The following is a 57671-nucleotide window of genomic DNA, read 5'->3' as shown; positions in this document are numbered from 1 at the left end:
GGTCGCGCATTTCCTCGTCCTTCAGACCCCACTCTTCCTGGATGCGAGCGCGGCGAACCCACGGCAGCTCCGGCAGAGTTGCGCGGATTTCCTCCACCCACTCACGCGGAGCGATAACCGGTGGCAAATCCGGGTCGTTGAAGTAGCGGTAGTCCGACTGCGACTCCTTCGGGCGGCCCTTAGAAGTCGTACCGTCGGTCTCCTGGTAGTGGCGGGTTTCCTGAACGATCTCCTCGCCATTGGTAATCGCAGCAGCCTGGCGCTGCATCTCGTAGCGAACAGCCTGTTCAACCGACTTCAGGGAGTTGATGTTCTTAGTCTCGGTACGAGTACCGAACTCCTCCTGGCCAATTGGGCGCAGGGAAACGTTGGAGTCCACACGCATCGAGCCCTGGTCCATGCGGGCATCGGAGACACCGAGGGACTTCACCAGGTCACGCAGTGCAGAAACGTACGCACGAGCAACCTCTGGGGCTCGCTCCCCTGCACCGAGAATCGGCTTAGTCACAATCTCGATCAGCGGAATACCTGCGCGGTTGCAGTCCACCAGCGAACGCGTGGCGCCGTGAATACGACCATCGGCACCGCCCAGGTGCGTCAGCTTGCCGGTGTCTTCTTCCATGTGAGCGCGCTCGATTTCGACACGGAACTCCGTGCCGTCGTCAAGCTGAACGTCAAGATATCCGTCGTAGGCGATTGGCTCGTCGTACTGCGAAATCTGGTAGTTCTTCGGCTGGTCCGGGTAGAAGTAATTCTTGCGCGCGAAGCGGGAGGACTCAGCAATCTCGCAGTTCAGCGCGAGGCCAATCTTGATAGCCCACTCAACGCCCTGACGGTTAACCACGGGCAGCGCGCCCGGCAGGCCGAGGCTGCAGGGATCGACGTTGCTATTCGGCTCGGCACCAAAGTGCGCCGAGGAGGAGGAGAACATCTTGGTATTCGTCGAGAGCTCGACGTGAACCTCCATGCCCATTACCGGGTCAAAACGTTCGAGGACCTCATCAAAGTCCATCAAGTCATCAGCGTATGCAGCGGTCATGTTTGTAGAGTCTACTAGCGATGGCCCCGCGTGCGTGCCCTAGGGTATAAGTCGTGCCCGGAGTTAACGAACACCCACCGATTCCACCGACGTCAGCACGCGATACGCCAACGTTCCGCGATGCCGCTGACCGCCACCGCGCAGGCGCTACTTTCGACGACGACCTGCAGGAAAGCGCCGACGGCGCCTCGGGCTACCACCGCGTGCGCCCCGGATATCCTCCAACCGTCATCGAAGCGCTTACCCGCCTTGCACCGCGCCCACAGGTAGTCGCCGATATCGGCGCCGGCACTGGAAAGCTCACCGCCTCGCTTGCCGACGTCTACCGCGATGCCACCCTGCTGGCACTCGATCCCTCCACCGCGATGCGGCAAGCACTGATGCACAATGTGCCAGCGGCGGAATGCCTGGAAGGTACTGCGGAGCGCACGGGACTGGAGTCCGACAGCGTCGATGTAGCAACATGTGCGCAGACCTGGCACTGGGTGGACACGGCAGCTGCAAGTAGAGAATTTGCGCGGGTTTTACGCACCGATGGTGTGGCTATGTTGGTGTGGAACACCTTGGATGTCTCCGTACCGTGGGTGCATCGGCTCAGCCGCATCATGCACGCCGGTGACGTGTTGCGCCCCGGCTTCTACCCTGAAGTTGGTCCGGAGTTGGAGTTAGTCGATGAGGTACGCCTGGTGTGGGAGCAGACACTGACCATCGAGGACATCGTGTTGCTGGCACGGACCCGTTCCTATTGGCTTCGTTCCAAGCCCGCCACACGCGCCAAAGTGGAGGCGAACTTGCGCTGGTATCTCCACGAGCACTTGGGGCACACATACGAAGAAGGCATCGCCCTTCCCTACCGGTGCGATGCCTTCTATTTTCGAGCTGCCTAGATTTTCGAGCTGCCCAGTCGCGCTAGTTAGTTTTCTTTCTTCGGCTTAGGATGAGCCACGCGCTTGAATGCGTTCTTAGTCTGACCGGCAAGCTTCTTCGGCGCAGTGGCTGTGGTCTCGCCTGGGAAGGAGTCCTTCGCGGTCTCGCGAGGGTTTTCTTCATCGGAAGCTTCTTCAATTTCGGAGAGCTTTTCCAGGCGCTCATTATCCTTTTCTACGATGCGCTCGGCGTCATCCTCAGTGAAGTTCACGTTATCGTCGCTGACCAGTTCCTCGACGATGTCATCGCGAACGCTTTCCTGAAGGTCGACGTTGGAAATGTTGGAGTTAGCCAAAGCGCGATCGAGCTTCTTCTGATCGGCGGTGGTGAACTTCTTGTTCGGGTGCATCTTTCGGCGTGCGAGCTTACGGATACGACCGCGACGCTTCGACTCCTCCATCAGCTTGTTACGGCCAGTCAGGTACGCACCACACAGAACAACGATGAGAGCGATACCGACATACCCAAGGGCCGGATAGATGGAGCCAACCAGAGCCTTGAAACCGAAGAAGCTCAATCCAAAACCGACCAGTACGGTCACGATAAACACCAAACGGAAGCGGTGCGGGGTATTGCGCGTGAGACGGCGACCCAGCGCGTAAAACATGCCGATGGCGGTGTTGAAAATCATGGCGTAGATGATGATTGCCATCACGGTACCCAGAACTGGGTGGATTTCATTGACGATTGCCAGGGTCGGCATATCTTCGTGGCCAACGTCCTTGACCTTGAAGAAGAGGGCAAAGGTCACCAGCGTCAGCAGACCTGCGTAGATAGTGCCGCCCATGAGACCACCGATGCCAGCTTCACGCGGGTTCAGGTAGCTACCGCCAATGACGATTGACATCGAAACGGCCACCATCACACAGAAACCGACATAGTTCAGGGCAGAAATAGACCAGTGTGGCAGCGATGTCGACAGTTCAGTGGTGTACTGCGCGGCCTCCGACATCGAGGTATCGGTGGTGAACAAAGTGTAGATACCGGCCCCAAGCAGGAACACGATAATGAATGGAGTGATCATGCCAATCACGCGGCTGACCTTGTCGGCATCCAGCATGCCTACACCCAAAGTCAGTGCCACCATGATAACGGCGCCGATCCACACCTCAAGTCCAAATTGCTGATTCAGGTTCGCACCGGCACCGGCGAACATGACAAAGCCGGTACAGAACAGCGTGATCATCACGGCGATATCCAGAATCTTCGAAACCCAATTGCGGGTGATTACGTCGAAGACCTCGGAGTGCTCGTCAGCCTGCAAATAGCTGGCAATTGACAGTACTGCCAGACCACTGGCAATCATCACGACGGAGGCAAGTACCACGCCCCACAGTCCGTTAGTGCCAAATGCCACGAAGTACTGCATCATTTCCTGGCCGGAGGCAAATCCGGCACCAACAGTTAGGCCGACAAAGGCCATTGCAATTGTTGTGGCTCTTTTCCACATAGCGAGAAAATCCTAAATATGTTTCTATTTTTCAAAAAACTGGAACCTTATAAAACATACTGCCCGGGCTGGTGATTGACACACCAACCCGGGCAGTACGCCTATTTTGTTATGAAGATGTTCCTAAATGTTTAGCAACTCGTGCTTAACCGACGCGTTTAACCAAACAGTGCAGCAGCTGCGCGGTAACGCCCCTCAGGTACAACCTTCAACTCTGAGACCGCATCATCGATGTCGATACGCTGAATGTCCTCGCCGTGGAGAGCAACAATCTTGCCGAAATCGCCCTCGTGGACCGCACGGGTCGCGTGGATACCGTAGCGGGTAGCCAGTACGCGGTCGTACGCAGTAGGCGTACCGCCACGCTGAATGTGGCCAAGCACCGTGGTGCGCACGTCGTACCCGGTGCGCTTCTTAATCTCCGCACCAATAACCTGACCAATGCCGTTGAAGGTTTGGTGGCCGAACTGGTCGACACCGCCCTCTTCGTAATCCATGGTGCCCGGCTTCGGGGTGGCGCCCTCGGCGACGACGATGATGCCGTACTTCTCACCCATCTGGAAACGGCGTTCCATCGACTTCACAATCTCATTGATGTCGAATGGCTTTTCCGGAATGACAATGTGGTGAGCACCACCGGCCATACCCGCATGCAATGCAATCCAGCCCACGTGTCGGCCCATGACCTCAACAATCATGACGCGCTGGTGGGACTCCGCGGTGGTGTGCAAACGGTCAACCGCGTCGGTGGCAACGGCCACTGCAGTGTCGAAACCGAAGGTGTAGTCCGTACCGTTGACATCATTATCAATGGTCTTCGGAACACCGACGACCGGCACCCCGTTGTCCGAAAGCCACTTGCCGGCCTTCAGCGTGCCTTCGCCACCGATGGGAATCAGGGCATCGATGCCCGCATCAGCGAGGTTTTCCTTGATGCGGTCGAGGTTGGACATGAGGATGTCCGGGTGCACGCGGCCGGTGCCCAGCATCGTGCCGCCACGCAGCAGCATGCGGTCAATCCGCTCGTCGTCGTAAAGCTGAACCCTACGGTCTTCCATAAGACCAATCCAACCGTCCTCAAAGCCGACGACGGTTGAGCCGTACTCGCTCGAGCTAGTACGGACAATTGCACGGATAACGGCATTCAGACCGGGACAATCTCCACCGGAGGTAAGGGTCGCAATTCGCATGATGCCCACCTTAGTCGCGTTAGTCAGTTCGTGCTTGACAGCCTTGGTCAAAACTACTTCTGCAGGTATTCCTGCCCCGGCAGCTCAGATGGCAGCTCCATTTTCGTTGTCACCTCCGACGTCGGCATTAGACCATATTCTTCGAGTGCCTTGCGCACGTACTCTGCGGCATCGATATTCAGCGGAGACTCCGTCCACAATGCAATCGGCAGGTTAATGAAGCGATTTTCCTTGACCGCCTCTAGATTCTTCGTGGCTGGGTTAGTGCGCAGAACCTTGATTTTCTCTTCAAAGGTCTGACCTGGGTAATCCACAAGCGCGATGAAGTCTGGATTCATCTCCGCGACATGCTCCCAGGAGGTCGTAGTCCAGGTGTCCTTAATAGACTCGGCTGCATTCGTCGCGCCGGCCTTTTCCAGGATGCCCTGAGGTGCGCCAAAGGATCCCGAGGTAAACGGCGCTTCACCGGCAGAGTCAAAGAGGAAGCCCACCGGCTTCTTGTCGCCCTTCGGCGCGGCATCCAAGGCTTGCAGACGGTTATCTATATCTGCAATAACCCTGTCGCCCTCACCGTCGTGTCCGGTCAAGGTAGCGATGTTCTTCAAATCGATCTTGACGGCTTCCCACGGATCCACCAGCCCACGAGTGTGCCCCGGGTCGCCACTGCTACCCTGGTCTGTCTTGCCTTCCGCACTGCTCCGGCAGGACTCCGTCAGGGTGTAGGCACCGATACCGTGCTCGGAAAGCGATTCCGGGGTAATACCCTTATCCTCGCTAAATCCATAGCCCCAGCCCGCCAGCATCAGATCCGGCTCGGCCGCAATAACCTGCTCCAAATTCGGGTATTCCTTCGCAACTTCTGGCTTTTGCGCAATTTCATCGCCGTAAGCTGCGGTCAACACCGGCAAGTGCGAGGCCATAGAGCTCACTGCCGTGATCTCGTCCGCAGCCCCCACAGCTAGCGCCAGCGAGGCGACGTTGCCGTCGTTGATGAGCAACTTTTTAGCTACACCCGGGTAGCTGACTTCTTCACCGCAGTTGGTGAGGGTTAAGCCTGACGACGAAGCCTGCGTTCCCTCATCAGAGCCACAGGCGGCGGCTCCGAATGCCAGAGCAGCCACAGCGATACCAGCTGCTGAGGCACGCAGGGGACGTCGGAAAGCATGTGCGTTATTCAAGGGAGTACTCCTAGTTGATGGTGGCAGCATCCAGCTCGCTATCGATTGCGAGATGGCGGCGGCCAGAGGGAGAATTGAGCTGACAGGATTCGACCTGAAAGATTTTGGCGACGAAGTCGCGGGTCAGCACGTCTACGGGGATGCCGTCGGCCACGATACCGCCGTCTGCGACGACGATGACACGGTCGAAGTGGTTCATCACCAGGTCCAAGTCGTGGATCGCGGCGATGACACACGCTCCGCTGGAACGGGCCAGCCGGAGGACGGATTGTTGATGGCGCACGTCGAGGTGGTTGGTGGGCTCGTCGAGAAGCATAATTGGCGAGTCCTGGGCGATGGCGCGCGCCAAACATACGCGACGACGTTGCCCACCCGAGAGCTGCCCACACAGGCGTTGTGCAACCGTTTCCAGGCCTACGAGCGCCAGCGCACGGTCGACATGAGAATTGTCCTCGGCAGTGTTGCCACCAAAAAGGCGTTGGTAGGGCAAGCGGCCGAGGGAGACAAAGTCGCGCACGCGCATTTCGGCGGGTGGGACCTCGTTCTGCGCGACAAAGGCGAGATCGCGGGCGCGGTGCTTCGAACTGATTGAGCTCATCGATATGCCGTTAATCTCGACCTCGCCCGCGGCCGGTTCCGCAATTCCACCGAGCGCACGCAGCAACGTGGATTTGCCCGCGCCGTTAACACCGATGATGGCGGTCATGGGTTCCGCGCCGAAGCTGAGGTTGACTCCGCTGACGATGATGCGTCCGGCGATGTCACAGCGCACATCTTTAGCGGAGAGTACAGATTTTTGTGGGGCGCTCATTTATTCGGCACCTCCGTAGCTGTAGTGCGAGCGGCTCATGAGGTAGAGGAAGAGCGGTGCGCCAACCAATCCCGTGACTACGCCCAGCGGCATTTCCTGGCTTCCGCCCACTACGCGCGCGATGATGTCCACCCAGATGAGAAACAGTCCACCCATGAGTGCAGCAACCGGTAGGACAACGCGGTGGGTGGCGCCTACCAGGATGCGGGTCAAGTGCGGAATCACCAGGCCGACAAACCCGATGCCACCCGAGACCGCCACGAGCGTGCCGACGAGAACAGCCTGGAGCACAAATACCTGCGTGCGTAGCCGAGAAACGTCAATCCCCACAGCAGCTGCAGTGCTCTCACCAGTTGCCAGCGCATCCAGATGACGGGCTTTGACCAGGAAAAACAACATTACTGCGATAAGGACGATGAGCGGGAAAAGCGTCTTCACCCAGGTCGCACCGGCAACAGAGCCCAGCATCCAAAACATCACAGACTGCGCGGCCCTAGGGTCTGGCCCGGCGAAGACCATGAAGCTACTCAGCGCGGAAAACGCAGCGGAAAGCACAACCCCAGAGAGCACCAAGCGCAGCGGAGTCAGTCCACCGCCTGCAGTGGCGAAAGCACCGACTGCGAGGGTGGCCATGACTGCACCGAGGAGTGCGCCGAATGTCAGCGGCGCAATGGGGCTTCCAGAGAAAGCACCAAAGATGATCACCGCGGTCGCACCGGCGCCGGCACCCGCGGAAATGCCCAGTAGATACGGGTCTGCCAACGGGTTACGGACCAATGTCTGCATAGCCACACCGGAGACAGCTAGCCCCGCCCCTACAATCGCTGCGAGAACTCCCCGGGGAGCGCGGAGGTTCCAGATGATGGTGTCCGAACTGGCGGGCACAAATCCATCGAGCTCGGTGCCGAAGAGGTGATGCGAAATGACCTGTGTCGTGGTGGACCAGGTGATATCCGCCGAGCCGAAGACCACCGCAGCGACCAGACTGGCCGCAATGGCTATGACAATGACCAGCCCATAAATCCACGGCATATACCGCGGTGGGTTTTTAATTCTGACTCTCTCCATGTTTGCGTTCCTGCGCATGTATGAAATTTCCCCCGACACGACAACAACCGCCGCTCTCCCACTTCAGTGAGAAAACGACGGTTGAAGAAAACCGACTAACGCTTATTGGTCGATATTATGCAATCGGGCCACGAACCTTTTCGTAGGCAGCGCCGACCTTGTACAGCCGATCATCACCGTGGCGCGGAGCCATAATCTGCAGGCCCACCGGCAGGCCGGTGTCTTCAGCCAGGCCCGACGGCACGGACATACCACACATGCCGGCGAGGTTGAGCGGCAGAGTGCACAGGTCGAACATGTACATGCTCAGCGGGTCGTCAACCTTCTCGCCCAACTTGAACGCAGTGGTCGGAGTCGTCGGCGAGATCAAGACATCCACCTGCTCGAAGGCACGCTCGAAGTCCTGCTGAATCAGGGTACGGACGCGCTGTGCCTGGATGTAGTAAGCGTCGTAGTAACCGACCGATAGCGCGTAGGTACCGATGATGATGCGTCGCTTAACCTCATCGCCGAAACCAGCGGCACGGGTCATAGCCATGACCTCATCGGCGGAGTGCGTGCCGTCATCACCAACACGCTGGCCGTAACGCATGCCGTCGAAACGAGCCAGGTTGGAGCTGACCTCGCACGGCAGAATCAGGTAGTACGCGCTCAGTGCGTGGTCGAAGTTCGGGCAATCGACCTCGACAACCTCCGCACCAGCTTCCTTAAGCTTGTCGACGGCCTCGTGGAAGCTGTCCAGTACGCCGGCCTGGTAACCCTCGGTGCGGTCGAACTGCTTGACGATGCCGACCTTAACCCCCGTGAGGTCACCGGTAGCTCCTTCCTTGGCAGCAGCAACCACATCGGCAATCGGCTGCTCCGTGGAGGTCGAGTCGTTCTCGTCGTGACCAGCAATGATTTCGTGCAGCAGCGCGGTGTCCAGAACGGTACGCGCGGTCGGGCCACCCTGGTCCAACGAGGAGGCACAAGCGACCAGGCCGTAGCGGGATACCGTGCCATAGGTCGGCTTCACACCAACCGTTGCGGTCAGAGCTGCTGGCTGACGAATCGAACCACCGGTGTCAGTACCGATAGCCAGCGGAGCCATACCGGAGGCCAGCGCCGCGGAAGAGCCACCACCGGAACCGCCTGCGGTGCGCTCGACATCCCACGGGTTGTGGGTCGGACCGTAAGCGGAGTTCTCAGTCGACGAGCCCATGGCGAACTCATCCATATTGGTCTTACCCAGGATTGGGATGCCAGCTGCGCGCAGCTTGGCAGTAACCGTTGCGTCGTAAGGGCTCATGTAGCCCTCGAGCATCTTGGAAGCGCAGGTGGTCGGCGCATCGGTGGTAGTGAAGACATCCTTCAGCGCCAGCGGAACACCGGCCAGCGCAGAGGCCGGCTCCTCGCCAGCATCCAGCGACTCATCGACCTTGCGAGCTGCATCCAGGGCCTCTTCGGCACCGACGTGCAGGAATGCGTGAATGTCCTCATCAATTGCTGCGATACGGTCGAGGAACGCCTGAGTGACCTCTACCGAGGTCAGCTCACGAGCGTGAATCTTCTGTGCGAGCTCAAAAGCGCTCAGCCCCAGAATCGGGTCCTCAGCAACAGCGGCATGCAGGTTCGGGTTAGCTGCAGTCATTTCTTCCACGTACTCCTACTCGCCGAGAATCTGGGGAACTTCAAAGCGCTGGCGGTCCTGCGACGGCGCCTGGTCCAGCGCCTGCTCCGCAGTCAGCGTCGGCTTGACGACGTCCTCGCGCATCACACCGGATAGCGAAGAGGGGTGACTCATCGGTTCAACATCATCCGCAGCCACCTTTTGAACGGCCTGGACGTGGTTAATAATGCCGTCGATCTGACCGGCGAACTCGTCGAGTTCCGCGTCAGTCAGAGCCAGACGGGACAATCGCGCTAGGTGGGCGACCTCATCGCGTGAGATAGCTGGCACGCTAGTACCCCTTTCATTTCTTCGTACGAAGCTAGTGCACAGAAGTTTAGTTGAAACTGATTTTGAACCGCGCGAGCGGGCTGTACTTGCCAACAGTAGTCGTTGTCGCCAAGCACTTGTCCGCAGGGTCTTACATTTCAAAGGTTTACCCTGTAGCCTAAATCACTACTTCTATAGTTACACCGCAAGCATCACTCTCAATTATTCGAAAGGTTGTGCACACAGCCATGAGTTACCTCCTTCGCATCCAGCTTCCCGACGAACCAGGCGCACTTGGCTACGTCGCGGCTGCCCTGGGCGAAGTAGAAGGTGATATTCGCAGTGTCGATGTCGTGGCTCACGGAGCCGATGGCGTTGTTGTCGACGACATCGTGGTTGACCTGCCCATGGGCCTGCTACCGGACACACTGATTACGGCGGCTCAGTCCATTAGTGGAGTGGAGGTCGATTCAATTAGGCCTTTCTCCGGCTCGGTTGACCGTCGCGGACAGATTGCGCTGTTGGCTAAGTTCTCCCAGCACACAAAAAACTTGGATCGCGCCCTCGGAGATGTCGTCGACGGCCTGCCTCAGACTATGACTGCAGGCTGGGCTATTGTCCTCGGCGAACAGAGCGACGGTCAGTGGGTGCGACGCGCTTCCTCTACCGCTGCTCCAGAGGATAACGGCCGGTCCCTGCCGGAAGCCCCGATTGACTCGCCGCGAAACCTGGATCCGGACGAGGAAACGTGGCTGCCGGAAGACTGGACGGTTATGGACTCCTCCATTGCCGCAACTCCTATGGGCAAGGGGCTCGTTCTCGTCATTGGTCGACCCGGTGGGCCGGACTTCCTGCCGACTGAGGTTGAGCACTTGGGACGTATTGGCACGATTGTCGGCGCGATCATCGACTAGCAGCGGCTAATGGGCTGCCCCCTCTGAGGGATGCCCCCCCCTTCTGCTCGAAGCTCTTACCCTATGGCTCCTCCCCTATGGAGCGCAGTGATTCACGCTTAGCGGTAAAGTCTGGAAACGATACCAGTGATTAAGGAGCTTCTTTGATGTCGAACTTGAGTGACCTCGTCGGATCCCACATTCGTGCCGAGTCCGGCCGTGTCCCCCAGTCGTCCACTGAGATGGAATTCTGGTCCGGTCTGTCACGGGTTGTTGTCGATGCCCTAGCGGACAACTGGCAGCGCACCATGGAGGCATACGCTGCTACCCGTCAGCAGCACTACTTCTCCGCCGAGTTCCTCATGGGTCGCGCCCTGCTGAACAACCTGCTCAATGCAGGTCTGGTGGATGAGGCCTCTGCTGCCGTGGAAAAGTACGGCAAGAATCTGACAGACGTGCTCGAGGCCGAGCACGATGCCGCTCTCGGTAACGGTGGACTGGGTCGTCTGGCCGCCTGCTTCTTGGATTCCTGTGCCACGCAGAATCTGCCGGTGACCGGTTATGGCATCCTCTACCGCTACGGTCTGTTCAAGCAGACCTTCGAAGATGGCTTCCAGGATGAGCACCCGGATCCGTGGATGGAAGAGGGCTACCCCTTCGTCATTCGTCGCGAGGAACTGTCCAAGATTGTCACCTTCGATGACTTGGTGGTGCGCGCTGTTCCATATGACATGCCAATTACCGGCTACGGCACCGATAACGTCGGCACGCTGCGCCTGTGGCACTCAGAGCCGATGCGTGAGTTCGACTACGACGCCTTCAACTCGCAGCGCTTCACCGACGCCATTGTCGAGCGTGAACGCGTCCATGACCTGTGCCGCGTGCTCTACCCGAATGACTCGACCTATGACGGCAAGGTCCTGCGTGTCCGCCAGCAGTACTTCTTCGTCTCCGCTTCGCTGCAGACGATGATCGATTCTTACATCGAGAATCACGGCGAGGACCTGCGCGATTTCCACAAGTACAACTCCATTCAGCTCAATGACACCCACCCGGTGCTCGCTATCCCAGAGCTGATGCGTCTGCTCCTGGATGAGCACGATATGAGCTGGGACGACGCCTGGAACGTCGTGTCCAACACCTTCGCCTACACCAACCACACCGTTCTGGCAGAAGCGTTGGAGACCTGGGAATACTCCATTTTTGACCGTCTCTTCGGCCGCGTTCTGGAAATCACCCGCGAGATCGACCGCCGCTTCCGCGAAGACCTCGCGGAGCGCGGCTTCGACCAGGGCAAGATTGACTACATGGCGCCGATTTCTCATGGTCGCATCCACATGGCGTGGATCGCCTGCTACGCCGCGTACTCCATCAACGGTGTTGCTGCCCTGCACACGGAGATCATTAAGCGCGAAACGTTGAAGGACTGGCACGATATCTGGCCGGAGCGCTTCAACAACAAGACCAACGGAGTCACCCCGCGCCGCTGGCTCAACCAGTGCAACCCGCGCCTGTCGGCACTGCTGACTCGCCTGTCGGGTTCGGACGCCTGGGTCACTGACCTGGACAAGCTCGCTGAGCTCGAAAAGTTTGCTGACGACGAGGCCGTGTTGCGTGAGATTCTCGAGATCAAGCACGAGAACAAGAAGGACTTCGCCACCTGGCTGGAGCACCGCCAGGGTATTTCGGTGAACCCGGACGCCATCTTCGATACCCAGATTAAGCGTCTGCACGAGTACAAGCGCCAGCTTCTCAACGCGCTCTACATCCTGGATCTCTACTACCGCATCAAGGAAGACCCAACGCTGGACGTGCCACCGCGCGTGTTCATCTTCGGTGCCAAGGCCGCCCCAGGCTACGTTCGCGCGAAGGCCATCATTAAGTTCATCAACGCTATCGCGGACAAGGTCAACAACGATCCGGACATGGACGGCCGCCTGCAGGTCGCTTTCGTTGAGAATTACAACGTCACCCCGGCAGAGCACATCATCCCTGCTACCGACGTCTCCGAGCAGATTTCCACTGCCGGTAAGGAGGCTTCGGGTACCTCGAACATGAAGTTCATGATGAACGGCGCACTGACGCTGGGCACCATGGACGGCGCAAACGTCGAAATCGTCGACGCCGCCGGCGAAGAGAACGCCTACATCTTCGGTGCGCTGGAAGAGGAACTGCCGGAGCTGCGCCGCACCTACAGCCCGCGTGGCACTTACGAAACGGTGCCGGGGCTCAAGCGCGCTGTCGATTCGCTTGTCGACGGAACTTTTTCTGACGGTGGCAGCGGAATGTTCCACGACCTGCACTTCTCGCTGCTGGAGTCCAACGGGTACGAGCCGGCCGATGTTTACTACGTCCTCGGCGACTTCGCTGACTACCGCGAGACCCGCGACCGCATGGCGGAAGACTACCGCGACGAGCTGGCATGGGCCAAGAAGTGCTTCCTGAACATCATCCGTTCGGGCCGCTTCTCCTCCGACCGCACCATCCGCGATTACGCCAATGAGGTCTGGAAGCTGGAAGAGACCAAGATTTAGGCCCCGGCTGGGCCAAATCCTGGCTGGGCCAAGCCCCAGCTAGGCCTGCCCAGTTTCCAGCAACCGCTTGAACCCATCCTCGTCGAGGATGGGCAAGCCCAGCTCCTCGGCCTTTGTGGCCTTGGAACCGGCGTTTTCGCCAACCACCACGTAGTCGGTCTTCTTCGACACCGACCCTGCGGCCTTACCGCCACGGGAGATAATGGCTTCCTTCGCGCTGTCGCGAGTGAAGTCCTCCAAAGAGCCGGTGACTACCACGGTCAATCCCTCTAGCACCTGATCTGGACGATCGGCGACCTCATCGGCCATACGCACACCGGCAGCTTCCCAGCGCTCGACAACCTCGCGGTGCCAGTCCACCTCGAACCAGTCAGCCACGGAATCGCCGATGATCTCGCCAATGCCATCGATGGCCGAAATCTCCTCGCGGCTCGCAGCGCGCAGCGCCTCCATCGAGCCGAACTTCTGTGCCAAGGTCCGCGCCACTGTTGGACCCACATGACGAATGGACAGGCTGACCAATACGCGCCACAGCTCTTTATCCTTAGCTGCCTCGATATTGGCCAACAGCTTCTTACCATTGGCATTCAGCGTTTTCCGCGAAGCCGTAGTGTAGACCTCAGTGCCGAGCAAATCTTCCTCGGTGAGGTCGAAGAGGCGGGACTCGTCGTCAAGCACGCCGCGATGAATCAAATCGGCAGCGCCCCTCTCCCCCAAGTTTTCGATATCAAACCCGGAGCGGGAGGCGAGGAATTCAATTCGACGACGCAGCTGACCTGGGCAGTAGCGGGTATTGGGGCAACGCCAATCGGCATCGCTGTCCTTTGCCGGAGCCAAACGAGTACCGCACTCGGGGCAGAGAGTCGGGTAAATGTACTTTCGCTCGCTACCATCTCGGAGATCGGCCACGGGGCCGAGTACCTCTGGAATCACGTCACCGGCCTTGCGGATAGTCACACGGTCCCCGATGAGCACACCCTTTCGGTGCACTTCAGAAGGGTTGTGTAGCGTCGCCATTTCGACAGTTGACCCGGCCACGAAGACCGGCTTCATCACGGCGTATGGCGTCGCACGACCAGTTCGGCCGATGGAAACTCGAATATCCAGCAGGTCCGTGGTGACCTCTTCTGGCGGATACTTGTAGGCAATCGCCCAGCGCGGTGCCCGCGAGGTCGCGCCCAACGCGCGCTGCTCGGAAAGGGAGTCAACCTTGACCACAAGCCCGTCCATCTCGTGGATGGCATCGTGACGGTGCTCGCCCCAGTACTGCATCTGCTTGACGACGTCATCCGCGGAATGAACCTGCTTTGTATACGGCGACACGTGGAAACCCCACTCGTCCAAGGCACGATAGGCCTCGTGCTGAGACTGTGGACGCCAGCCCTCGATATGACCAATTCCATGACAAATCATGGACAAGCGACGCTTCGCCACTTCTGCAACATCCTTCTGTCGCAGGGAACCGGCGGCGACGTTACGGGGGTTGGCAAACGGCTTCTGGCCTGCGTCGACGCGATCAGCATTGATGCGTTCGAACTCCTCCAACGAGATAAAGACCTCACCACGCACCTCGAGCACGTCGGGAATGTTCTCGCCACTGATTTCATGCGGAATATCTTCGATAGTGCGCGCATTGGCGGTGACGTTCTCCCCCACGCGGCCGTCTCCGCGGGTGGCCGCCCGGACAAGGCGGCCATTCTCATAGACCAGGTCGATAGACAGGCCATCGATTTTCAGCTCGGTCAGATACGTGCTGGCCGGGGTGCGGGCCAGCCAGCCGCGCAACTCCTGCTCATCGAAAACATTGTCCAAGCTGTAAAGGCGTTCGAGGTGCTCAACAGGCTCGAACACTTCCCCGTCGGCAGGCGTGTCGACCTGTGCGCCGACCTGCTGGGTGGGACTGTCCGGCACCACCAGATCGGGCCACTGCTCCTCTAACCGCTGCAGTTGACGGAACATCTCGTCGTACTCAGCATCGGAGATAACCGGCTGCGCGGTGTAGTACAGCGCAGCGTTTTCACGAATGCGAGTTGCTAGATCTTGCCACTTCTCCCGGACGTCCGCCGGCGCCGGCTCGGAGGCGGGGGCGCTGGAAAACGAAGACAAATCGGAGGTTGACAGGTCGGAGTTCTCATCGGTCGAGGAAGTCACGTCGCTCATTCTATGTCATTGCCCGGATGCGCCGGGGGACACGGAAATTCTCTTGACCTTGTTCCTGCCCCTCAGCGAATCCGCACTCTCCGCTACAGTTGAGACATGCATAATTTCGATCCGCGACGCATGCTCGCGTTTGATCTGGAGACTACCGGCACGGATCCTCGCACCTGCAAGATTGTCACTTCCGCACTGGTCCGGCTGACTGAGCAGGGCAAAGATTCCACCATCATGCTCGCTAATCCCGGTGTCGAAATTCCGCAAGCTGCGTCTGATGTGCATGGCATCACCACTGAAAAAGCTCGCGCGGAGGGGCGCCCGCACGATGAAGTGCTAGCGGATACCATTGCCGGCCTTCGAGCTGCCTGGCGCGATGGTCTGACCGTAGTGGCCTATAACGCGGCTTATGATCTGACGGTACTGCGCTCGCAGGATTCCAGTTTTACCGTTGACGGGCTCGTGGTCGATCCCTTTGTGCTGGACCACTACTTTGATCCGGAACGTCGTGAAAAACGCACATTGACTGATGTCTCCCGCCATTATCAGGTGCGCCTGGACGGGGCACATGATGCCACCGAAGATGCCCTGGCTGCCGCGCGTATCGCATGGGTGATGGCGCGCCACTACCGGGAGCTAACCGAAAAATCGGGAGAAGAGCTGATGGAGCTGCAGGCCGTCGCGTACTACCAGTACAAGAAGAACCTGCAGCAGTACCTGACCGAAAAGGGTAAGGATACGTCGGACTTCACCTTCGGGTGGCCGATGGACTGAGCAGCGCCCCCCCTCACCCTCCCTTGCCCTCCCAATATCCAGAGTTTTGTGATTATCCAACGGAAATCGAATATCCAAAATTCGGCGGAATATCCAAGTTATCCAAGCCGATGTGGATTATCCATTGCTATGATTGATGCGTGACCACTCGCAGCGACAAGGCCATCTCCATCCCACGCAATCCTTTCCACCCCACATTCGGCCGATCCCCGGCCATCATCGGTGGGCGCGATGTCGAGCTGGACTCGTTTGAGCTGGCTCTGGCGGAAGGCCCCGGTAATCCCTGGCGAACCGCGCTAATTTCCGGTACCCGCGGAATCGGCAAGACGGTACTTCTCAACGAGTTTGAAACCGCAGCAAAGCAACTGGGATGGATTGTGCTGCGTGCTCACATCGGCTCTGAAATGATTTCTGAACTCACCGATGTCACCATTCCGCGCGCTTTCAGTGCCATTGACAGTGCACCGACGGGCAAGGGCCGTCACCTCACCGGCCTGTCCATCGCCGGCATTGGCGGGTTTAAGACGGAAGTCAGCACTTCTCAGCCCGAGCCCGGCAGGAATCTGCTCAGCCAACTTCAGGATCTCTCGGCTCTCCTCATGCCGCAGGAATCCGGCATCTTGCTCACTCTCGACGAGGTGCAAAGTGCAGACCCGGCACAGCTCAACGAAATTGCCCATGCAATCCAGGACCTCAATCGCGACGATGCGGAGATTGCCTTTGTCGCAGCCGGGCTGCCCAGCGGTATCGAGGACTTGCTCCAGCTAGAGGGCGCAACATTCTTACGCCGTGCCGAGCGCGTGTCTCTGGGCCGATTGGACTTGGAGACCACCAAGGACATCATTCGCAGAACTGCAGAACTCGGCGAACGCGCGATGACCGAGGATGCCGTCGAGCTGGCCGCTGAACTCAGCCACGGCTACCCGTATCTCATACAGACCATTGGCTCAGTCGCTTGGGCTAAGGCCAGGTTGGCCCACTCGGACACCATTACCGCTCAGCATGTCTCGGATGCCGCAGCGGAATCCATCCGCCGCATCGGGCTGCAAGTTCATGCGCCCAGCCTGCGGAAAGTGCCACCTCGCCAGATTGATTTTCTCAAAGCGATGGCGCGCCTCTCCCCCAATGGAAAGCCCGTGGCCACGAGCGCCATCGCAGAGACCATGGGACGCAAACTCTCTGGCATCTCACAGCTTCGCCATGACCTGATTTACCGCGAGTTGATTGTGTCAGCGTCGACGGGATACGTGGAATTCACACTTCCCTACTTCGCCGACTACCTCAATACGCTGGTGGAATAAGGTCGCTATTCGTCGCGAGCCAAGTCACCGGCTGCCCGACGAAGAAGTTCCGTGGCATTACGGCCTGCGCCGAGTTGCGCCTGTGCTTCTTCATTGGAGCTGGCAGCAAAGCCGCCCATCGGCGCCAGATTCAAGCTCTCAGCAATCTGTAGGCGCGAATAGCCCAGCTCATCCCAGAACAGCGCTGCTTGCTCAGCGAGTGCTCGAGCCGGTGTCGCCACCGGGACGCCCGTGTGCTCTTCTCGCTCCGTGACCGTCACTGGCACAATACCCAGCTCCAGGGACATATCGGCACCGACCACGGCAGCCGCAAAATCCAGTTGCTGCGTGGTTGTCAGTTCTTTGCGAGGTAGCCACACTCCGGCCGCACCGGAATCCGCCAAGGCCTGAACAGCCAGGCCATCGGGGCTCGACAGCGCGATGGTCACTTCGATGTCGTCGTCACGCAGCGGCCCCGTGACCTCGAGGAAGATCTCCGCAATCTCGCGGTGCCCCTGGGCGGGGAGATAGCCCGCGTTGCCCATCAGCATGGACGGGGCCTTGATTTTGCCCTGTGCGACTGCGCCGAGTGCGGGTTCTGCCAGAAGTACCTCGATGTCGCTGTCGAAACGCCGACGGACATCGGCGATGTGGGAAGCCAATCCCGCGGCCAGCGACTGCGCGAAGTACTTCACGGCGCCGCGGTCAACGGCGATGAGATGGCCTGCGGCATTTTCCACCGAAGTTGCCATCGTCCATGGACCGAGAGCGGTCAGGCGAATCTTCTGCGGGGTGCGTCCCCACGCTTCCTCGCACGCGTCGATGTCGCGGTGGAGATAATCAGTGGCCAAGGCACTCGCGCGACCACGACGGTCGGCGACTTTCCAGGAGCGCGCTCCCCTGTCGACGACGAGGTCAGCCATGAGGGCAGCCGTGCGACCGACGGCATCGGCGCCGAACCCACGGGCGGGCAACGTCGGTAGCGTGAGGTGACCTTCCAGGCATTCGCCAATGACAATCTCTGCCGCCTCGTGTAGATTGCGGCCCGGCATCGGGCCAATGCCGACAAAGGAGGTCACGACAAGTCCTCTTCACGGGCGGTCGAGACAATCGTGCCGGAGCCCAGCACGTAGTCGCCCGCAGTGTCAGTGTGGTACAAAACAGCGGCCTGGCCAGGAGCGACACCACGGAGCGGATCGCTCAGGCGCAGCCGGAAGGCGCCACCGCGTCCGGTGATGTCATCGTCAGGTCCTGCCAGCACTTCAATGCGGCAGTCGATGGGGCGACCGTGCGCACGCACCTGCACCTGCAGCTTGCCGGCCTCCGAGGCAGCGAGTACCTCATCCGGGTTGGCCAGCCAGATGGCACGGTCGGCCTCGAGCACGTTGACATTCAAGTCCGCAGCCGTGCCGATTGTCACCGTGCCGGTCTCTGCATCAATGCCGGTGACATAGCGCGGCTTGCCATCCGGCATCGGCCCCGCCAGGCCAATCCCCTTGCGCTGACCAATGGTGAAACCGTAGACACCGTCGTGCTCAGCGACGGTGTCGCCAGTTTCCTTATCCACAATGGTGCCCGGGCGACGGCCAATCTTCGCGCCCAGGAACGCCTTGGTATTGCCATCCGGGATGAAGCATATGTCGTAAGAGTCCGGCTTGTTGGCAGTGCCTAGTCCCATCCCGCGGGCTTCTTCACGAATCTCTGGCTTCTCGGTGTTTCCTACCGGGAACATCGAGCGCTGCAGCTGCTCGCGATCCAGCACGCCCAGGACATAGGACTGGTCCTTCTTCGCATCGCGGCCGCGGCGCAACAGGCCGTCGTCGCCAAGCAAAGCGTAGTGCCCCGTGACCACAGCGTCGAAGCCGAGCGCGATGCCGCGCTCTAGTAGAGCGGCGAACTTGATGCGTTCATTGCAGCGCAGGCATGGGTTCGGCGTCTCGCCGCGCTCGTAGGAGTCGTAGAAGTCATCCATGACCTCTTCCTTGAAGCGCTCGGAGAAATCCCAGACGTAGAAAGGAATGCCCAGCTCATCGCAGACGCGGCGGGCATCGCCGGAGTCCTCTAGCGAACAGCAGCCGCGGGATCCGGCGCGAACGGACTGCGGATCTTTCGACAGCGCCAAGTGCACGCCGACGACCTCGTGACCTGCGGCCAATGCACGCGCCGCAGCCACGGAAGAATCCACACCACCGCTCATTGCTGCAAGAACTCGCATTGCGTTGCAACCTTTCCCCTCTAGATTTTGTGCACGTGTCACCGTACCACCACGGGGCAAAAACTAAGCCATGCCAGCACGCCGCGCCCGCTCGACCGTTTCCGGCAGCGCCGAAATGACGGCGTCGACATCCGCCTGCGTCGAGGTGTACCCCAGCGTAAAACGAATCGACGATCGCGCTTCCGGCTCCGAAACGCCCATCGCCATCAGCACGTGCGAGGGACGGTTAACGCCCGCGCTACATGCCGATCCCGTAGAGCAGTCAATTCCCGCCGCATCGAACAGCATGATCAAACTATCGGCCTCCGCGCCCGGGAAGCTAGCGTAGACGTGCCCCGGCAAAGCGAGCTCGCTAGTGTGGATAATCGCACCGTCGATGTGCACGATTGCCCTGATGAGCTGCTGCGTCAGACCGCGGATTCGCTCATTGTCCGCCGCCATCGCGTCCACCGCCGCGCGCAGTCCTGCCGCCATGCCCGCCGCCGACGCCACGTCCTGCGTGCCCGAACGCAGTCCGCGTTCCTGCCCGCCGCCGTTGTTATGCGGGGTAAGTTTCGCTTCACGACGAACAAGCAGCGCCCCAATCCCACGGGGACCGCCGAACTTGTGCGCGGAGATGGCCATTGTAGTGGCGCCACTTGCGTGGAAATCAATTGGCAGATGTCCGGCTGCCTGCACAGCATCGATATGCAAAGGCACGCGAGCCTCCTTCGCCCGCTTGGCAATCTCCTCCACCGGCTGGATGGTGCCGGTCTCATTGTTCGCCCACATGCACGTCACCAGCGCGGTGTTCTGCCGACTAATCTCCGGGAACTGCACCATGTCAACGCGACCATCAGCACCTACAGGAGCCTCAACAATCTTGGCCCAGTGTTCCTTTTCCAGATGGTGGCATGTCTTCAACACTGCATCGTGCTCGATTGGTGGAACCACAATGTCCGAGCCAGAGGCCTTGAAGTACAGGCCTGAAATCGCTAGATTGTCGGCCTCAGTTCCACCGGAAGTAAAAACTACCTCGATGGGATCGGCACCAAGCAGCTCTGCAATTTCTTCTCGGGACTCTTCCAGAACCTTTTTCGCAATGCGCGCGGTGGCGTACTGCCCCGAGGGGTTGGCCAGACCTAGGTTCTCAACCATTGCCGTGCGCGCTTCTGGGCGTAATGGTGTAGTCGCGGCATGATCCACAAAGTGACGGGTCTTCGCAGCAGACTTCATTTCACTCTTCTCGTCCGGAGCGGCAACGATGTGGTCATTAAGCATGCAGGCAGTATAACGCTGCGTGCGCCTTATGCTCACTATCCGCCATAGTTAAACCTCACTATCTGCACGAACAGATGAGTAGGACCAAAAAATGCTCGGGGCGGGAACAGATAGGAAATCTGTGCCCACCCCGAGCGGGTAGTTGCTAGCCGAGTTGACTCTCGACCAGCAGCCTTACGCAACTAGCAGACTTAAGGCAAGTGCGTATTACTTCAGGTTCTCGATAGCCTGCGGAACAACGTCGAACAGGTCACCGACGACACCGAAGTCAGCAATCTCGAACAGCGGAGCCTCTTCGTCCTTGTTGACCACAACGATGGTCTTGGAGGTCTGCATACCTGCCTTGTGCTGGATAGCACCGGAAATACCCAGAGCAACGTAGAGGTCCGGGGAAACGGTCTTACCGGTCTGGCCAACCTGGAACTGACCCGGGTAGTAGCCAGCGTCAACAGCAGCACGGGAAGCACCAACAGCTGCGCCGAGAACGTCTGCCAGCGGCTCAACAACGTTCTTGAAGCCATCCTCGGATGCGACACCGCGGCCACCGGAAACAACCAGCTTAGCCTCGGTCAGCTCCGGACGGTCGCCGCCCTCAGCCGGTGCGAAGGAAACGATCTCGACAGCGTTGTTGCCAATCTCAGGGAATGCAATCTCGGTAACGTCAGCGGAACCGGACTTCTCCTCCGGGTCAACGGAGCCCGGGCGCAGAGCGTAGACCGGGGATGCGCCGTAGCCGACACCGTCGACGATGTACTCGCCACCGAAGATGGAGTACTTAACGGAAGCGTCATCGTTGATAGCAACAACGTCGGACAGCAGACCGGAACCGGTCAGCGCAGCGACGCGGCCAGCGATTTCCTTGCCGGTTGCGGAAGCGGAAACCAGCACCGGAACCTCACGCTCGGAGGCCAGGCCGACGAGAACGTCAACCTCAGGGGTGATCAGGTACTTGTCGGCATCGTCGGACTCAGCAGCGAGAATCTCGCCAGCGCCGTAGGCGGCCAGGGTGTCTGCGAAGCCAGCAGCGGTACCCGGGGTACCCACGACAACTGCGGCCGGGGTGCCGAATGCGGAAGCAGCGGTCAGCAGTTCAGCGGTGGTGTTCTTCAGCTCGCCATTTGCGTGCTCGACGAGAACGAGGACGTCGGTCATAGTGATCTTTCTCCTACTTGTATCTCTATTTGTCTTCTATTCGCGTCAAGCGCCTTAGATGAACTTCTGGGCCTTGAGGTACTCGGCCAGCTTGGCGCCGCCGTCTCCCTCATCGTTAATGCGCTCACCAGCGGTCTTAGCCGGCTTCGGAGTGGAGCCAGTGACACCGGTAGCAGCGTTTTCAAGACCAACCTGCTCTGCCTCAGCAGCAACATCGTCCAGAGTCAGCTCGGTGACCGGCTTCTTCTTAGCGGCCATGATGCCCTTGAAGGATGCGAAGCGCGGGCTATTAGCCTTCTCAGTGACGGAGACGACTGCCGGCAGGGATGCCTTGAGCTGGTAGATGCCGTCTTCGACCTCACGCTCACCGGTGATGGAGTCACCTTCGATAGCGACAGAGCGCAGGTGAGTCAGAACCGGCAGGTCGCGGTAGACACCGAGGATAGCCGGGACGGAGCCGGTGCCACCGTCAGTGGAGGCATTGCCGGTGACGATGAGGTCAACATCCTCGAGAGTGTCGATGACGTTGGACAGAGCCCATGCGGTCTGAACAGCGTCGGAACCTTCAAGTGCGTCGTCCGAAAGAATGACGGCGTCGTCTGCACCCATGGACAGAGCCTTGCGCAGTGCCTCGATGGCACGATCCGGGCCAACAGTTGCGACGGTAACGTTTCCGCCGTGCTCTTCCTTCAGCTGCAGGGCAGCCTCAACAGCGTTCTCATTAATTTCGTCGAGAACTGCGTCTGCAGACTCACGATCGAGGACAAACTTGTCATCGGTGAGCTTACGCTCGGACCAGGTGTCCGGAACCTGCTTGACCAGAACCACGATGTTCGGCATTTTTCTGTCGTCCTTACTGGTTGATTACTGGTGAACGTTTATCTGACCTTACTTCGCAAGCCGCCTCACAATAAAGTGAACCAGGCCACGCTCTAGGTCGTCTGTGTTGAAGATAACAGAACCTGTCGCCAATGCGAAGGTGATCCAGATAACAATGTCGTTATTTTTTTAAGTTTTTTTCTACACCACGAGCACAGCCCGCCCGCCAACATGCTATTTCCGCATGTCAGACGTTAATAGTACGCAATCAACTGCAGCTGTCTCCGCAGTATTCGCCAACAGCAAACACCGATCCCCAACGGGCTACCCCCACCAGTTTTCCGTCGTAAAGCGGTCCTTAACCGATCTCCCGGGGCTGACAGATAAACGCCGTCGCGCTCCTTCCGATGCGCGTGACCACCACCGCCAATGCCCTGGAGCCCTTAAGTTTCCACTGCTTGCGCAACGCGTCGGGGTTGACGTCTACGCCGCGCACGAGAATTTCCACCGATCCGCAATCCAACGCTGCCAGTGCCTTGCGAACCTGCTTCAACCCCACTTGCTCAATAACTTCGAACCCGGCAATCCCCTGCGGCAAAACATCGCCACTGACGTGCGCAATCCGCTCATCGAGCTGCCACAGCCCATGCGCCGCCGCAAAATGCCGCACCAGCCCGGCGCGCACAATCGCCCCATCCGGATCAATGATGTACCGACCGGCAGCGCGCACATCGACGTCGTCAGGCATGGTGTCGTCGTAGGTCTGCACGTCCACCGCCGACAACTCTAACGGCCTGTGCTTATCGACGGTCCGGATAACCATCGCCGATCGCGTTACGGATTGCCCATCGGTAACTCCGGCCAACCCCGGCGTATATAGACATGCCTCCTTGACCGCACCGTCCACCGAAGTGACAGCCACTTCCCCGCTCCACTCGCTGAAGTCGAGGCCCGGCGCACATTTGATAGCTAGTTCTTTGTCGGGCCAGGCGGCTATGAGCGCCGGCAGCGACGGGAGCAAGTCCTCCGGGTTGGTGATCCTGCGACCACCGGAGCGGCGTGCAGGGTCAGCGACAATGACAGGTGCGTCAAAGGCTGCTTGCAAAGCATTGGCTTGTACGAAAATGTCCTTGCCGAGGTTATGCCGCGCCATGGCCAGGCGTGCAAGGTCGAGATCAGAGCCGACAACGGTCAGGCCCTCGTGGTCAATTGCTGCCACCTCAGTACCAATGGAGCAGGTCACATCGGCCACTGCTTCGACACCGAGATGCGCAAGCCTACGAGCGCGGGCCAGCGCGACGACAAAGGGCGTGGCCTGTTGCGCTGCTTCGGAAGAGAAAATCCAGTTCCCTGGCAGTTTGCTGACTGCCGAACGCCGAGCTGCCGCGACTTCAATGACCGGGCGACCGAACTCTCCACAGTATTGGCGTAGATGCGCGGAGTCTGCAATCAGAGACTTTTTAGTGAGCGCGAGCTGGTCGGCCTCATCTAGCCACTCCGGGTGAGCAGCAACAGCGGCCACTTCTGCAGCGGACAGGGACACTCGTTATCTCCTTCCAGTTAGGGGTTAGCCGATTAACGGGGCTGAGTAGTCGACTAACGGTTCATACCTCTGCGCAAATGCCCCATGTGAGTGGCAACGGCAAAGTACTCATCCATAAAAGGTTCCCCGAGGAAGTCACTATTGGTGCGTCGCACCGGAGTGTTTCTGGCCGCCTCGAGAGCCTCCGCCACAGTACTGACACCGTCCAAGCGAGTCAGTTGCGCCCAAGTCGGAGGCATGAGGCCGAGTAGCCCACGGCGCCATCCATCCAAAATCGTAGTCGGGCGGAACCAACCTGAAGATGACGCCTCAGAGGTGTCACCGTCGGCCCTTTGACCGTCGGGAAGCGCGGCGAGGAAGAAATAGGTGTCGTAGCGAATGGGGTTGGCTTCGGGTGTCACCCAGTTAGCCCAAGGACTGACGAGTTCGGCATCGAGCGCCAGATTTTCATCGCTAAGAAAATCCGTCAATGACAAATCGTGGGCTTCCAACTGTCGGCGCTGACGGTGGAAGCGGTGGCCATCTGCGACAATCTCACCGCCAGCATCGCGAACCAACAGAGTGCCTGTTTCCTCAAAGGTCTCACGCACGGCCGCGCAGGTGAGCGCGTGCGCCCGCGCGCGGTCGACGTTAAAAGCCTGCGCGATCCGCGACTCGGGGTCGGCTTCCGACGGCTCGGTCACTACCATGCCCTCATTTGCGACAGCGGGGAAATCGCGCCGGTCTACTCCACCGCCGGGGAACACGGTCATGTTGGCCGCAAAGCGCATTGAGGATACGCGTTCTTGAACGTAGACCTCGAGCCCGCAGTGGGTGTCACGGAGCAGCAACACGGTCGCTGCCAGTTTCGGCGACGCGGGCGTATTCGGGGTTTCAGGTGTCGGAACCGCCATTAGCGTCTACTTCTTCCGGTGCTTTCCAGCAGGCCGTGCCCGGCGCGCAAAGTAGCGATCATCGATGCGATCGACGACGATTTCCTGGTGGAAAGCCTTGGTCAGGTTCTCACTGGTCAGGACGTCGTCAATAAGCCCCTGTGCGATGACATTGCCTTCGTCGAGGAGCATCGCATGGGTGAAGCCGTACGGAATTTCTTCCGGGTGGTGCGTAATCATCACCATCGCCGGCGCATCCGGGTCGAGTGCGAGTTCGCCTAAGTAACCGACCAGGTCCTCGCGACCGCCGAGGTCGAGCCCGGCTCCCGGCTCGTCGAGAAGCAGCAATTCGGGGTTGACCATCATGGCTCGTGCGATGAGCACGCGCTTGCGCTCTCCCTCGCTGAGAGTGCCCCAGGTGCGGTCTGCAAGATGCTCAGCTCCCATGCGCTCGAGAATCTCGGAGAGCTGTTCGAAATCCATCTCTTCATAGGTCTCACGCCAGCGCCCCAGGACGGAGTAACTGGCGGAAATAACAAGGTCCGCGACCTTTTCGTCATTGGGAATGCGGTGAGCAATCGACGATGAGGTCAAACCAATCATGGTGCGCAAATCACGCATGTCGGTGCGCCCGATCTGCTCGCCCATCACATGGGCCACCCCTGAAGACGGGAACTCCTCCGCTGCAGCAATGCGCATCAAAGAAGTTTTGCCTGCACCGTTCGGCCCCATGATGACCCAGCGCTCGTCAAGTTCTACTCGCCAATCCACCGGTCCGACCAGCGTACGGCCACCACGGATGAGGTTTACGTCGCGAAAGTCGATTAACAGATCTTCGTTAAAGTCTTCTTCCAAATCAGCCACACATCCATGGTGCCCTAACTTTGCCCAAATGTGCGCTTGGACATTCTCATCTATCCTCGGTAGAGAGCAAATCGAGTTCACTCGAGATGGTTTTTGCTTCGATTTTCACCTAGCTCGCCGACAATTAGGAGAACGTCTTTTATGACTGGTCGAATCGGTATTGATGACATCCGTCCTCAAATCAACGGTGGTGCAACACCATCGAAGGCCGTAGTGGGTGAGGTCGTCCCAACCTTCGCCGTCATTTGGCGAGAAGGCCACGACGCGATGAACGCCACGCTCAACGTCAAGGGGCCAAAGGAATCAGCTTTTGCTTCCCGCTCACAGCGCATTCCAATGCACTTTTCTGACCATGATCCAAATCAGGTCAACGCCACCTTCGTCCCAGACGTTCCCGGGCTGTGGACCATTCGCATTGATGCCTGGTCCGACCCGATGGCAACGTGGCGCAACGCTATTACCAAGAAGTTCGAGGCCGGTCAGAGCGAAGCTGAACTCGCTAATGATCTAGAAATTGGCGCCGCTCTCTTCGACCGCGCCGCCGCTGGTGCCGCTGCTATCCACCGCAACCATCTACGCTCCATCGCCGCAGGTCTGCGCGGCGACGGCGATCTTCGCGCCCGCATTGCAGCCGCGCTTTCCGACGAGACCCGCGCCATTTTGCAGGCGCACCCGGTGCGCGACCTTTTAACCCGCGGAAAGACCCGCAAGATCAAGGTTGACCGCCGCGAAGCCCTGTACTCCTCTTGGTATGAGTTCTTCCCCCGTTCTAACGGTGGCTACGGCGAAAATGGCGAGCTGCTGCACGGCACATTCAAGACTGCGGTTGCACAGCTTGATCGCGCACAGCGCATGGGCTTCGACACGGTGTATCTGCCGCCGATTCATCCAATCGGTGAAATCAACCGCAAGGGTCGCAACAACACCCTTACCCCGGAACCGAGCGATGTCGGATCTCCGTGGGCTATCGGCTCCGCAGAAGGTGGCCACGACGCCATCCACCCGAGCCTCGGTGACGAAAAGGACTTCAAGGAGTTCATCAAGGCTGCTAAGGAGCGCGACCTAGAGGTCGCTATCGACCTAGCGCTCCAGTGTGCACCGGACCACCCGTGGGCTAAGGCTCACCCGGAGTGGTTCACCGTCCTGCCGGACGGCACCATTGCCTACGCCGAGAATCCGCCGAAGAAGTACCAGGACATCTACCCGCTGAACTTCGACAACGATGCCAAGGGCCTGTACGCAGAGGTTCTGCGTGTAGTGAAGTTTTGGGTCAAGCGTGGAGTCAAGGTCTTCCGCGTGGATAACCCCCACACCAAGCCGGGCAACTTCTGGGAATGGCTGATTGAAACCGTTCACGAAACCAATCCGGAGGTCATCTTCCTCGCGGAGGCCTTCACTGCCCCAGCCCGCCTCTACGGCCTGGCCAAGGCTGGCTTCACTCAGTCCTACATCTACTTCCCGTGGAAGACTACGAAGGAAGAGCTGACGGAATTCGGCGAGGAAATTACCCGCCATGCGGACATCGCTCGCCCATCCCTATGGGTTAATACCCCAGATATTCTGCATGACTTCCTGGTCAAGGGCGGCCGTGGCGCCTTCGCCATCCGCGCCGCGCTCGCTTCAACCCTATCTCCACTGTGGGGCATGTACTCCGGCTACGAACTGTTTGAAAATGTCCCGGTCAAGGAGGGCTCCGAGGAGTACCTCGACAGCGAGAAGTACCAGCTCCGCAGCCGCGATTACGACCAGGCACTGGCCACCGGCAACTCGCTGGAACCGTTCATTGCCACGTTGAACAAGATTCGCCGGGAGCATCCGGCTCTGCAGCAGCTGCGCAACCTGCACTTCCACGACATCGACAATGACAACCTGCTGGCTTACTCGAAGCTCGACCCGGTCACCGGCGATGCCATCCTCGTTGTTCTCAACCTCGATCCATGGAACGCCCAGGAAGCTACCGTGCACCTCGACATGGATCGCATTGGGCTCCGCAACCACGACCGCATGGATGTCACTGACCTGATTACCGGCAACCAGTTCAACTGGGGCAAGGACAACTACGTCCGCCTGGCACCGTGGGAAAACGTCGCGCACATCATCAAGCTGCCGGAAATCGATGTCAAGCTCCGCCACAAGTTGGCTTGGCGCGAAGTCCCCGACTACGAGGGCTAGGACGCCGGCTGGGAACTTTCGGGGTTAGTGGGCTGCGGACCTGGCCACTGTCGCAACGATTCGTCGTTAGGCTGGCGGGTGAGTTAGCAGCCCACTGTCCCCTACCTCCCTCTATTTCTTTAGAACTGAACTCAACAACTTCACATTCACCTACCTAGAAACGCTTCGGAAGGACCTTCCATGGGAGCCCACACAGATCCCCGCCTCGCAATTGATTCCGGCGATATGGATCGCCTGCGCTACTGCACCCATCACGATCCGCACAGCATCTACGGCGCACACGTCGTGGACGGTGACACGGTTATTCGCACTAGGGTCTTCGGCGCTCAGGCAGTTACTGTCGTCAGCACTCGCGGCGAGTTTGAAGCGGAGAACCTGGGCGACGGTTTCTTCACCGCCCTCGTCCCAGGCGGCGATGACTTCGACTACCGCCTGCGCATTACGTGGGACTCCGGCGAGACCGTAGAGCGTGCCGACGGCTACCGTTTCCTCCCCACTATTGGCGCTGGTGACCTGCACCTAATCGGCGAAGGACGTCATGAGGAACTGTGGAAGGTTCTCGGTGCGCACCTTCGCAGTTACGACACAGAGCTGGGTACAGTCGAAGGCACCTCGTTTACGGTCTGGGCTCCGAACGCACGTGGCGTCGCCGTGGTCGGTGACTTCTGTATGTGGAACGGCGCGCAGTACCCAATGCGCTCTATGGGTGGCGCAGGTATCTGGGAACTGTTCATCCCGGGTGTGGGTGAGGGCGATGTATACAAGTTCGCCATCACGACGCCAGAGGGTCAGCGCCGCGATAAGGCCGACCCGATGGCGCGTGCTGCTGAGCTCCCACCGGCTACCGGGTCGATTGTTGCGGCCTCCGACTACACCTGGGGCGACCAAGCTTGGATGGAAAAGCGCGCCAACACAGACTGGACCGAAGAGCCCATCTCTATCTACGAGGTCCACTTGGGTTCCTGGAAGCAGGGCCTGAGCTACGAAGTTATGGCAGAGAAGCTGGTGCGCTACGTGGTCGACATGGGCTATACCCATGTGGAATTCATGCCAGTATGCGAGCACCCGTTCACCGGTTCCTGGGGGTATCAGGTTTCCGGCTATTACGCTCCGACCAGCCGCTTCGGCACCCCAGATCAGTTCCGCGGTCTGGTTGATGCCTTCCACGCCGCTGGCATCGGTGTCATCATGGACTGGGTTCCGGGGCACTTCCCGAAGGACGAGTTCGCACTTGCCCGCTTCGATGGCACGGCTTGCTACGAGCACCCGGACTGGCGCCGCGGCGAGCAGCGCGACTGGGGTACCTACGTTTTCGACTTTGGCCGCAACGAGGTGCGCAACTTCCTCTATGCCAACGCGCTGTACTGGGCGGAAGAGTTCCACATCGATGGCCTGCGCGTCGACGCAGTGGCTTCCATGCTGTACCTGGACTACTCCCGCAATGAGGGCGAGTGGCTACCGAACCAGTACGGCGGCCGTGAAAACCTCGATGCTGTTCAGTTCCTGCAGGAATTCAACGCCACTGTCCACAAGCACAACCCGGGTTTCCTCACCGTGGCCGAAGAATCCACTTCTTGGCCGGGGGTGACCGCACCTACCGAGCACGGTGGCTTGGGCTTTTCTATGAAGTGGAACATGGGCTGGATGAATGACACGCTGGAGTATTTCAGCAAGGAGCCGATTTACCGCTCCTACCACCACCATGAGCTCACCTTCGCTATGGTCTACGCCTACTCGGAAGAGTTCATTCTGCCGATTAGCCACGACGAGGTCGTGCACGGCAAGGGCTCGCTGTGGGAACGCATGCCGGGTGGCGACTGGGACAAGGCCGCAGGCCTACGTACTTTCCTGACTTTCATGTGGGCGCACCCGGGCAAACAACTACTATTCCAGGGTCAGGATCTTGGCCAAAACCACGAGTGGAACCACGATGAGTCCGTGGCCTGGGACAACCTCGAAGGTTGGGGCGGCGAATTCCACCGCGGCATTCAGCTGCTGGTTAAGGACATCAACGCCATCTACAAGGAAAACCCGGCGTTCTACACCCAGGATGACCGCCCAGAGGGCTTCCAGTGGATTAACGCGGATGATTCCACAAACAATGTTGTGTCCTTTGTCCGCTACGGCACCGATGGATCGGTAGTCGCCTGTGTCTATAATCTGTCCGGAACTACGCAGGAAATCTACAAGATTGGCGTGCCACGTGGCGGCCAATGGACAGAAACTCTAAACACAAACGCATCGCGTTACGAGGGCTCCGGCTACGGTGAAAACGGTACTGTGACCGCGGTCGAGCACGGCTGGAACGGCCAGGCTCACTCGATTGATTTGGTGCTGCCGGCCAACACCGCCGTTTGGCTGAAGTGGCAGGGCTAGTCTCGATTCCAGCCAAACAGAAGACAATCAAATAGGAATTGCCCGTGTTACACGGTTTTCAGTGACCTGAGTTTCGGTCTGAAAACCTGCTTCACGGGCATTTTTGTTTTTCAGGAGCGTATCCAGGTCCTAGCCTCGGAACGGATTGAACCAGTCAGGTTCCAAAGATTCGTTGTAATTCGCAGAATCTGAATCATCGGTGTACGCGGATCCATCCATACTGTCGGTTCCGATACGATCCGGAATACCGTCGCCATCCTCATCTGCGCTCCACGTCGCAGCCTGCTTAGCACTCAGAGGCTTGCCATCCTTACCGAGGCGATTGTAATCCGGCAGAAGTGGGGCGATTTGGGAACCCAGCTGGCCGAGCAGGCCGTCGGTAAGCTCATTGAGCGGCACCCCATCAAAGCGCGTCGTAATGGCGTAAGCGATGGGTCCGGCTGCGGTGTACAAAATACCGTGGTCATTAACGCCCTCGGCAGTGTCACCGGTCTTCTGGACCGCGGAGCCGACGTACATCACAAACTTCTGCGAACCACCGTAAGTGAGGTAGGTCAATGCAGTTTGCGCCGTGTCCTTGGTAATGAAGTTGTGCTTTGAGGTGCCATCGGCCACTTCCTGGAGACGTGCCATGAACAGCGCAGCTTGAGAGGGAGTAAACCAGGACCGATCACCGCTGGGATTGGGGATGTTGAATTTGTTGCCCAGGTGGTAAAGCTTGTCGTCAACACCGGCTTCCTTGATGGTTTTGTTGACCTCGTCGAAACCACCGACAGCGTCAATCAACCCATTCGCCGCGGTGTTGTCCGAATACCGCATCACGTACTGCAACAGCCCGTCGAGCGTGTGTTGGCCAGGACCAATCACGCTTCCGCCAACACCATTGTCCCAATCGACCGTCACCGTCTTGTCTAGGTCATCGCCGAACTTCTTCAGTGCAGTAACCACCAACGGAGCCTTAATAGTCGATGCGGAGTACTCCTTCGTATCCGCGCCTACCGACGCCGTGAGCCCCTTGTATGGACCGTCAATGACGCGCAAATAGGCGCCCAATTCAATGCCATAGTTGTCGGAGAAATTCGTAGCCGCAGTATCGAGGACGTCCTGGGCATCAGACCAGACGACTTCCTCGGAAACATCCCAACCATTATCTGGGGCTTTGGGCTTTGCGGCAGCAGTAGCGGTCTTGGAACCAGTGGTGTTTGAGCCATCGATGGTGCATCCCGCCAACAGAGTCGAGGCCGCAAACACAGCAATGACCGAGGCGGAAGTAGCGCGAAGGACACTGGGGCGAAGTCGCATGCAAAACTCCTGGCTGCACAAAGCTGAAGACCAAAGGCACCTAGCGCAGTATGGACTACCTTAGGTGAACAGGAATGAAAGGCAGTGGTAACTGCCATAAACCACTATGAACTGTTGGAAGGTTACCACCTTCCAACAGACTTCGTTGCACTGAGGCTCAGCTTTTGTGTGACAATGGATTAAATATAGACATGATTAAAAGAGTCAATGTCCTAAGGTGCACACAGACAGTTGAGCTGCACATTTGATGCTTAATGTGTAAACGGTACCTCGTTTGAGGCTGCTGCTAGAAGCACTACACTGCACCGAAAATCGGAGGAAGTGAATCGCAATGGAGGAGAAGGTACATCGCTTGATGGACCGCATGCAGATTCGCCATGCCCATATGCGCAACACCTGGTATGGGCCGGTACTCTCCCCGGTTCTTCTCGTCGTAGGCTTCGCACTACTCATAGTTGGCATTATCATTCTGCCAACTCCTGCCCCCGGCTGGCTCTGCATCTTTGTTGCACTGGGAATTCTGTCGTTAGTACACCCGCCGACACGGCGGCTGAACATCTGGCTGGCATCGAAACTGGATGCGTTTTACGCCTGGTATGCGCAGCGCCATGTGGCGATGAAAGCAACACTTTTCTTGTTGCTGATGGCGTTTATGGCCGCTGTAATGGGCAGCGTGTACTACTTCATGGCTCCGGATGACTGGCCGTACACCGACGCTTCTAGCTAGGAGCCTGCGCGCTTTCCAGGCTCCTAGTGCAGTGCGCTTAGTGCAGTGCGCTTAGTACAGTGCGCTTGCCATCCGCCGGCGCGCATCCAGTGCCACAGGATCTGCGGTGTCGAAAAGCACAAGCAGCTCTAGTAGACGCGACCTGATGGCCTCGCGGTCATCACCGAACACCTGCGGGAGCAACTTCAACAAACGATCGAGCGCCTTCGCTGGGTCGTCGACAAGCATCGTGACATCCGCGGCATCAAGGGCGAGCGCGACGTCCTTCGGCGCTGCGTCGGCTTTTGCGATTGGGTCTGCGCTGCGATCAATTCTGGCGGCGCGGGCGAAGAAGGAGACATTCGCGTGAGCGCGCTTCAGCCCCTGGTTTGCGGGCTCGGACTGCAGCATGGCGTCATACAGCTCCAACGCTCCGTCGAAATTGCCCTCCTCGAGCAACTCTTCGGCCTGCTCCAAACGCGGGTCATCGGTGGGTACGGGATTGCCGAAGAAGTCAGTAGGCTCCGGAGCCTCCGGTCCGCTGCCCTCCCCAGCCATACGAGTTCCCGCCGGCAACCCCTTGAGACGGCCCCGAGTGGCCTCCATAACCTGCGCCAGCCACTGCTCCAGCCAATCCCTGGTTTTCTCGCCCACAAACATGCCAATGGGACTGCCCATAGCCACAGCCGTGACCGTCGGCACTGCCTGCACACCGAATGCCTGGGCCAGCTGCGGATGTTCCTGAGCATCTGCCCACGCCAGAATCCAGTTCAAATTGGCCTCACGAGCCATGCCTTCTAACTCAGCTCGTAGACGCAGCGAATCAGGTGCTCCAGCCATGCCGATCAAAACAATCACCGGTACCTGCTCTGAGCGCAGAACGACTTCTGCCTCAAGGTTCTGCGGGGAGATCTCAACCATAGGAGGAAGCCCGTCTCCCTGATCGCTAGTTGCCCGTTCGATTTCCTCTCGGCGCTTACGTTCAGCTTCGGCACGCTGGTGGAGCTTCTCCAAATCAACCGTGCCGGGCGGTGATGGCGGGGTCGAGCACTCGTGGTGACCGTGTGCTCCATGCGAGTGACCATGAGAATGGCCATGTGCGTGACCATGTCCAGCTGGCATCGTAAAAGGGTTCCTCTCCAGTGTCGTCGTAAAGCCTATGTAAAACCTATATAGAGCCTACGTGCCCAAGCCGTACAAAAAACTAGTCGGTGGCTTTTAGCGCATCCTCCACCGCATCGACTTTCGCACGCAGCTGCCCGGTGTATCCGTTGCGAATGTCCGCCTTGATCACCAGAGAAGTGCGCGGACTGACACGACTGACTGCCTCCGTGGCCCGCTTAATCACGTCCATCACCTCATCCCACTCGCCTTCGACGAGGGTGAACATGGCATTGGTTTCGTTAGGCAGGCCAGATTCGCGCACAACACGCACGGCTTCAGCAACGGCCTCAGCCATTCCTTGCTCAGGATCGGAGAAAGTGGGGGCAACAGAAAATGCGACAATCATGGCGCCGATAATAGCGAGTACTCTGGGAACTATGAGTGAGACACAGATTCCCGTTCCCCATAAGTACGTAGTCGCTGTTGATCACGTCGGTGTCGCAGTCCCGGATTTTGATGCCGCTATTGAGTGGTACCGCGCAAACCTTGGTTTCATCAACTACCACGACGAAGTCAATGAAGAGCAGGGTGTCCACGAGGCCATGGTCGGCCCGTCCGACAAGGTTGAAGGTGGCACTCTCGTTCAGATTCTCGCGCCGCTGAATGACCAGTCCACGATTGCAAAGTACTTGGACAAGAAGGGGCCAGGAATTCAGCAGTACGCAGTTCGCGTGACTGACCTGGAGGCGCTGATGGCGCACCTGAAGGAGCAGGGAACCCGCGTGCTGTACCCGGAGCCGAAGATCGGTACCGCAGGTTCGCGCATCAACTTCATCCACCCGAAGGATGCCGGTGGCGTCCTGCTGGAACTCGTTGAGCCGGCTAAGTAAATCTATCCCCAGCGGCGCGTGATAGTGCGGTGAGCTCTATTGCGCCAGCAGTAGGTGTGCCAATGGCGCCGGTCATCGGCGCCTGCACCATAATCCTGCGGCCATGCCACGATGTGCGAGGTCCCGGGCATGATTTCCTGGTCGCACCCCGGACAGCGATAAACCTTGTTCGACTGGCCAGCGCTGATGTTACGCACCGCAAAGTCCACGTCCTGCCAACCGGCAGGCCCGGATTCAGTGCGGGTGTTTTGAAAAGAACTGCCAAATGCGGGCAGGCTGCCGCGATTCTGGCCGTGGTTATTACGCCCGCCGTGTTGATTACCTCGTTGATTGCCGCGCCGCTTGTGGTTTCGCCTAGGCATGGCTAGAACAACCGCAATTCGTTGGACTCCAGGCCACGCAGGGCGTCGTAATCCACGGTCACACAGCGAATCCCACGATCCTCTGCCAGAGTTTTCGCCTGTGGCTTAATCTCCTGGGCAGCAAAAATCCCCTCCACCGGTGCCAGCAGCTCATCGCGGTTCAGCATCTCCAAGTAACGGGTTAACTGCTCAACACCATCGATACCGCCCCGACGCTTAACCTCTACTGCAACAGTGGCGCCGTTTTCATCGCGGCCAAGCAGATCCACCGGCCCGATTGGGGTTGGGTATTCGCGCCTAATCAGGGTGTAGCCCTCGCCAAACGTTGTGAATTGATCTGCAAGCAGCTCCTGTAGATGCGCTTCTACCCCGTCCTTCTCCAGGCCAGGGTCCTCTCCCAGTTCGTAGGTGCTATCAGCCAGCACCTTGGCGATGGTGATACGAAGCTGCTCGCCCTTCTTGTTCTCAACGACCCAAAGCTTTTCACCGGTATCTTCACCCGACTCGTCGAGAATATCCTTCTCCGTCAGCGTGCACGGCGGTGTCATCCAGTTCAGGGGCTTATATGCACGGTCGTCGGCATGCACAGAAACTGACCCATCTGCTTTCACCAACAGCAAGCGCGGGGCATGAGGCAAATGGGCATTCAAGCGACCGACATAGTCAACGGTGCATTCAGCAATCACAAGGCGCATTCCCCTACCCTAACGTGACTGCCACGCGGGAGAAAACAATACCCACTAGAGCCTTAGTAATAGTCTGCCGTCAGAGCCTAGTACTGACTTCCCCGGCCACGGTTATAAGCCGAACGGAAACGTCGCTCAATGTCTGTAGGAAACTCACGAGTCTGGCGTGACGACGGCTTCGACTCCACCCACGCCACCAGCGCGGTGTCCGAGGACGAGTCCACGGCAAACTCCCATTCGGTATTTTTCCCCGTCTTAATCCTGACTACCCGAAGTCCGGGCGCGAAAAAGCCCGCCTCGAGGTCAGTCGGATCTCGTCGATCCACAATAGAGACATCGTGACGGGCAAATTCGGCATCACAGCCAGGACGCAGCGAACGTAGCTTGTACATCTTCAACGTCGACTCTGAATAAACTATGACCCCATGGCGCCAATGACTGCCATCACCGGCAGGAAGACGACGAGCAATAACAGGAGTACCTTTTGCATGCAGGCTGGCGAAACGCCACAGGGCAAGCGCCCCGCCGACGATCAACATCGCACCGATAATCATGAACATGATTGACATCATGGTTACGCTTGAAAACACTATCTGCCAGCCTCGCATCCGGGTGAATAGACAACGAACCTTGGTTCAAAAGCGCATTAGAGGCTTTTTACAAACCCTACCCGATTGTTGCGATGACATGAAAAATAACTAAGAAAAAAACGGGGCGGGGAGCTGGCAAGAGAAATCTTGCCAGCTCCCCGCCCCGTTTAAAGAAGCAGGAAGAATACGGTCGTGCGACCGGATGTTCAGGCGAACAGACTAGTTGGTGGAAGCGCGACGAGCCGCGCGGACCTCCGACTCAGCCTGTGCCTTTACTGCAGGGTCATCCGAAGTCAGGTTGGACTCGGCCTCGGAGAGGTTAACCTCGTCAGCCCAGATTGCCTTATCCGCGAGGATCGAAACCTTCGAGGTAGACACGGAAATGAACCCACCCTGTACCGAAGCGACAAGAACCTTGCCGTCTGCGGTCTTGATGGTCACCGTACCGTTGTTGACCAGCTGGCCAAGCAACGGCTGGTGTCCGGGCAGCACGCCGATCTCACCCTCGGTGGTCTGAGCAGAGACCAAAGTGGCCTTGCCCTTCCAGAGCGGTCGCTCAACGGCAACCAGTTCAGCGGTGATTTCAGCCATGAGGATGCCCCTTACTTCTTCTGCATTTCAGCGTACTTCTTCTCGACATCGTCGAGGCCACCCAGGCCGTCGAAGGCCATCTCCGGGTAGTTGTCGAAGTCGCCCTTGCAGATGCGGTCGAAGGCAACAATGGTGTCCTTCAGCGGGACGTACGAACCAGGCAGACCCGTGAACTTCTCAGCAACGAAGAAGTTCTGACCCAAGAATCGCTGGATACGACGTGCACGCTGCACGGTCACCTTGTCCTCCTCAGACAGCTCATCCATACCGAGGATGGCGATGATGTCCTGGAGTTCCTTGTTCTTCTGCAGGATGTTAATAACCTGCTGAGCAACGCGGTAGTGCTCCTCGCCGACGATCGACGGCTCGAGGATACGAGAAGTCGAAGTCAGCGGGTTCACTGCCGGGTAAATACCCTTCGATGCAATCGAGCGATCGAGCTCGGTGGTTGCATCAAGGTGGGCGAAGGTCGTTGCCGGAGCCGGGTCGGTGTAGTCATCGGCAGGCACGTAGACGGCCTGCAGAGAGGTAATCGAACGGCCCTTGGTGGACGTAATGCGCTCCTGCAGAACACCCATCTCGTCAGCCAGGGTCGGCTGGTAACCCACGGCGGAAGGCATACGACCCAGCAGGGTCGAAACCTCAGAACCGGCCTGGGTGAAACGGAAGATGTTGTCAATGAAGAGCAGCACGTCCTGGTGCTGAACATCGCGGAAGTACTCCGCCATGGTCAGACCCGACAGCGCGACGCGCATACGGACTCCCGGAGGCTCGTCCATCTGGCCGAAGACGAGGGCGGTGTCCTGGAGAACGCCCATCTCTTCCATTTCCAGGAAGAGGTCGGTGCCCTCACGGGTACGCTCACCAACACCGGCGAAGACCGAAGTACCGGAGAACTCGCGTGCAATACGAGTAATCATCTCCTGGATCAAAACGGTCTTACCGACACCGGCACCACCGAACAGACCAATCTTGCCGCCCTTAACGTACGGGGTCAGCAGGTCGATGACCTTAATACCGGTTTCCAGAATCTCGGTCTTGCCCTCGAGCTGGTCGAAGGCCGGCGGCTCACGGTGGATGCCCCACTGCTCACCATCGCGACCCAGACCCGGCTCATCCAGGCAGTCGCCCATTGCGTTAAAGACGTGCCCCTTGACGACGTCACCAACCGGAACCGAAATCGGCTTACCGGTGTCCTTGACCTCTGCACCGCGGACCAGGCCGTCGGTCGGAGCCATAGCAATGGTACGAACCATGTTGTCACCGAGGTGCTGTGCAGTCTCGAGGACAATGGTCTTGGCGACCGAAGGAAGGGTAACTTCCACGGTCAGCGCGTTGTAAAGTGCCGGCAGTTCGTTACGCGGGAACTCCACGTCGACGACGGCACCGATGACACGCACAACACGGCCCACAGCCGTGGTGGTGTTCTGCTCACTTAGAGCTGTGCTCATATCTAGTCACTTTCTCCGCTGTCGTCGAGCGCACCGGCGCCACCGACGATTTCTGTGATTTCCTGGGTAATCTGTGCCTGACGTGCCTGGTTAGCAACACGCGAGAGGTCCTTGACCAGCTCGGTAGCGTTGTCCGTCGCAGACTTCATAGCGTTACGACGGGCAGCGGACTCAGAGGCAGCGGCCTCGAGCATCACTGCGAACAGGGTGCGGGACACGTACTGCGGCAGAAGCTCTGCCAACAGGGTGTCTGCATCAGGCTCGAATTCATAGTCCGGCTTGAGGTCATCTGATCCATCGGACAGCATGTCCTCGCCCTGAGCAATCTCGACGTCCTCGTACACAGGCTCAATTGGGAGCATCTTGTGTGCACGCGGGATCTGAGAAAGCATGGACACGAATTCCGTGTAGACAACGTGGACCTGGTCAAAGCCCTGAACAGCCTCGCCGTTGGTGCCACGCAGGCCTTCGCGGTACTTGGCAGTGCCCTCGGCCGTAGCGCTGAAACCGTCAATGAGGTGACGACGCACGTCGTGGGTTGCGGCGTAGTCCGGATCCTGGGAGAAGCCCTCCCACGTACCGGCGAGCTCGACACCACGGAAGTCGTAGTAGTCAGTGCCCTTACGGCCAGTCACGTAGAGAACGACCTCATGCCCCTGCTCTTCCAGAGCGGTACGTAGCTCCGCAGCCTTCTTCAGGACGTTGTGGTTGTAGCCGCCACACATGCCGCGGTCACTGGTGACAACCAGGACAGCAACACGCTGGTTACCCTCACGCTCTACGAGCATCGGGTGATCCAACGACGAAGCCGATGCGAGACGTCCGATGACCTTCTCGATTTCGTCGGCGTACGGCTGGGAGTCTGCCACGCGACGCTGCGCCTTGGTAATGCGCGAGGTTGCGATAAGCTCCTGGGCCTTGGTGATCTTCTTGGTCGAGTTCACCGACTTGATTCGGGCTCGAAGTTCACGAAGATTCGCCATGTCCTATTCCCTCCCTTCAATTGCGAAAACGGTCATTGAGTAGCTCAACCTGCCTAGTTCTGGGCAGTCTTGCGGGAGACCGTAATCTGCTGCTTCTTGAGCTCGCCCTCGTCAAGTGCCTCGACCGGAGTCTCGGAAGCCAGCGGTGCGCCCTCAGAAGTCTGGAACGACTTCTTGAAGTTAGCGGTTGCGGACTTCAGAGCAGCCTTGGACTCGTCGGACAAGGCAACGCCGCCGTCAATCTGCTCGAAGACTGCAGGTTGCGTGTCCTGCAGGTGCTCAAGCAGCTCGGCCTCGAAGCGACGGACATCCTCAACCGGGACATCGTCGAATTCGCCCTCACCAGCGAGGTAGATGGAAGTCATCTGGTACTCGACCGGCTGCGGGTGGTTTTCCTTCTGCTTCAGCAGCTCGACCAGACGCTGACCGCGCTCCAGCTGACGCTTGGAGGCATCGTCCAGGTCGGAAGCGAACATTGCGAATGCTTCCAGGTCGCGGTAGGACGCGAGATCCAGACGCAGGTTACCGGAAACCTTCTTCATGCCCTTGGTCTGTGCGGCACCACCGACACGGGAAACCGACACACCGACGTTAATAGCCGGGCGGACACCCTGGTTGAACAGGTCGGACTCGAGGAAGACCTGGCCGTCGGTAATGGAAATAACGTTGGTCGGAATGAAGGCCGACACGTCGTTTGCCTTGGTCTCGATAATCGGCAGTGCGGTCAGCGAGCCTGCACCCATGTCGTCGGAGAGCTTTGCAGCACGCTCCAGCAGACGGGAGTGGAGGTAGAAGACGTCACCCGGGTAAGCTTCGCGTCCCGGCGGGCGACGCAGCAGCAGCGAGATGGCACGGTATGCCTCTGCCTGCTTAGTCAGATCATCGTAGATGACCAGGACGTGCTTGCCCTGGTACATCCAGTGCTGACCCAGGGCGGCGCCTGCGAATGGTGCAAGCCACTTGAAGCCTGCGGCATCCGACGCCGGGGCAGCAACGATGGTGGTGTACTCGAGCGCGCCCTGCTCCTCGAGGGTCTGGCGCACACCAGCAATGGTGGAGCCCTTCTGACCGATAGCAACGTAGATGCATCGCACCTGCTTGCTCGGGTCACCGGACTCCCAGTTAGCCTTCTGGTTCAAGATGGTGTCCAGGCAGACCGCGGTCTTACCGGTCTTACGGTCACCAATGATCAGCTGACGCTGACCACGACCAATTGGGGTCATTGCGTCGATGGCCTTAATACCAGTAGCCATCGGCTCTTCAACCGGCTGACGCTGCAGCACGGTCGGTGCCTGCAGCTCGAGGACGCGGTCCTCTTCAGCCTCAATGTCGCCCAGGCCGTCAATCGGCTGGCCCAGGGGGTTAATTACGCGACCGAGGAACTTGTCCCCGACCGGAATCGAAAGGACGTCACCCGTCCGCTTTACCTCGTCACCCTCTTTAAGCGACTCGAAGTTACCCAGCACCACAACGCCGACCTTGTCAGTGTCGAGGTTCTGAGCGACGCCAATAACGCCGCCCGGGAACTCCAGCAGCTCATTCGTCATGACCGACGGCATTCCCGAAACCTGGGCGATACCATCAGCTGCACTGATAACAACGCCAACCTCCTCGCGGGAGGCCTCCGGGGAGTAGCTCGAGGTGTAGTTCGCAATCGCGCTACGGATCTCGTCGGAGGAGATCGTCAGCTCCGCCATGTTCTTCCTGCTCTCGGTAATATTCTTCCAGTGATTAATCGTCTAAACCATCCGTCAGCCGAGGCCGACGCGCAGCTTCTCAAGCTTTGTTGAAAGGCTACCGTCGATGACCTCGTCGCCAACCCGGATGACCAGTCCACCGAGAATCGACTTATCGATCACGGTGTGGATGGACATCGCCTTGCCGTAGACTCGGCCGAGCTTGTCCGCCAGTGCTCGCTCTTGCTCGTCAGAGACGGCCGTGGCACTGGTCACGCGAGCGACGACGTGGTTCCGCAGGCCGGCGGCTAGCCGGGACAGGGAGTCAATGTCGTCCGCGGGGCGCTTGGATGGGCGACCAACAGCCTGCAGTGCCAAGGTCTCGGTCACGGACGTGACCTTGCCGTACAGCACAGAGGCGAGGAGCCCACGCTTGGCTTCGGGGGTTGCGGCCTTGTCGGCCAGCAGCTGTTCAAGCTGCGACTGCTCAGCCAGGATGTGTCCCAGTTGGAACAGCTCAGACTCAACAGTCTCAAGCTGTCCCTGGCCTTCGGCAGAGCGAAGGAGGGCTCGACGACCCAGCTCTACCAAACCCTCACGCATTTCGCGCGGGGTGGACCATACCTGCGCGGCAGCATCCACGACGAGGTTAAGAGTCGTCTCAGATACCTTGCCCGCGAACAGGCTCCGGACAAGGCCGGAACGCTGTTCCGCAGTCGCCGAGGTGTCGGCGACAGCGACACGCAGGCCGCGGTCGGAGTCCAGGACCTCGACGATGTCGAAAAGCTCGGAACCAGTCTGAGCAGCCTGAGCAACAGCGACATTGTCGCCACCGATAGCGGCGTCCAGTCGCTGGCTAAGGGCTGCCAGGGATTCGCGGCTTGCTGCGTGCATGTCGCCTACTTTCCGGCCGGGGCCACGGTGTCAAGGTTGGACAAGAAGTTATCAATCGTCGACGAGTTACGAACGTCGTCGGAAAGCTGCTCGCCCAGAAGGCGCTCAGCAAGATTGATGGAGTTCTGGCCCATTTCCTTGCGCAGCTCTGCGACTACCTGCTCACGCTGGGCAGCGAGCTGCTTTTCACCGGACTCGATGATTCGTGCGCTCTCGTCATTGGCCTTGGTCGTAGCGTCTGCAATGATGCGCTGACCCTGTGCACGGGCTTCGTCGCGAATCTTTGCTGCTTCAGTACGGGCCTCTGCGAGCTGACTGTTGTACTTTTCCAGGGCGGCCTTCGCCTCGGCCTGCGCAGCCTCAGCGCGCTCAATGCCGCCCTCAATCCGGTCCTCCCGCTCGGTCAGGACCTCCTGGAACTTCGGAAGAACGAGCTTCCAGAAGAGAACCAGGATAACTACCAGCGGGACAACGGACCAGACGATGTCATAGGTCTTTGGCAGCAGCGGGTTAATGGACTCTCCCATCGGGAGGTCACCCGCTGCTAGCAAAAAGGTGAAATCTGTCATGGTTTACGTGTTCTCCGCTTGAGGTCCGGACTTAAACGAAAACGAAGCCTGCGACCAGGCCGATCAGGGCGAGAGCCTCAGTGAAGGCGATACCCAGGAACATGGTGGTACGCAGCTGGCCGGCCATCTCAGGCTGGCGTGCCATACCCTCAACGGTCTTGCCGGCGACGATACCGATACCGAGGCCCGGGCCCAGGGTGGACAGACCGTAACCGATGGTCTTCAGGCCAGCGTTGGTGTCGACAGCCTGGACAGCGTCCTGGGCGGAGAGGATGACGTCGTTCATTATGAACCGTTCCCTTTCTTAAAGGATGGCCCCGGATTAAAGATTGTTCTAAGTAGGCCCGGGGCTTTGTGGGTCAAGTGGGTCTTGCTATTAAATTGGCGAGGCCTTGTTGCCGAATGTGCGGCCTCATTAGTTATGGGTTAGTGCTCGTCTGCGTGCAGCGACAGTTCGATGTAGACGGCGCTCAGCAGGGCAAAGATGTATGCCTGCAGGAAAATCACCAGCATCTCGAACAGCGTGAATGCTACCGCAGCGACAAGGGTCAACCCGGACAGGGCGGTCCAACCATTCAGCTGCCAGAAGAAGAAGTTCGTGGCACCGAACAGCAGGACTAGAACCATGTGGCCCGCCAGCATGTTGGCCATCAGACGGATGGTCAGCGTAACTGGGCGGAGAACGAAGTTGGAGAAAATCTCGATCGGCACCACGATGAGGTGGAGTACCGGTGGCAAGTTCGGAATAACGACTGCCGACTTCACAAACTTGAAGAAGCCCATCTTCTTCGAGCCCGCGTAAATGAAGGCAACGTATGCGAACAGGGCCAGAACCAGTGGCATACCGATTCGGGCGTTCGGCGAAATATTGAGGCCAGGGATAATAGCCGCAATATTCATCGAGATAACAAGGAAGAAGATGGTGGCCAGAACCGGAAGGAAACGACGCCCCTCCTTCTTACCCAGAATCTCCTCCGCGATGTGGATGCGGACGAAGTCCAGCATCAACTCCGCAACGTTCTGCAGACCAGTCGGCACGAGCTTCGGACGACGCATTGCGACGACGAAGAACACGGCGACGATCACGGCCATCAAAAGACGAACAATCATCAGGCGATCCATGGCGTACCAGTCGCCACTGCCACCTAAAATGAAGTCGCCAAATTGTTCACCCGGGAAATACTCCTCCTGCAAGTTGGGTGAGTGAAACTCACCCCGCATCTCGGCAAGTGTTGTAACGCTCAGCGTTCTCTCCCGTGATTGGGCCGCTAGAACTATTGTCAAGCGGTGCGAAGGACGTCATTTAACGTGTCGCGCCGCGGATTCCATTCGCTCATCAGCACGGCGCTCACGGGGACCGTACCTGTGGAAATGATAGTTATTTCGCTACAGGCCGTCTTACCCGAAACTCAGGATAACAGTTCTGACTCATTTTCCCCACCCGGTACACCCCCGCGTTTCCGACCCCGAAACCAACAAAGAGGCCGACCCCCGCTGTGGGTTTCGGCCTCTATTTGTGGCAGCTTCTGCACAAGCTCGACAATATGCTTATTACCTGCGGTTTTAGAAGCGCATTAAAGCCTCTCAGCAGGTCAACAAGTTATTAACGAGCTATTCGTCCTTCATTGGTTGCACATAAGTGAGGTTAGATTGCGACATTCCCCACACTTCTGCACCCAGCGTCACCATCAGCGTGAGTACAACAGTGACGAAGAAAGTCATGTTGTCATAAAACTCAAGATTTCTAATAACAACCAAGACACCGATTAGTACGACAATCTTCAACAACCAGCCACCCAGTACAACGGCAAGCGTGACGGACGGCGAAGTTCGAGCAGTAAAGAGGATGCCAAGAACGGTAAGCAATACAAAGCTTCCGCTAATGCCCGCGCCAAGGAGTACGCCCCAGACACCGGGCATACCGTTTTTGCCACCCCAGACCAGCAGCGAAAGCACGGTAATCACAGCAAGCGCGATTGCACCCGAGCGAGCAGCAGCCAGCAGCGGTCGCCGCGAATCGTCGTATTTAGACTCGGGCTCCGGAGTTGTTTTTTCAGTCACGGTCGAAGATTGTACCTTCTGCGTCCACGTCGACGTCTTAAAGCCTGCCGGACCCCACTTCCACTTCTGGGACGCGCTCCCCTTGAACGGTCGTCGGTAAGCGCATTGCGACGGCGGAGAGTGAAGACAACCGCGATGATAAGCAGGACCCCGAAGGTGAGAGCGACAAATTCGAAGGGGAAAATGGTAGTGGCAACGGCGGCGTACGCGACGACCGACACCCATAGGTAAAGCACTAGCACCACGCGGCGATGACTGTGCCCCATCGACAGGAGGCGGTGGTGAATATGCATTTTGTCGGGTGAGAAGGGAGACTTGCCCTGGCTGACGCGACGAACAACAGCAAGCAGCAAGTCGAGCATTGGCACGCTAATTGCTGCGATGACGACCACAACCGGCGAGATCAGAGCGATGACGTCAGCGGTGCCGTACATGGAGGGCGCGATGCGTCCCGACGCCGACACCGATGCCGCTGCGAGCAGCAAGCCGATCATCATAGCGCCAGAATCGCCCATGAAAATGCGTGCGGGCTCGAAGTTGTGCGGCAAGAAGCCCAGGCAAGCGCCAAGGAGACACGCGGAAATCATCGCGGGTGGGTAGGCAGAGACGGTGCCACCTTGGTCATGGAGCATAACCATCGAATAGACAAGGATTGCAGCTGCCGCAATCATGCCGAGTCCAGCTGCGAGACCATCGATGCCGTCAACAAAGTTGAAGGCGTTAATCAATGCCACAGTAAATAGGACAGTCAAGACTGTGGACATGATTGGGTCGAGAATGAGCGTGGCGCCACCACTGAAAGGGATATAGAGCAGATACCAATTGACTCCCATAAATGACATCAAAAGGGCCGCCGCGACCTGGCCCACCAACTTCGTAAGGGCATCTAAGTCAAAGAGGTCATCCCAAATACCGACGATTAGCAGGAGCGACGCGGCCGCCACAACCGCCCTCATATCTGGAGTCATGGGGGGAAAACCACGGGTGAGAGCCGGCATCACCGAGGCAAGGGCGATAGCTGCGACCACCCCGGAGTACATCGCCACGCCTCCGAGCCTGGGCTTCGGAATATCGTGGACATCGCGCGTGCGGGGCGCATCCAACCAGCCCGAGCGAACCAGCACATAGCGCACGACTCCAGAGAGCAAATAGCTGACAGCAGCGGAAACTAAAACAAGCATGGCGAGCTCGCGGATGGGCACACCTGCCCCACCCGACTGGGCTGCCAATAAGCTCATGTCCGCCACTAGGTACTACTCACCCACACAATCGCTGCAGATACTAAACAAGAAAGACCTTAGGTAGCCAAGACTACTGCCCCAGCAGCCGCTCGGGTGTCGTACTCAAAACCTCGGCAACCGCTGCTGCTGACACAGCGCCTTCGCGCAGAATCCGCGGCACTGGAGTCGAGATATCGACAATCGTCGATGGGGTGCCGATCGTGGCTTCACCACCGTCGACGTAGACAGCTGCTTCCCCACCGAGCATCTGCTTGGCCCGCACGGCATTGGTGGCCGGTGCCTGGCCAGAGATGTTCGCACTGGATACCGCCATCGGGCCGGTTCGGCGCAGAATCTCGATGGCGATTGGGTGCAGCGGCATGCGCAGCATGACCGTACCCGCAGTATCACCGAGGTTCCACGGCAAGCTCGGCGCCTGGTTCACAACCAGCGATAGTCCGCCCGGCCAGAAAGCCTCCACCAGCGTGCGAGCCGCTGGTGAGTATTCGCGGACGAGCCCCTCAATCGTGTTCCAGGAACCCACCAGCACCGGTACCGGCATATCCGGGCCGCGGTGCTTGGCACGCAGCAAGGAGGCAACGGCCTGGTTATCAAAGGCATCGCAGCCAAGGCCGTAGACAGTATCGGTAGGCATAACGACCAGCCGTCCTGCCTTCACAGCATCTACTGCTGCTGCAATTGCGCGTTCACGGTTTTCATCTGTGCTGCAGTCCATAATCCTGCTCATCAGATTTTTGCTCCTGCTTCAAAGTTTGCTTTTAAGATCAATTTTGCGCCCCACCGTAAAACGATCACGGTCCGCAAAGTCCCGATGGACCTCTACATCAGCGTAATGCCAGGTGTCCTTCAGCAGTGAACTGACATCGTCTCCTGAAGAGTCATCGTGCTCGATGCCGATGACTCCACCCGGCCGCACCAGCGCATCCACTAGGTTCATCATAGGTCGAATGACATCTAACCCATCGTCGCCACCGAAGACCGCAGAGTGCGGATCAGCTCTCACTTCGGGGTCAACTTCGGTGTCTTCGGGCACATATGGAGGGTTGGACACAACAATGTCGGTCTCGCCTACCCATTCGGCGAGCTCAGCGCCATCATCAATCAGCTGAACATCCGTGACATCGCCAGCAATCAGACGCACACGCCCATCGCCGTACGTCTCGATATTCTTCGCAGCCCACGCCCGTGCCTGCTCAGAGAGCTCCACAGCCACCACGTCCGCTTCGGGTACGGCATCGGCAATCGCCAACGCCACCGCACCGGATCCAGTACACAAGTCAACGATTTTCGGCTTGACGACGCCACTTGCGACCAGTTCACGGGCTCGGTCTATCGCCCACTGCGCAAGCAGTTCCGTCTCCGGCCGGGGTACAAAAACACCGGGCCCGACCTGTAGTTCCAGGCTCATCATCGGCGCCGTACCGAGGATGTGCTGCAGTGGCTCACGAGCCACTCTGCGGGCCAGTATCTCGGCCAGATACTTGCGACCGTCCTCATCGGTGTACGGTTCGTCTCCGCGGAAGATAATGTCTGCCGATCCCGCATCGACTGCGGCTGCAAATAGCGCCCGTGCGTCGGCATCCGGAGAAGCCAGCGCCGCGTCGTCAAGCGTGCGACGCGCATAGCGAAACAGCTCGCCGAGAGTACGGACGGAATCCGGTAACGTCGGCGAGCTATTTTCTGCGGGCGTGGGACTATTCGGCTTCAAGACGCTCAGCGCGCTCCGCGTCGTGGAGGGCCTTGAGCAGGTCATCCATGTCGCCGCCCAGCACCGAGTCCAGGTTGTGAGCCTTGTAACCGATGCGGTGATCGGAAACGCGGTTCTCAGGGAAGTTGTAAGTGCGGATGCGCTCGGAGCGATCCATGTTGCGTACCTGAGACTTACGCTGGTCAGAGGCGGCCTCGGCGATCTCCTCTTCCTTCATCTGCTGCAGTCGGGCAGCCAGGACCTGCATAGCGCGGGCCTTGTTCTGAATCTGCGAGCGCTCCTTCTGACAGGTAACAACGAGACCAGTCGGCAGGTGCGTCAGGCGAACGGCGGAGTCAGTGGTGTTAACACCCTGACCGCCCTTACCGGAGGAGCGGTAGACGTCGACGCGCAAATCCTTTTCATCAATCTGGATGTCTTCGACCTCGTCGGGCTCCGGGTAGACCAGCACACCAGCCGCGGAAGTCTGAATACGGCCCTGAGATTCGGTAACCGGCACGCGCTGCACACGGTGAACGCCACCTTCAAACTTGAACACGCTCCACGCACCGTCACGGGACGGAGTCTTAGCTCGGATGGACATAGTCATGTCCTTCACGCCGCCGAGATCAGACTCGGACAGACCGAGAATCTCGGTGGTAAAGCCGTGCTTTTCTGCATAGCGCTGGTACATGCGAGCGAGCTCACCTGCGAAGAGCGCTGCCTCCTCACCGCCGGCACCGGACTTGAGCTCCATAACGATGTCATCGCTGTCGTGCGGATCGCGCGGAGCCAGCAGGTCGGCGAGCTTTTCCTCGAGCTCCTCTGCCTCGGCAGCGAGACGCTCAGCCTCAGCTGCGAATTCGGAGTCCTCGTATGCCATCTCGCGAGCTGCCTCCAGGTCATCCTGGACCTCAGTCAACTTCTTGTGAGTCTGAATGACCGGCTGCAACTCATTGAAGCGCTTGCCGACCTTACGGGCAGCCTTCGGGTCGTTGTGCAGCTCGGGGTCTGCCAGCTGCGCCTCAAGCCCGTGGTATTCGGAGAGGATGTCGTCAACTGCGGAAACCTGATTAGCCATTGAATATTCCTTCAGATTGTGATGGGTGAAATGCTGGTTGGTGCTGTGGTTTGCGGCTAACCCCAGCTAAAGCATGTCGTCCACATCAACGTCGGCGGCCATTGGTGCAGAAGAAGCCACCTGCATCAGGAATTCCTTATTGTTCCGGGTCTTCTTCAACTGCTTAATCAACAGGTCAATAGCAGCCTGCGACTCCAGCGCGGAGAGGATGCGGCGCAGCTTGTGCATAATGCGAGCCTCCTCCGTGCTGAGCAGCAGCTCATCCTTACGAGTACCCGACGGGTTGACATCCACTGCCGGGAACACGCGGCGCTCGGAGATTTTACGGTCGAGCTTCAGCTCGGCGTTACCGGTGCCCTTGAACTCCTCGAAGATGACGGTGTCGCCTGCGGAACCGGTCTCCACCATCGCAGTGGCGATGATGGTGAGGCTGCCGCCTTCTTCGATGTTTCGGGCAGCACCCAAGAAGCGCTTCGGTGGGTACAGAGCGTTGGAGTCCACACCACCGGAGAGGATTCGTCCCGATGCCGGCGAAGAGTTGTTGTACGCACGGCCAAGGCGGGTAATGGAGTCCAGCAGTACGACGACGTCCTGCCCCTGTTCCACCAGACGCTTTGCACGCTCAATAGCCAACTCGGCCACTGCCGTGTGATCTGACGGCGGGCGGTCGAAGGTAGAAGCAATAACCTCGCCACGGACACTGCGCTGCATGTCGGTGACTTCCTCCGGGCGCTCGTCGACAAGCACGACCATCATGTAGCACTCGGGGTTGTTCGTCGCGATAGCGTTCGCAATGTTCTGCAGGATCGTGGTCTTACCGGCCTTCGGCGGCGAAACGATGAGCGCACGCTGACCCTTACCAATCGGCATAATCAGGTCGATGACGCGAGTGGTGAGAATCTTCTGCTCGGTCTCCAGGCGCAGGCGGCGGTTCGGGTACAGCGGAGTGAGCTTAGCGAAGTTCGGGCGCTGCTTTGCCTGCTCCGGATCGATGCCGTTTACGGTTTCAACCTTGACCAGCGGGTTGTACTTGCGGCGATTACGGCCGTTGCCATGAGTGACCTGGCCCGAGCCATTCTCGCGCGGCATGCGGACCTGACCGGTGACGGCGTCGCCCTTGCGCAGGCCGTACTTACGAACCATTTGCGCGGACACCAGCACATCGTTAGAGCCCGGCAGGTATCCGGACGTGCGCACGAATGCGGTCTTGTTATCTAGCACATCGACAATGCCAGCCACCGGCTGGAGAACGTCATCCTCGCGGATCTCGTCCTGACCGCCGTGTCCCCCACCGTTGTTATCGCGTCCGCGACGGTCGCGGCGATTGCGACGGTTGCGGCGGTTACGGTTGCCACGACCGTCATCGTCATGGTTATTGCGATTGTTGTTGCGACCGCGGCGGTTGTTGCGGTTGCCGCGGCCTTCATCGTCGTTGTCTCGATCGTGGTTGTTGCGATCGTTGCGGTTATTACGGTCGTTGCGATCACCGCGGTCATTACGATCATTACGATCGTTGCGATTGTCGTTACGCTCACTGCGGTCGTTGCCGTTATCGGAATCATCGCGGCTATCGTTGCTGCGATCGTCCTGATTCTCCTGCTCGCGCTGACGAGCACGGTTACGACGATTTCGACGCTGCTGAGAACGGGACATCTCCTCGCGACCATCCGCGTTGGCGTCGTCTCGCTTGTCGTTGCCCTTGTCGCTCTTGTCGGCGCTCTTACTGGAACCCTTATCCGCGCTTTCCGACGGCGATTCCTTGGCATCCTTCGCTTTGGAGCCGGTATCCGCAGCCCCAGCCGCAGCCTTCTTCGCGCGGGATTTCCGAGCTGGAGCGGAACCAGCAGCCGGGGCACCATTCTTAATGGCCTCAATCAGCTCATGCTTGCGCATGGCGGAGATGCCGCGAATGCCCTTGCTGGAAGCGATTTCACGCAGTTCTGCCATTCGGAGGGCCGCAAGATTCTCTGGGCCGCCTGCCGTGGCAGTGGTGTCCGTATCGGTCACGGATGTCCTTTCATCGACCTTCCCTGCAGTCACTCTCTGCAGGGGGCTATGTCATTGACACTTTTTCGCTCTTACTGCCCGCCACCGCGTGTGCTCCGTCGTCGAACCTTTACCACGGGCGGAAAAGTAGCCGCAGCTGACGGGAAATTATCGAAAAAGCCAGGCAAAAGACCTCGACGTTGAAACTAAACCGAGGCATCTTGCCTACGTTATTTCCGCATCTCAAACCCGACCGTCCGGGCTGAAGATGGTTAGGAAATTTTAGGTCCACAGCACCGCAAGACTATGTAGTCGCACTACTGATTTATGTGTTTTCAATGTCACGTTGCGCCATCGCATTGTGTGAACAACTGCGAAGGTCAACGGCATGCGGAGTACATGAAGAAGTACGTATCTAGCCGCGTATTGAAAACGACCTATTGCCCAAGGATAGTCACCAAATAGTCAGGTAGCAACACTAGTTCTCACCTGCGTTTCGCTAGGTCGCGGGGCTGCGAGTCGGTACTGTAGAGCTCATGCGCAGTACGATGCCTCATATTCCTCTCAATATCGCTCAGATTGTGGAATACGGTCGCACCATTCACGGTCGGACTCCGGTGACCTCCTGGAACAGTGACGGCCCCGAGACCACCACTTTTTCCGCCATCGCCGCGCGCGCTAGTGCGCTGGCACATGCACTTCGCGATGAGCTCGGCATCGACGGTGACCAGCGCATCGCTACCCTGATGTACAACTGCACCGAACACTTCGAGGTCTTCCTCGGCGTCGCCTCCATGGGCGCGGTATTCCAGCCGCTGAACAAGCAGCTCATGCCGGATCAGATTGTGCACATTATCAATCACGCCGATGACCAGGTCATCATCGCGGACCCGACCGAGATCGAACTGCTCGCCGAGGTTCTTCCGCACTGCCCGCGCGTCCGCGCTGTCATCATTATCGGTATCGGTGATCTGTCTGACGTGGCTGAGCAACTGCCGGATGGTATCCCGTGGTACTCCTACGAATCGCTCATCGACGGACGCCCCAGCCGCTTCGACTGGCCTGAGCTCGATGAAAACTCCGGTGCAGCCATGTGCTATTCGACGGGCACCGAGGGCGCACCTAAAGGTGTCGTCTACAGCCACCGTTCGCTGTACTTGCACAGCCTGAATATGCGCACCACTGACTCCTTTGCCATCTCGCATGGAAACCCGTGGCTTTGCTGTGTGCCCATTTATCACGTCCTGTCCTGGGGCGTGCCGCTGGCCTCCTTCATGTGCGGGGCGTCGCTAATCTTCCCCGGCGCGGACCTGTCCGCACCGCGTCTGGCAGAAATCATCGAAACCTCAATGCCGCGCGTAGCTCAGGGCGTGCCGACGCTGTGGATTAACCTCATGGCACACTACCTCAGCAATCCTCCGAAGCGCATGAGTCTGCAGGAGATTTTCTCGGGCGGTTCTCCTGTCCCACCTGCATTGATTCGGCTATGGGAAGAGCGCTACGGTGTCGATGTCATCCACTTCTGGGGCATGACCGAGACTTCGCCTATCGGTACCGTGGCACGACCTCCGTACGGCGCCTCCGGTGAGGCCCGCGAACGCTACCGTGTCAGCCAAGGACGTTTCCCGGACATCATGCAGTTCCGCATTGTTGATGACAACGACCGCGTGCTCGACCTGCATGACCGCAACCAGGGTGAGCTGCAGGTGCGCGGCAACACGGTCACCGGAGGCTACTACAGCTCTCCGGAGGCTCAAGATGGAGGCACCGCGCACTTCTTCCGCGGTGCGGAGGTCGACGAGGCTAGCGAACAGTTCACCGAGGACGGGTGGCTCCGCACTGGCGATGTCGGCTCGATTACTCACGACGGCTACCTGACTATTCATGACCGTGCTCGCGATGTCATTCGTTCCGGTGGCGAGTGGATCTACTCCGCTCAGCTGGAAAACTTCGTAATGGAAAGCCCACAGGTACTCGAGTGCGCGATTATCGGCATGCCAGATAAAAAGTGGGGTGAGCGCCCACTGGCCATTACGGTGCTGATGCCGGAAGTTGAACAGAGCAAGGAGACCGCTGAAATGCTCCGCGATGAACTGCGGCCAAAGCTGCCAAAGTGGATGCTGCCGGAGTACTGGGCCTTCGTGGACTCAATCGATAAGACCTCAGTGGGCAAGTTCGACAAGAAAGACCTGCGCTCGCACTTGAGCGCAGGTCAGTACAGCATCGTGAAACTGAAGGGGCCGGGCGAAAAGTAGGTGGCAGGCTAAGCCACTGGCTCGGCACCTGGCCGCAGCGGCGGCTTAGCCGTCGACCACGACCTTAACCGGCTCACCGATTCCCAGCTCCATGACCTTGATGCCAGCCTCGCGGGCATCGTCCAAGATCTTCTCATCTACTGCAGTAGTTCCCAGAACCATACAGGTCGGGCCAGCACCCGAGAGGAATGCCGCGTAGCCACGGTTGCGCAGGCGGTTGACCCACTCTGCGGTCACCGGCAGCACGTCGGAGCGGTACGGCTGGTGCAGGCGATCTCGCGTTCCCTCCCACAGCAGTTCCGGGTGGGACTGCAGCGCTGCGGTCATAACCGCAGTACGGGAGACATTGAAACGAGCGTCGACATGCGAAACATCGCTCGGCAGCACCTGACGGACTGCATTCGTGGAGGCGTGGAATGCCGGTACGAGTGCGGTCGCCTGAATGGACTCATGCACCGGAATGCTCACTGCTCGGTACTGAGGTGCGGTGCGACCATCGACAGGCTTGTCAGTCCAGCTGACCACTGCCCCGCCGAGAACGGATGCGCCAGCGTTATCCGGGTGGCCCTCGAAGACCGAGGATTCCTGGATCACCTGGTCGTCGGTAAGCGGGAAGCCCGCCAGACCGTTAGCGGCAGCGACACCGGCGACGGCGGCGGCTGCGGAAGAGCCCAGACCGCGCGACTGCGGAATGGTGTTGTGGCAAATAACCTTCAGCCCCGGTGCCTCGACACCTGCGGCACGAAGGCCCGCGCGAATCGCGCGCACAACCAGATTAGATTCGTTGCGCGGCAGGTCAACTTCGCCCTCGCCGTGAATTTCAACGACGACACCGGACTCGATGACCTCGACCTCGACGATGTCGTAGAGCGCAACTGCTAACCCCAGGGTGTCGAAGCCCGGGCCCAAGTTCGCTGACGAACCTGCAACCGTGACGGTGACCTTCTGACCCGGGAAAAGCTCCTGTGCCATTTAGATATCCATTCCTTCGATACGAATGACGTTGTTGACGGCCAAAACCGCGTCGTTGGCGCGCAATTCATCGACCGTTGCTTCCAAATCCTTCTCCAGTGCCTTGTGGGTCACGATGACCAGGCGAGCGCCGTTGGCGCCCTCTTCCTGGCGGACGGTGCGCAGGGAGATGTTGTGATCAGAGAAGGTGCGAGCGACATCGGCAAGCACTCCGACACGATCATCGACGTGCAGGTCGATGTGGTAGCGGGTGCGAACGTCACCGAAGTCGAGAATCGGCAGGTTAGCGTAGGTGGAATCTCCCGGTGCGCGACCACCGTGGACAATGTTGCGAGCAGCTGCAACGAGGTCACCGAGCACTGCGGAGGCGGTCGGATTACCACCAGCGCCGTTGCCGTAGAACATCAGGCGACCAGCGGCCTCGGCCTCAATGAAGACAGCGTTGAAAGACTCACGCACAGTTGCCAGCGGGTGACGACGTGGAATCAGCGCTGGGTACACGCGGGCGGAAATGGACTCCTTGCCATTTTCGTCCGTAACCCGCTCACAGGTAGCCAGCAGCTTAATGGTGCAGTCGGCACTCTTGGCGGCTGCAATGTCGTCAGCGGTGATCTCGGTAATACCCTCACAGTGAACGTCATCAGCAGTCACGCGAGTGTGGAATGCCAGGCTGGCCAGAATAGCTGCCTTGGAAGCGGCATCGTGGCCCTCGACGTCTGCAGTCGGGTCGGCCTCGGCGTAACCCAGGCGGGTGGCCTCTGCCAGCATCTCGTCGTAGTCCGCACCGGTGGAGTCCATCGCATCAAGGATGAAGTTGGTAGTGCCGTTGACAATGCCCATGACCTTATTGACAGTGTCACCGGCCAGCGAACGACGGAGCGGACCGACGACCGGGATAGCTGCCGCCACAGCTGCCTCAAAGAACAGGTCGACACCCGAGGAATCGGCAGCCTCAGAGAGCTCCTCACCGTGTGCGGCGACGAGTGCCTTGTTGGCGGTCACGACCGACTTGCCGGCACGCAGTGCCTCCAGCACAACGCGACGTGGGTAATCAATGCCGCCGATGACCTCGACTACCAGGTCAACGTCCTCGCGCTGAACCAGCGAAAAAGCATCGTCGGTAAGAAGATCCTGATCCACATTCGGACGCGGCTTGGTCTTGTCGCTCACAGCAATACCAACGACCTCGACCGGTCCGCCGATGCGGCGCTCGAAGTCCTCAGCCTTCTCGTTGAGCAGGCGGTAAACCTCAGTACCGACTGTGCCAAGACCTAAAATAGCGACACCAACTTTGTGGCCCTCGCCCTTTCCAGGATTATTCGTTGCGGCAGTCATCGTGGCGTTTCACACTCCAGGCTTAGTAAGTCTTGTACGGTTTCTCGTCTTAATATTTGGGTCACTTGACCATCGCATACCGACACTACTGGTGGTCGCGTCAGCATGTTGTAGCGGCTGGCCATTGCGTAACAGTATGCCCCAGTAGCAGCGAGCGCGAACAGATCACCCTCGACAATGTCGTTCGGGTAGTTCGCATCGTTAATCAGAATGTCTCCCGATTCACAGTGCTTTCCGACGACGCGGGTGGGAATCCTGGAACCGGACACCTCGCGATTAACAACGCGACCATCATAGTTCGAGCCGTAAAGCGCCGGACGAATATTGTCGCTCATGCCGCCATCGACCGATACGTAACGACGGGTCATGCCGTCATCGATGGTCACATCCTTCAAAGTGCCCACTTCGTACACCGTGACCATGGACGGGCCAACGATGGCACGACCTGGTTCAACAGCCACTGCCGGAGTCGCAATGCCGATACGCTGCGCAAGCTTGTCTACGGCAGTGAGGATCTCGTCGGCAAGCGGAGCAACGTCGAGGGGCTGCTCGCCTGCGGTGTAGGCGATTCCGAAACCGCCACCGAGGTCGAGGGTGTTGAAGTGTTCCGAGATTTCAGTGCCGTGGCGTTCGACCAGCTTTTCCACCAGTGAGAACACGCGCTCGGCGGCGAGAATGAAACCGTCGGAATCGACAATCTGGGAGCCGATGTGGCAGTGCAGACCAACCAGGCGCAGATTGTCGTCCTCTTCTACGAGGTTGGCAGCTTCCAGCGCCGAACCGGACGCGAGGGAAAAGCCGAACTTCTGATCTTCATGCGCAGTAGCAATGAACTCGTGGGTGTGCGCTTCCACACCGGGCTTCACGCGAACGAGCACGTCCTGCACCACGCCTGCTTCAGCCGCCACCTGGGACAGGCGACGCAGCTCCGAACGGGAGTCAAGCACAATCTTGCCCACGCCAGCGGAGATAGCATCACGCAGCTCAGCGGTGGACTTGTTGTTGCCGTGGAAGGTCATGTCCTTGGCTGGGAAACCCGCCGCCAGAGCGATAGCCATCTCGTTGCCCGAGGCGACATCGAGATGCAGCCCCTCCTCCATTACCCAGCGGGCAATGGTCTTCGACAGGAAAGCCTTGGATGCGTAGTGGACATTCTCCGCGCCGCGGAAGGCCTTGGCCATCGAGCGGCAGCGAGAGCGGAAGTCCTGCTCATCGACGACAAAAACCGGAGTGCCAAATTCCTTGGCAATGTCGACCAGGCTCACGCCGCCAATTTCCACCGAGCCGGGATTCTCTTCGTCAGCGCCCCGACGACGGGCGGTAGTTGGCCAGACATGCGGTGGTAGTTCATTAAATTGGGTGGAATCGGGTCGGGTGTAGCCCCCCAGTTCGAAACCATTGCCGTCGATAGGCACGAAACAGCTCTCTTTCTCCGTTACCCGGGCGGAGCAACGGGGTGTAGTTTTACGGGCGCGTTCGACTACATGCGCTCAGGTGCGGTAACACCGAGCAGCTGCAGAGCATTGGCCAGCGTTTGGCGGGTAGCCTCAGCCAGGCCGAGACGAGCACGGTGTAGCTCGGATACCTCTTCGTCTGCCTTTGGCAGAATCTGGCAGGTGTCGTAGAAGCGGTGGAAGACACCGGCGAGCTGCTCAGAGTAACGGGCAATGCGGTGTGGTTCCCGCAGGTCAGCAGCAGACTTGATGATGGCCGGGAACTCACCGATAGTGCGGATGAGCTCACCTTCACGGTCCTCTACCAGCAGGGAGAAGTCAGCGCCTTCGCTGGTCACACCGGCCTCTTCGGCACGGCGGCCGATTGAGCACAGACGAGCGTGGCCGTACTGGACGTAGTAGACCGGGTTGTCGCTGGACTGCGAAGCCCACAGCCCCAGGTCGATATCCAGGCTGGAGTCGACAGAGGAACGGATTAGGGAGTAGCGAGCAGCATCGACGCCGATTGCCTCAACCAGGTCGTCCAAGGTGACCACTGTGCCCGCACGCTTCGACATCCGGACAGCCTTGCCGTCGCGAAGCAAGTTGACCATCTGACCGATGAGCACCTCGACGCCATCGGCGTTGTAGCCGAGCGCTGCAGCGGCCGCGCGCAGACGCGCGATGTAGCCGTGGTGATCGGCACCCAGCATATAGATGCACAGGTTGTGGCCGCGGTCGAACTTGTTCTTAACGTATGCGATGTCACCTGCGATGTAGGCTGCGTCGCCGTCGGACTTGATGACCACGCGGTCCTTGTCGTCACCGTAATCGGTGGACTTCAGCCACCATGCGCCGTCAGCTTCGTAGAGCTTGCCGTTTTCCTTCAGGGAATTGACAGCTGCTTCTACCTGACCGGACTCGAACAGCGAGTTTTCGTGGAAGTAAACGTCGAAATCGGTGCCGAACTCGTGCAGAGACTTCTTGATGTGCTCGAACATCATGTCCACGCCGATGGCGCGGAAGTGCTCCTGGACCTCTTCCTCAGAGCCCTCGAGTGCCTGCGGGTTCTTCTCCAGCACAGCAGCGGCGATGTCCTGGATGTACTCTCCGCCGTAGCCATCTTCCGGAGTCGGCTCGTTGCGAGCGGCTGCAACCAAGGAGTCGGAGAAGCGGTCAATCTGGCGACCGTGGTCATTGAAGTAGTACTCGCGAGTGACCTTGGCACCGGTGGCGGACAGGACACGACCGAGAGCGTCACCGACTGCTGCCCAGCGAGTACCGCCCAGGTGGATCGGCCCGGTCGGATTCGCGGAGACGAACTCCAGGT

At 58.9% G+C, this 57671-nt stretch carries 51 protein-coding genes (2 of these 51 cut by a window edge); 10 read left to right on the top strand and 41 right to left on the bottom strand.

The window, feature by feature from the left end; all coding sequences use genetic code 11:
- Positions 1-1039, bottom strand: partial view of an Asp-tRNA(Asn)/Glu-tRNA(Gln) amidotransferase subunit GatB gene (gene gatB, locus HMPREF2787_RS04130; protein WP_016422487.1) — the 5' portion only. It extends 470 nt beyond the left edge of the window; only the first 1039 of its 1509 coding nucleotides appear in the window; it begins with the start codon at positions 1037-1039; its stop codon lies off the left edge, out of view.
- A gap of 53 nt (positions 1040-1092) precedes the next feature.
- On the opposite strand from gatB, the gene HMPREF2787_RS04125 reads away from it, so the two are divergent.
- Positions 1093-1926, top strand: coding sequence for a class I SAM-dependent methyltransferase (locus HMPREF2787_RS04125; protein WP_070858471.1), 834 nt, complete (start codon positions 1093-1095; stop codon positions 1924-1926).
- 26 nt (positions 1927-1952) lie between these two features.
- Here HMPREF2787_RS04125 and HMPREF2787_RS04120 read toward each other — a convergent pair whose 3' ends face one another.
- The 7 genes from HMPREF2787_RS04120 to gatC form a co-directional block, all read right to left on the bottom strand.
- Positions 1953-3416, bottom strand: a complete 1464-nt coding sequence (locus HMPREF2787_RS04120; protein ID WP_070858470.1) for a YkvI family membrane protein — start codon at positions 3414-3416, stop codon at positions 1953-1955.
- A 158-nt stretch (positions 3417-3574) separates the two neighbouring features.
- Complete coding sequence (locus tag HMPREF2787_RS04115) at positions 3575-4606, bottom strand: ATP-dependent 6-phosphofructokinase (RefSeq protein ID WP_005509630.1); 1032 nt, start codon at positions 4604-4606, stop codon at positions 3575-3577.
- A 53-nt stretch (positions 4607-4659) separates the two neighbouring features.
- Complete coding sequence (locus tag HMPREF2787_RS04110; protein ID WP_070858469.1) at positions 4660-5784, bottom strand: ABC transporter substrate-binding protein; 1125 nt, start codon at positions 5782-5784, stop codon at positions 4660-4662.
- Positions 5785-5794: 10 nt separating this feature from the next.
- The gene (locus HMPREF2787_RS04105) at positions 5795-6595 is read right to left on the bottom strand and encodes an ABC transporter ATP-binding protein (RefSeq protein ID WP_070858468.1); all 801 of its coding nucleotides are present in this window, start codon (positions 6593-6595) and stop codon (positions 5795-5797) included.
- A complete protein-coding gene (locus HMPREF2787_RS04100; RefSeq protein WP_371441141.1) occupies positions 6596-7663 on the bottom strand; it encodes a FecCD family ABC transporter permease in 1068 nt (355 codons plus the stop codon).
- A gap of 115 nt (positions 7664-7778) precedes the next feature.
- Complete coding sequence (gatA, locus tag HMPREF2787_RS04095) at positions 7779-9293, bottom strand: Asp-tRNA(Asn)/Glu-tRNA(Gln) amidotransferase subunit GatA (RefSeq protein ID WP_070858466.1); 1515 nt, start codon at positions 9291-9293, stop codon at positions 7779-7781.
- 15 nt (positions 9294-9308) lie between these two features.
- A complete protein-coding gene (gene gatC, locus HMPREF2787_RS04090; protein WP_005509328.1) occupies positions 9309-9602 on the bottom strand; it encodes an Asp-tRNA(Asn)/Glu-tRNA(Gln) amidotransferase subunit GatC in 294 nt (97 codons plus the stop codon).
- 227 nt (positions 9603-9829) lie between these two features.
- On the opposite strand from gatC, the gene HMPREF2787_RS04085 reads away from it, so the two are divergent.
- Together HMPREF2787_RS04085 and HMPREF2787_RS04080 are read left to right on the top strand one after the other, a co-directional pair.
- Entirely contained in the window at positions 9830-10495 is a 666-nt protein-coding gene (locus HMPREF2787_RS04085; protein ID WP_070858465.1) for an ACT domain-containing protein, read from the top strand.
- Positions 10496-10641: 146 nt separating this feature from the next.
- Entirely contained in the window at positions 10642-13008 is a 2367-nt protein-coding gene (locus tag HMPREF2787_RS04080) for a glycogen/starch/alpha-glucan phosphorylase (RefSeq protein WP_070858464.1), read from the top strand.
- Between the two features lie 39 nt (positions 13009-13047).
- Here HMPREF2787_RS04080 and ligA read toward each other — a convergent pair whose 3' ends face one another.
- Entirely contained in the window at positions 13048-15168 is a 2121-nt protein-coding gene (ligA, locus tag HMPREF2787_RS04075) for an NAD-dependent DNA ligase LigA (protein ID WP_141763267.1), read from the bottom strand.
- A 96-nt stretch (positions 15169-15264) separates the two neighbouring features.
- Between ligA and HMPREF2787_RS04070 the strand changes: the two genes are divergently transcribed.
- Together HMPREF2787_RS04070 and HMPREF2787_RS04065 are read left to right on the top strand one after the other, a co-directional pair.
- Positions 15265-15933 carry a 3'-5' exonuclease gene (locus HMPREF2787_RS04070; RefSeq protein WP_070643878.1) on the top strand — a complete coding sequence of 223 codons (669 nt, stop codon included), beginning with the start codon at positions 15265-15267 and terminating at the stop codon, positions 15931-15933.
- Between the two features lie 140 nt (positions 15934-16073).
- Complete coding sequence (locus HMPREF2787_RS04065; protein ID WP_070858463.1) at positions 16074-17234, top strand: ATP-binding protein; 1161 nt, start codon at positions 16074-16076, stop codon at positions 17232-17234.
- Between the two features lie 5 nt (positions 17235-17239).
- Here the strand turns inward: HMPREF2787_RS04065 and HMPREF2787_RS04060 are convergent, their stop codons facing one another.
- The 8 genes from HMPREF2787_RS04060 to HMPREF2787_RS04025 form a co-directional block, all read right to left on the bottom strand.
- Positions 17240-18292 (bottom strand): uroporphyrinogen decarboxylase/cobalamine-independent methonine synthase family protein, encoded by a 1053-nt coding sequence (locus tag HMPREF2787_RS04060; RefSeq protein WP_070858462.1) that lies wholly within the window; start codon positions 18290-18292, stop codon positions 17240-17242.
- Positions 18289-19428 carry a tRNA 2-thiouridine(34) synthase MnmA gene (gene mnmA, locus HMPREF2787_RS04055; protein WP_070437874.1) on the bottom strand — a complete coding sequence of 380 codons (1140 nt, stop codon included), beginning with the start codon at positions 19426-19428 and terminating at the stop codon, positions 18289-18291. Before mnmA ends, HMPREF2787_RS04060 begins: the two co-directional genes overlap by 4 nt.
- A 63-nt stretch (positions 19429-19491) precedes the next feature.
- The gene (locus tag HMPREF2787_RS04050) at positions 19492-20643 is read right to left on the bottom strand and encodes a cysteine desulfurase family protein (protein WP_070858489.1); all 1152 of its coding nucleotides are present in this window, start codon (positions 20641-20643) and stop codon (positions 19492-19494) included.
- A gap of 252 nt (positions 20644-20895) precedes the next feature.
- Complete coding sequence (locus HMPREF2787_RS04045) at positions 20896-21840, bottom strand: electron transfer flavoprotein subunit alpha/FixB family protein (protein WP_070858461.1); 945 nt, start codon at positions 21838-21840, stop codon at positions 20896-20898.
- A 54-nt stretch (positions 21841-21894) separates the two neighbouring features.
- On the bottom strand, positions 21895-22680 hold the full coding sequence (locus HMPREF2787_RS04040; RefSeq protein ID WP_048735284.1) for an electron transfer flavoprotein subunit beta/FixA family protein: 786 nt from the start codon (positions 22678-22680) through the stop codon (positions 21895-21897).
- Between the two features lie 337 nt (positions 22681-23017).
- Positions 23018-24202 (bottom strand): THUMP-like domain-containing protein, encoded by a 1185-nt coding sequence (locus HMPREF2787_RS04035; protein WP_070858460.1) that lies wholly within the window; start codon positions 24200-24202, stop codon positions 23018-23020.
- Between the two features lie 53 nt (positions 24203-24255).
- Positions 24256-25095, bottom strand: a complete 840-nt coding sequence (locus HMPREF2787_RS04030; RefSeq protein WP_070858459.1) for an NUDIX hydrolase — start codon at positions 25093-25095, stop codon at positions 24256-24258.
- 6 nt (positions 25096-25101) lie between these two features.
- Positions 25102-25938, bottom strand: a complete 837-nt coding sequence (locus HMPREF2787_RS04025) for an ABC transporter ATP-binding protein (protein WP_070858458.1) — start codon at positions 25936-25938, stop codon at positions 25102-25104.
- Positions 25939-26079: 141 nt separating this feature from the next.
- Here HMPREF2787_RS04025 and HMPREF2787_RS04020 point away from each other — a divergent pair, with 141 nt between their 5' ends.
- Together HMPREF2787_RS04020 and glgB are read left to right on the top strand one after the other, a co-directional pair.
- Positions 26080-28110 (top strand): alpha-1,4-glucan--maltose-1-phosphate maltosyltransferase, encoded by a 2031-nt coding sequence (locus HMPREF2787_RS04020; RefSeq protein WP_070858457.1) that lies wholly within the window; start codon positions 26080-26082, stop codon positions 28108-28110.
- Between the two features lie 180 nt (positions 28111-28290).
- Positions 28291-30486 (top strand): 1,4-alpha-glucan branching protein GlgB, encoded by a 2196-nt coding sequence (glgB, locus tag HMPREF2787_RS04015; protein WP_070858456.1) that lies wholly within the window; start codon positions 28291-28293, stop codon positions 30484-30486.
- 129 nt (positions 30487-30615) lie between these two features.
- On the opposite strand, the gene HMPREF2787_RS04010 is transcribed toward glgB, so the two are convergent.
- Positions 30616-31788: a serine hydrolase gene (locus HMPREF2787_RS04010; protein ID WP_070858455.1), complete on the bottom strand. Its 1173-nt coding sequence runs from the start codon at positions 31786-31788 to the stop codon at positions 30616-30618.
- Positions 31789-32119: 331 nt separating this feature from the next.
- On the opposite strand from HMPREF2787_RS04010, the gene HMPREF2787_RS04005 reads away from it, so the two are divergent.
- A complete protein-coding gene (locus HMPREF2787_RS04005; protein ID WP_070858454.1) occupies positions 32120-32515 on the top strand; it encodes a TIGR02611 family protein in 396 nt (131 codons plus the stop codon).
- 51 nt (positions 32516-32566) lie between these two features.
- Here HMPREF2787_RS04005 and HMPREF2787_RS04000 read toward each other — a convergent pair whose 3' ends face one another.
- Together HMPREF2787_RS04000 and HMPREF2787_RS03995 are read right to left on the bottom strand one after the other, a co-directional pair.
- Positions 32567-33616 carry a co-chaperone YbbN gene (locus tag HMPREF2787_RS04000; protein ID WP_070858453.1) on the bottom strand — a complete coding sequence of 350 codons (1050 nt, stop codon included), beginning with the start codon at positions 33614-33616 and terminating at the stop codon, positions 32567-32569.
- 82 nt (positions 33617-33698) lie between these two features.
- Positions 33699-34004 (bottom strand): thiamine-binding protein, encoded by a 306-nt coding sequence (locus HMPREF2787_RS03995; protein WP_049172056.1) that lies wholly within the window; start codon positions 34002-34004, stop codon positions 33699-33701.
- Positions 34005-34035: 31 nt separating this feature from the next.
- Between HMPREF2787_RS03995 and mce the strand changes: the two genes are divergently transcribed.
- Positions 34036-34488, top strand: coding sequence for a methylmalonyl-CoA epimerase (gene mce, locus HMPREF2787_RS03990; RefSeq protein ID WP_070858452.1), 453 nt, complete (start codon positions 34036-34038; stop codon positions 34486-34488).
- A gap of 2 nt (positions 34489-34490) precedes the next feature.
- Here mce and HMPREF2787_RS10850 read toward each other — a convergent pair whose 3' ends face one another.
- The 17 genes from HMPREF2787_RS10850 to rho all read right to left on the bottom strand — a co-directional run bounded on the left by HMPREF2787_RS10850 (position 34491) and on the right by rho (position 50367).
- On the bottom strand, positions 34491-34850 hold the full coding sequence (locus HMPREF2787_RS10850) for a hypothetical protein (protein WP_083326653.1): 360 nt from the start codon (positions 34848-34850) through the stop codon (positions 34491-34493).
- Between the two features lie 2 nt (positions 34851-34852).
- Positions 34853-35545 (bottom strand): endonuclease NucS, encoded by a 693-nt coding sequence (gene nucS / locus HMPREF2787_RS03985; RefSeq protein WP_070858451.1) that lies wholly within the window; start codon positions 35543-35545, stop codon positions 34853-34855.
- Between the two features lie 77 nt (positions 35546-35622).
- Positions 35623-36126, bottom strand: a complete 504-nt coding sequence (locus HMPREF2787_RS03980) for a DUF2550 domain-containing protein (RefSeq protein WP_070858488.1) — start codon at positions 36124-36126, stop codon at positions 35623-35625.
- 219 nt (positions 36127-36345) lie between these two features.
- Positions 36346-36717, bottom strand: coding sequence for a F0F1 ATP synthase subunit epsilon (locus tag HMPREF2787_RS03975; RefSeq protein ID WP_016422459.1), 372 nt, complete (start codon positions 36715-36717; stop codon positions 36346-36348).
- An 11-nt stretch (positions 36718-36728) separates the two neighbouring features.
- Positions 36729-38168, bottom strand: coding sequence for a F0F1 ATP synthase subunit beta (atpD, locus tag HMPREF2787_RS03970; protein WP_005509621.1), 1440 nt, complete (start codon positions 38166-38168; stop codon positions 36729-36731).
- Between the two features lie 2 nt (positions 38169-38170).
- Positions 38171-39151, bottom strand: coding sequence for a F0F1 ATP synthase subunit gamma (locus HMPREF2787_RS03965; RefSeq protein WP_070858450.1), 981 nt, complete (start codon positions 39149-39151; stop codon positions 38171-38173).
- 53 nt (positions 39152-39204) lie between these two features.
- On the bottom strand, positions 39205-40848 hold the full coding sequence (gene atpA / locus HMPREF2787_RS03960) for a F0F1 ATP synthase subunit alpha (protein WP_070858449.1): 1644 nt from the start codon (positions 40846-40848) through the stop codon (positions 39205-39207).
- 54 nt (positions 40849-40902) lie between these two features.
- The gene (locus HMPREF2787_RS03955; RefSeq protein WP_048735245.1) at positions 40903-41721 is read right to left on the bottom strand and encodes a F0F1 ATP synthase subunit delta; all 819 of its coding nucleotides are present in this window, start codon (positions 41719-41721) and stop codon (positions 40903-40905) included.
- A gap of 5 nt (positions 41722-41726) precedes the next feature.
- Entirely contained in the window at positions 41727-42290 is a 564-nt protein-coding gene (locus tag HMPREF2787_RS03950) for a F0F1 ATP synthase subunit B (protein ID WP_005509352.1), read from the bottom strand.
- Between the two features lie 31 nt (positions 42291-42321).
- Positions 42322-42576 (bottom strand): ATP synthase F0 subunit C, encoded by a 255-nt coding sequence (locus HMPREF2787_RS03945; protein WP_005509463.1) that lies wholly within the window; start codon positions 42574-42576, stop codon positions 42322-42324.
- Positions 42577-42716: 140 nt separating this feature from the next.
- Entirely contained in the window at positions 42717-43511 is a 795-nt protein-coding gene (atpB, locus tag HMPREF2787_RS03940; protein WP_016422455.1) for a F0F1 ATP synthase subunit A, read from the bottom strand.
- Positions 43512-43901: 390 nt separating this feature from the next.
- The gene (locus HMPREF2787_RS03935) at positions 43902-44351 is read right to left on the bottom strand and encodes a Cg1360 family ATP-synthase-associated protein (protein WP_005509564.1); all 450 of its coding nucleotides are present in this window, start codon (positions 44349-44351) and stop codon (positions 43902-43904) included.
- Complete coding sequence (locus HMPREF2787_RS03930) at positions 44348-45580, bottom strand: glycosyltransferase family 4 protein (protein ID WP_246824192.1); 1233 nt, start codon at positions 45578-45580, stop codon at positions 44348-44350. The genes HMPREF2787_RS03935 and HMPREF2787_RS03930 overlap by 4 nt, the downstream gene beginning before the upstream one ends.
- Positions 45581-45662: 82 nt before the next feature.
- Positions 45663-46319: an L-threonylcarbamoyladenylate synthase gene (locus tag HMPREF2787_RS03925; RefSeq protein WP_005509411.1), complete on the bottom strand. Its 657-nt coding sequence runs from the start codon at positions 46317-46319 to the stop codon at positions 45663-45665.
- Between the two features lie 18 nt (positions 46320-46337).
- A complete protein-coding gene (prmC, locus tag HMPREF2787_RS03920; protein ID WP_070858447.1) occupies positions 46338-47300 on the bottom strand; it encodes a peptide chain release factor N(5)-glutamine methyltransferase in 963 nt (320 codons plus the stop codon).
- Positions 47287-48360 (bottom strand): peptide chain release factor 1, encoded by a 1074-nt coding sequence (prfA, locus tag HMPREF2787_RS03915; RefSeq protein ID WP_005509382.1) that lies wholly within the window; start codon positions 48358-48360, stop codon positions 47287-47289. Before prfA ends, prmC begins: the two co-directional genes overlap by 14 nt.
- A 66-nt stretch (positions 48361-48426) precedes the next feature.
- Entirely contained in the window at positions 48427-50367 is a 1941-nt protein-coding gene (gene rho / locus HMPREF2787_RS03910; RefSeq protein WP_070858446.1) for a transcription termination factor Rho, read from the bottom strand.
- A gap of 515 nt (positions 50368-50882) precedes the next feature.
- Here rho and HMPREF2787_RS03905 point away from each other — a divergent pair.
- Positions 50883-52601: a long-chain fatty-acid--CoA ligase gene (locus HMPREF2787_RS03905; RefSeq protein WP_070706112.1), complete on the top strand. Its 1719-nt coding sequence runs from the start codon at positions 50883-50885 to the stop codon at positions 52599-52601.
- A 45-nt stretch (positions 52602-52646) separates the two neighbouring features.
- Here HMPREF2787_RS03905 and thrB read toward each other — a convergent pair whose 3' ends face one another.
- The 4 genes from thrB to argS all read right to left on the bottom strand — a co-directional run.
- Positions 52647-53573, bottom strand: coding sequence for a homoserine kinase (gene thrB / locus HMPREF2787_RS03900; protein WP_005509404.1), 927 nt, complete (start codon positions 53571-53573; stop codon positions 52647-52649).
- On the bottom strand, positions 53574-54908 hold the full coding sequence (locus tag HMPREF2787_RS03895) for a homoserine dehydrogenase (RefSeq protein WP_070858445.1): 1335 nt from the start codon (positions 54906-54908) through the stop codon (positions 53574-53576).
- Positions 54905-56323 carry a diaminopimelate decarboxylase gene (gene lysA / locus HMPREF2787_RS03890; RefSeq protein ID WP_070858444.1) on the bottom strand — a complete coding sequence of 473 codons (1419 nt, stop codon included), beginning with the start codon at positions 56321-56323 and terminating at the stop codon, positions 54905-54907. Before lysA ends, HMPREF2787_RS03895 begins: the two co-directional genes overlap by 4 nt.
- 65 nt (positions 56324-56388) lie before the next feature.
- On the bottom strand, positions 56389-57671 hold the 3' portion of the coding sequence (argS, locus tag HMPREF2787_RS03885) for an arginine--tRNA ligase (RefSeq protein WP_371441142.1). Its footprint extends 319 nt past the window's final position; the window shows 1283 of its 1602 coding nt (coding positions 320-1602); its start codon lies beyond the right edge, outside the window; its stop codon occupies positions 56389-56391.

The sequence above is a fragment of the Corynebacterium sp. HMSC061H03 genome, from assembly GCF_001838215.1.
In the GTDB taxonomy this organism is placed as follows: Bacteria; Actinomycetota; Actinomycetes; order Mycobacteriales; family Mycobacteriaceae; genus Corynebacterium; species Corynebacterium jeikeium_D.
Note: the sequence above shows the minus strand (reverse complement) of the source record. Positions and strands in the feature narration are given on the sequence as shown.

Coding starts and splice junctions, on each gene's coding strand:
- HMPREF2787_RS03995 (WP_049172056.1), bottom strand. CDS start 34,004: ATGATTGTCGCATTTTCTGTTGCCCCCACTTTCTCCGATCCTGAGCAA.
- nucS (WP_070858451.1), bottom strand. CDS start 35,545: ATGCGCCTTGTGATTGCTGAATGCACCGTTGACTATGTCGGTCGCTTG.
- atpD (WP_005509621.1), bottom strand. CDS start 38,168: ATGAGCACAGCTCTAAGTGAGCAGAACACCACCACGGCTGTGGGCCGT.
- mnmA (WP_070437874.1), bottom strand. CDS start 19,428: ATGCGAGTTCTTGCAGCAATGAGCGGTGGTGTGGATTCTTCCGTGGCT.
- HMPREF2787_RS03955 (WP_048735245.1), bottom strand. CDS start 41,721: ATGCACGCAGCAAGCCGCGAATCCCTGGCAGCCCTTAGCCAGCGACTG.
- gatA (WP_070858466.1), bottom strand. CDS start 9,293: ATGACTGCAGCTAACCCGAACCTGCATGCCGCTGTTGCTGAGGACCCG.
- HMPREF2787_RS04030 (WP_070858459.1), bottom strand. CDS start 25,095: ATGGCGGTTCCGACACCTGAAACCCCGAATACGCCCGCGTCGCCGAAA.
- HMPREF2787_RS04120 (WP_070858470.1), bottom strand. CDS start 3,416: ATGTGGAAAAGAGCCACAACAATTGCAATGGCCTTTGTCGGCCTAACT.
- HMPREF2787_RS03975 (WP_016422459.1), bottom strand. CDS start 36,717: ATGGCTGAAATCACCGCTGAACTGGTTGCCGTTGAGCGACCGCTCTGG.
- HMPREF2787_RS10850 (WP_083326653.1), bottom strand. CDS start 34,850: ATGCCTAGGCGAAACCACAAGCGGCGCGGCAATCAACGAGGTAATCAA.
- HMPREF2787_RS04045 (WP_070858461.1), bottom strand. CDS start 21,840: ATGACCGACGTCCTCGTTCTCGTCGAGCACGCAAATGGCGAGCTGAAG.
- HMPREF2787_RS04070 (WP_070643878.1), top strand. CDS start 15,265: ATGCATAATTTCGATCCGCGACGCATGCTCGCGTTTGATCTGGAGACT.
- HMPREF2787_RS04100 (WP_371441141.1), bottom strand. CDS start 7,663: ATGGAGAGAGTCAGAATTAAAAACCCACCGCGGTATATGCCGTGGATT.
- atpA (WP_070858449.1), bottom strand. CDS start 40,848: ATGGCGGAGCTGACGATCTCCTCCGACGAGATCCGTAGCGCGATTGCG.
- HMPREF2787_RS04080 (WP_070858464.1), top strand. CDS start 10,642: ATGTCGAACTTGAGTGACCTCGTCGGATCCCACATTCGTGCCGAGTCC.
- HMPREF2787_RS03895 (WP_070858445.1), bottom strand. CDS start 54,908: ATGACTGCCGCAACGAATAATCCTGGAAAGGGCGAGGGCCACAAAGTT.
- HMPREF2787_RS04085 (WP_070858465.1), top strand. CDS start 9,830: ATGAGTTACCTCCTTCGCATCCAGCTTCCCGACGAACCAGGCGCACTT.
- glgB (WP_070858456.1), top strand. CDS start 28,291: ATGGGAGCCCACACAGATCCCCGCCTCGCAATTGATTCCGGCGATATG.
- HMPREF2787_RS04040 (WP_048735284.1), bottom strand. CDS start 22,680: ATGCCGAACATCGTGGTTCTGGTCAAGCAGGTTCCGGACACCTGGTCC.
- HMPREF2787_RS04020 (WP_070858457.1), top strand. CDS start 26,080: ATGACTGGTCGAATCGGTATTGATGACATCCGTCCTCAAATCAACGGT.
- HMPREF2787_RS04000 (WP_070858453.1), bottom strand. CDS start 33,616: ATGCCAGCTGGACATGGTCACGCACATGGCCATTCTCATGGTCACTCG.
- HMPREF2787_RS03965 (WP_070858450.1), bottom strand. CDS start 39,151: ATGGCGAATCTTCGTGAACTTCGAGCCCGAATCAAGTCGGTGAACTCG.
- HMPREF2787_RS03950 (WP_005509352.1), bottom strand. CDS start 42,290: ATGACAGATTTCACCTTTTTGCTAGCAGCGGGTGACCTCCCGATGGGA.
- mce (WP_070858452.1), top strand. CDS start 34,036: ATGAGTGAGACACAGATTCCCGTTCCCCATAAGTACGTAGTCGCTGTT.
- ligA (WP_141763267.1), bottom strand. CDS start 15,168: ATGAGCGACGTGACTTCCTCGACCGATGAGAACTCCGACCTGTCAACC.
- HMPREF2787_RS04005 (WP_070858454.1), top strand. CDS start 32,120: ATGGAGGAGAAGGTACATCGCTTGATGGACCGCATGCAGATTCGCCAT.
- HMPREF2787_RS03945 (WP_005509463.1), bottom strand. CDS start 42,576: ATGAACGACGTCATCCTCTCCGCCCAGGACGCTGTCCAGGCTGTCGAC.
- HMPREF2787_RS04050 (WP_070858489.1), bottom strand. CDS start 20,643: ATGAAGTCTGCTGCGAAGACCCGTCACTTTGTGGATCATGCCGCGACT.
- HMPREF2787_RS03905 (WP_070706112.1), top strand. CDS start 50,883: ATGCGCAGTACGATGCCTCATATTCCTCTCAATATCGCTCAGATTGTG.
- HMPREF2787_RS04105 (WP_070858468.1), bottom strand. CDS start 6,595: ATGAGCGCCCCACAAAAATCTGTACTCTCCGCTAAAGATGTGCGCTGT.
- HMPREF2787_RS03925 (WP_005509411.1), bottom strand. CDS start 46,319: ATGAGCAGGATTATGGACTGCAGCACAGATGAAAACCGTGAACGCGCA.
- thrB (WP_005509404.1), bottom strand. CDS start 53,573: ATGGCACAGGAGCTTTTCCCGGGTCAGAAGGTCACCGTCACGGTTGCA.
- atpB (WP_016422455.1), bottom strand. CDS start 43,511: ATGCGGGGTGAGTTTCACTCACCCAACTTGCAGGAGGAGTATTTCCCG.
- prfA (WP_005509382.1), bottom strand. CDS start 48,360: ATGGCTAATCAGGTTTCCGCAGTTGACGACATCCTCTCCGAATACCAC.
- HMPREF2787_RS04115 (WP_005509630.1), bottom strand. CDS start 4,606: ATGCGAATTGCGACCCTTACCTCCGGTGGAGATTGTCCCGGTCTGAAT.
- HMPREF2787_RS04010 (WP_070858455.1), bottom strand. CDS start 31,788: ATGCGACTTCGCCCCAGTGTCCTTCGCGCTACTTCCGCCTCGGTCATT.